We start from the raw sequence: 56,717 nt of genomic DNA, 5'->3' as shown, positions 1-56,717 counted from the left end.
CATCTTTGATCGTGGCGATATCTTGCAGTAAAACCTTCGCACCATTTGCGCCAAGCTTTACAGGAATATTTCTAAACTCATCACCACGGTAGTATTGGTTTTCAATCCTTACTGCAATCATCCCTGAGTTTGTTTTTACTTCGCCCGCAGAAAAGTTAGCTGAATAACGGCTGATCGCGCTGCTGATATCGCTCAACGTAAGGTCGTATTTACGAAGAACAAGTGGGTCAACTTCAATCGCTATTTCTTCTTCTGGCGCACTCAGATACACCAGCATGACGTTTTCTAACTGAAGTAATTCATCTTCGATTTGCTTAGCAAGCGGTTTAAGCTCCTCGAGCGGTCGGTCCCCAACTAACCCCATTTCGATTACATCTTGGCGCCATTCAACTTGGTAGACATTGATTGGTTCCATACCCGCTGGTAAGTTAGATAAGGTATCAATACGTTGGTTTACATCATCTAAGACACGCTTGATATCGGCATTAACGTCTACCTCGATGGAAACATACGCGCTACCTCTAGAGGCCGTTGAGACTGCTTTTTTAATCCCGGTGACGTCTTTAATCGATTCCTCGACCTTAACGAGAATACTCTCTTCTATCTCTTGAGGAGAAGCGCCAGGATAAGTCGCACGAACATCAATGTAGTTCACCTCAATATTCGGAAACATCTGCCTTTGAATAAAGAGAAAGCTCACCACACCCATGATAATGATGAACACCATCAAAAGGTTGGCAGCGACGGGGTTATTCGCAAAATAGGCAATTAAGCCCTTTTGTTTAGTATCTTCCATGACATACTCCTACTTACTGTACGACGGTTTCGGAGTCGTCACTCTTTTTTGCGATTTGTACCGCCATGCCTTTTTGAGGGTACTCGGGCAAGGTCAGTACCAACTTATCACTTTGCTCTAAACCTTCGCCCACCAACAAAAACTCACCTTCTGCTCTCAAAACCCTGACAGTTCTGGGTTGAAGTTGATTATCGCCATTCACTACCCACACGGTACGATTTTTTACTAATTCCTGTGGCAAGCGGTAGATATGCTTAAGTTCCTTACCAGTGAAGCTCACTTCAACGTAGGAGCCGAATTTAATTGGAGGCTGCTGGTTATCGACACCGTATGGGTCCGCGATTTGAATGACCATGTTAATCATTCGGGTAGCGCTATCAATCATGCCTAGATCACGAACTACTCGACCTTCTCTAGTGGTAGAAAACACACCTTGCTGCGTCACTGTCGCAGTGAGTTCACCAATGGATTCGGGTAAAAATGCACTATCAAAACCGGCAATCGGTACGTGCACCTCTGCCACTTCGATGTTGTTTAATGTGGCAACTCGAGAACCAGATGTAACAAATTGACCAACACCAATATCACGCTCAACAACCAGCGCATCGTAAGGTGCAACGACTTTGCAATTTTCTAACTCTCTTTTTGCTCGTTTGAGTGCCGCTTGAGCCGACTTTACTTGCGCTTGTGCGCTCAAAACGTGAGGCTTGCGTAAATACAGATCCGTCACTTGCTTATCGCTCAGTCTCTTTGCCTGACGTTTTGCCACTTCGGCTTTCGCTTGTTCCTCAATCAAGTTTGCGCGTGCACTAGCTAAATCGGCTTCAGCTTGTAAAACCGACGCTTCATAGTTGTCGCTTTCAATTGTGAAAAGAACCTCTCCTCGTTTCACGATGCCACCCGTTACAAAATTCGGGTGCCAACTTATCACTTCACCACTGACTTGCGCGGAAAGGTGTGTTTTTTCAAAAGGGACTAATTCACCGTGACTGGTAATCACCACTTTGTGATCAGTAGGAAAAAGAGAAGAAGCCTGAACAGTAGGTTCTGTAATTGCATCTTTGGTTGACTCTTTTTCCGGCGCAGTTGCGGCAATTGCAGCATATCCTGCATAAGAGCCTCCAACGACGACGAAGGGTAAAAGCCAACGTAATATGGGTTTTGCTAACATCGAAAATCCTTTTTTATTGTTGTTTTCAACACCACACTTTTATTCAGTCCATTGCTCCCGGTAAGCATGGTGATGAGAGAATTGAATTTGAATAAACATCAAAGCGGCGCTTGCCTAGTCTTTTAAGCAGCGAACTAGATAGTTATTGCCAATTCAAAGTTAATAAAATTAACAAAAAATTAACCAACTGCGCAAGTTGCTCTGACTTAACTTTTGTTCTAAACAGCAAATGACATGCCAAGCATTTATTTATTAAAAATCATATGGTTATATAAAAATCATTATTTTATCCAGTGTGCTATTGGTCATAATCACCAGATATTAGTGATTATGACCAATACGGCCATAATGATAATTAAAATAAATGATTATCTGCGCTCTAAAAGTTGAACTTAGTGCAGGCTCTATGGCAATTCATTGATTAATCGCTCGTTATCAAACGGTTCTGGGTGCATGTGGCGTCAGCTTAAGTCTATAATTTGGAGTAGGTAACACTCTGTAAGACAAGGAAATGTGCTTTGTTACAAACACTCGCCAAGTTGCTCTTCCCCTCGCTGCTCACTATTTTATCGGCATGCTCATCCGTATCGTTGAATGACGCCAGTGAAAAGTCCACCAGCTTTCAGCTCGGTTATCAAAAGGATTCTGTTCTTGCGCAGTACTTTGAAGCTTACGGGAGAGACCCTAAGTCCATAACTGGCTTTGCACCGTTAAATCAGGGACACGATGCCCTTCTTGCTCGAACCTCTTTGATCGAGTCCGCCCAGAAAAGCCTTGATCTTCAATACTATATTTACCGTGGTGACGAAACGAGTCAGCTAATAACGTGGCGCTTGTATGAAGCGGCAAAGCGTGGTGTTCGAGTAAGGCTGTTGCTTGACGATATGCAAAAGCGAAACGACGATGTGATGGCTGCCCTCAATGCACATCCTAATATAGAAATCCGCTTATTTAACCCGCATCAGTATCGCGACTCCCGTTGGTTCGCTCTTGCTAGCGATTTTGAACGTCTTAATCGTCGTATGCACAATAAGTCTCTGATTGCAGACAGTGTTTCCGCCATTGTCGGAGGTAGAAATATCGGCAATGAATACTTCTCTTTTGAATCGCAAGTTGAGTTTGGTGATTTTGATCTTCTGCTCTATGGTGAGGCGGTACAACAAACTGCCGATCAGTTCGACCTCTACTGGAATAGCGCCTATGCGATACCAATGGAATGGATTACACCGAATTCACAGCAAATTACCGACCAAGCGATTCAAAAGCAGGTCAATAAACTCCGGTTAGAGGAAAAGTTTTCAACCGGCCGCTATGACTTCACACAACTGGATATGTACCAAGATCTAAAACAAGGCAAACTCAAGCTCTACTGGGGAGAAGCGAAAGTATGGTTTGATCTGCCCGATAAAGTCGCAACCCGAGAGAGCCAACTTATTGATAATTTGTCGGAACTGGTTAAAAGTGTTGAGGATTCATTTGTGCTCATTTCTCCTTATTTCGTTCCTACTAAAGTAGGTACTCAAGCATTAAGTAACGCGGCCAAGCGAGGCGTTGATATCACGATTGTGACCAATAGCCTCGCGTCTAACGATGTGTTTGCCGTGCATGGTTGGTACGCAAAATATCGAAAAGATCTACTCGAAGCTGGAATCAAGCTTTGGGAAGTAAAAGCGAGCGCAAAACTCAAAAGTAAGTGGAGCCTCACGGGGAGTAGCAGAGCAAGTTTACACGCTAAAGCAATGACGATTGATAACAAAACACTTTTCGTTGGTTCAATGAACTGGGACCCACGTTCGGCAGCTTTGAATACCGAAATGGCCGTTGTTATCGAACAGCCAGAATATGTGCAAATGTTTCTAGAACAACTGCCGAATCAACTGTCGAGTAACGCCTACGCCTTAACTCTGCGCGACGGGGACATTGTCTGGATCGACGTAAAAACAGGCGAAGAATACGACTCCGAACCAGAAGCAGGAGTATGGCGAAAAATGGGCGCTTGGTTCTCCGGAATATTACCGATTGAAGATCAGCTATAACAGTTGCCAATACTGCAAATCTCCCCAGTCAAGCAAAACAAAATGGACGCTAGTTTTGGGCAGGGGACACAACCAACATAAGGAAGTTCAATGCCAGCGCAATGGAATGAATACTATCAGAAGATTTTAAGCCAACCTCACCGCCCAAACGTGGAAAATGCCCTGAACCTACTTAAGATAGAAGGCAAAGTCGCTCTTGATATTGGCTGCGGAATAGGTCGAGACAGTCACTTTCTCCTCGAACAGGGATTTAAGGTTCACGCATGTGATAGCAATGAAGATGCAGTAAAAACTTGTTTAACACGCTTTGAAGGTAATAAGCGATTTTCAGTTTCGCAGTGCTGTTTTACTGAGTTTAATTATCCTCAGTGCAGCTTGGTTATCGCAAATGCCAGTTTGTTCTTTTGCCCTGACAAAGGCTTCAAACAAGTCTGGACAAAAATAGACAGCGCATTACAACCGGGCGGTATCTTCTCCGGTGATTTCTTGGGAGTGAAAGACTCCTGGGTTACCTTCGAAATGCACCCAAACATTACCGCATTAACAAAAAAGGAAGTGGAAAGCTTATTCGAAGGTTACGACCTCATTTCATTGCATGAAAGAGATGAAGACGGGACCACTGTAGTCGGAAGCCAAAAACATTGGCACATGTTTAGTGTGACCGCTCGAAAGCGCTAAAAATGGTCTCTCAGTAAAGAAAGCAGCACTTCAAATCAGTGCTGCTATCAGAGATTAATTGACGGGATACACCACTTCAAAACGCTCTAAAACCAGCGTACGTTTCTCATGCCAATCGATGTTCAACTCATCGCATTCAGCTCTAAAAAATGCAGTATGAGCATCACGCCACCAGTTTAAGGTTCTATCACCTTCGCCTTCTGCGAAGGCAAACTCTGCGGTTACATCCTCATATTTGCATGTACTTACGTCAGTAATTCGTATCACGCAAACTGGGTCCCCATCCCAATTCGTCACTACTTGTAAATGACCGACTTGGGGCATGATTTCACCATGTTCTCGATACCAAAGCTCCAAACTGCACGATGCAGTTTTCTGTCCAATACGAACCAAATCTGCGCATACATTCGCGTTGTATTCGTCGGCACAATAATAGTCAGCACTGACTGATGGTACAGCTTCCCTTTGTTCTGGTGATAATAATTCTAGGAATTGTTCTAAGTAATCCTTAGCTCGCGCGTCCATGCTCACTCCATTAATCATAAATTCGCAAGGAGGATAAAAGATATCACAACAAATAACCACCAGGAACAAACTGAAAAACAACAAGAATATGACTTCTACGTAGACGACTGTTATTTCTTTTGTAATAACTTTGCTAAACGTTTGTGCTATTTGCTATTGTTGCATGGTCTATCTGTACTCTTCTCGTGAAAGGACGTTATATGCGCTTATTTATTGGTATTTTTTTCTCGCTGATACTTGCCTTGCCAACAATGGCATCGGAGGAAAAGTATTCAGAATCGGATCTGTTAGATAGACCATTAATGGAACGCTATATTTTAGATGAACTAAAAGCGCTACGTCAGGACTATCAAAGCCTAGAAAAGCGAATGATCACAGAGATCACCGATCGCGAGCTAACGGTCGCAGATAAATCGTTGAATTATGCCAACGTGACCGTTACATACTTCTTCTACATCATTGCTGGTGTCGCATCGCTGATTGCCTTTGTCGGATGGCAATCTCTGCGCGAGTTTAAACACAACACCAAAGAGATGGCTGATAAACGATTGGAGAAGATCGCCCAAGAATACGAGAAAAAGTTTGTCGCCCTTGAGCGAGATTTAAAACGCAAAACTCGCATTATCAGTGAAAACAACAAAGAGATTGAGAAAATCAACGAGATCCATAACTTATGGCTACGTGCACAAAGCTCTCAAACTCCAGAACAACGTATTGAAATCTATGATGAAATCTTATTAATTCGTCCAGGTGATTTAGAAGCGTTGACTTACAAAGCCGACGCAGCGATGGAAATCAACGAATACCATTGGGCACTTAGCATTTGTAACCGCGTACTTGAAGTCGATTACACCAACGGCCCTGCACTGTATCAACGCGCGTGTGCATACTCTCGCCTTGGTATCGAAGAGCAAGCTATTGAAGACTTGGAACGCGCAATTGAATACAGCCCATCCATTCGTGATTTACTTGCAGAAGAACGAGACCTCGAATTGCTGCACGGTAATGAGCGTTTTGAAAAGCTCTTACATCTAGCAAGCGAATAATGGAATAAACAGCATGAGCAGCCACTTTAATCTAGAAGACGCTAGCCAAGTATTGGTTGGTGCTTTTGCCCTAGCAGTCCCGATCTCATTTTCGGAGGAGGCGTGGCGATTGGGTGAGAGCCTACCAATGGCAAACTTGCTCATGCTGTTAAGTCTTTCTGTCATTTTCCTCAGTTTTTTCGCGTATCAAAGCGTGTTTCAAAGCCACATCAAGAATCGCGTATCCATCTTTATTTTTCGTGTGGTTATCGCGTACCTCATTGCGGCCGTTGTGGTAGCGTTAGTTCTTTTCTGTCTTGATAAGCTGCCACTCATGAATGAGCCTTTGGTTGCGATAAAGCGCGTTATCGTCATCACAATGCCTGCTTCGATGGGCGCGATCGTAGTCGACAGTTTCGACAAAGAATAGAGATAATCGCTACTCTTCTTATAACGTTAAGTTCGACCCCGAGTGGTCTTTCCCTAATACATCTTCTGGGTTTCGCAGTGCGCAGGTTTCTAACGACAAGCACCCGCAGCCAATGCATCCGCCTAAATCGTTTTGCAACGCTTTAAGTTTTTGAATCTTTTGTTCTAACTGTTCATGCCAATGGCTTGCCATTTCTTCCCATTGCGCTTTGTTAGGGGCTTGGTGTTTCGGCAGTTCATCTAACGCATGTTTAATTTCTTCTAACGACAACCCAACTTGCTGCGCTGCTTTGATCACCGCAACACGGCGCAACACACTGCGATGGTAGCGACGCTGATTACCTTGATTTCTCCAACTCGAAATCAGTCCTTTTTGCTCGTAAAAATGTAGGGCAGATACTTTCACTCCAGAACGTTTTGCCACTTCTCCTACGCTGATTTCCATCCTTGACTCCCTGTGTATCAATTTTGTTAAAAAAATGCTTTACCTCAAGTTTACTTGAGGTTTTAAAGTTGCACCATCTTAATTAACGCTAAACCCCGGCGATCTCAAGATAATGTGTTCAGCGCGAACGACTTGGTTGTTAAACACAAGACAGTTGGACATCAACCTTTTGAAATCCATCGGGAGTTAGAGGCAAACATAATGAAAAATAAAACTCAGCCGTACTTAGCTGGCCGCTTCTTCGACAGTATCTCCTCTGGCTTATTCATGATGGCGCTGCCATGGGTCATGCTTTCCGAACCTAACATGGGTACATTCGTCGCTTTAGTTTCTCTGAGCTGCACCGCGATTTCTTTTCTAGCAACGCCTTTCTTTTCCACTTTAATTGACCGACATTCACGCAAAGTACTACTCGTGCTCAATCAATGGATTCAATCGGGTATGGCTTTGGTGGTGTTCATTGCTTATTGGTTAGGGTTTGAGTCACACTGGTTACTGGCTTTTGCACAATTGGTGTATTGGGTTTCGAGTAATTTTGCATGGACGACCAACAACGCCTTCACCCAAGAAAATTATCAGCACCATGAGTATGCGAAAATTTCGGGTCAGCAAGAAATTGTAATGCAATCCACAACCCTCGGAGCTGGCGCGTTGGGTATTGTTTTGCTTGAAATGTGGGGTATGAAAGAGTTTGCTTTGTTTGCGGCCAGCGCCTCTGCGTTAGCAGCGATGTTCTATATTCTGACGCCTTATACCCAACAATTAAGGGCATCAAAATCCGTTGCTTTCATCGCGCAACTCAAAGAGAGCAAACAAATATTCCGTCTCGAACCTCGATTTTATGGCTTTATTCTGCTCTCTTGCCTCTCTTATCCTGCATTGACGTATTTGAGCAAACTGGTGCCGATTTGGTTTTCTGAACAAGGCATCTCTGGCGATTGGTTTGCAGGGTTCAACATCAGTTTTGGCCTCGGCTCGTTGCTAACCGGCTTTATTGTCACCAAAGTGCTAAGCCGTGCCTCCCATAGCCACATTATGTTCGCTTCGATGGTTATGGTCTCTTTTGCGCTTATCGGTATGAGTTTTGCGATGAGCCCGCTGACCATCTTATTGTTTACGGCGCTGTTTGGCGTATTTAACGCGCTAAATCGCATTGCGAGAGTCAACTGGATGCATCATACCGTAGCGGTTCATCAACGAGGTCGCGTCGATGGCGGCATCAGCATGTTTGCCACCACCATTCAATCTCTCAGTTACGTGTTAATCGCGATGTTAAGTCATTACGAGCTAACACAATACGGTTTTGCAATAGCAGCTGTTGTCATGGTGTTAGCAGTGGTTTTGATGGGATTACTCAGCCGAGACGTCGAGCCGTTTAACGACCTGCCCCTTCATGCAGCAGCAAAGTGAAGCATAGAAGTTGAGAAGTTGAGAAGTTGAGAAGTTGAGAAATTGAAAAAGCGAGATAAGAAGGCAACCAACATCGTCTTCCTATTTTTTACGCCAGCACTTTTGCCTCTATCGCTTATCAGCAAGGTTGGGTATTCTGAGGTGACCAACATGAGCAGGGGGAAATCGCAGTGAACTTAAGGCAATTAGAAGTCTTTTACGCCATTATGCAAGCAGGAACGGTGTCAGGCGCGGCTCGCTTACTGCACGTTTCCCAACCTAATGTCACTCGAGTTCTCGCCCATACAGAACAACAACTGAGCTTCGCTTTATTTGAGCGTGTAAAAGGTCGCCTCGTTCCCACTCAAGAAGCCAAAGCCTTATTGCCAGAGGCTGAAAAAGTCTATCAACAACTCGGACAATTTCGCTCTCTGACCAACAAAGTCAAACAGGGAACTCAACATTTACGAGTCGGTGCCCCGCCTGTTTTGGCCGCGCACTTGTTAGCGCCGACTGTCGCGTTGTTGTCGAAAGAGCACGGCATCTCCTTTGAGCTATTAACGGCCAATCGCGATGAGCTGTGCTCAGGATTACTGAAACATGAACTGGATGTCGCCATTGCGTTCGGTGAAGAAACACCACCAGCGATCATGGGGCACGTGTTATTGAAAGAAAACTTAGCACTGATCGCTCCTAAAAGCGCAGCGATACCCGCAGAAAAAACCGTCATTTTAGAAGAACTCATCAGTCACGATTTACCCATTATCGGTTTAGATAGCCGAGACCCTCTGGGCTTGCTGTTACATCAAACCTTGTCAGCGCGTGACGAGCATTATCAACATGCCATTACCGTCCGCAGCTACTCCGCGGCGGCTGAACTGGTGAAAAACGAAGCAGGATTCGCGATTGTAGACCCTTGGACTGCAAAACAATATCGCCAAGATAATGCCGTTTCCGTGCATGCTTTGGAGCCAAATATGTCCTTCTCTGTCTCTATTTTATTCGCAGAGCACACACCTCAATCCATTGCGACAAAGCAATTTATCACCGCTCTAAAACAACAGATGGTTTAAAGGTATAACCTGAAGTTATACCTGCCTAACAAATAAGCATTCGGTTTCCTAAATCAGTCTGGCTAAATTAATGAGCAATAACGATGACGAAGGGAACCATCATGCAAATTGCTCAACCTTACCTACTTTTTCTTGGCGATGTAACCGATCCACTTGCAGCAAAAACCGCGCGTGGCATTTACCAATGGCGACCTGAGATTTGCCTTGGCCAAATCCGCCTGACGCCAGAAACCGTATCGCTTGGTTTAACCGACATGACAATACAACAAGCGCAGCAGCAAGGAGCAAAAACGCTGGTGCTCGGCACGGCAAATCCAGGAGGCGTCATTCCCGAAGCTTGGCAAGCAACCTTACTTGAAGCGGCAGAGATGGGATTTGAAATTGCATCGGGCATGCATCAACGTTTGGCGGAATTTTCTCCTCTTGCCGATCTAGAACAACGCGGATTAACCAAACTGTATGATGTTCGCCATTATGATGCCCCGCTCAAGGTCGGCAATGGCAAAGCTCGTGCAGGCAAGCGAGTACTTACTGTAGGAACAGATTGCTCCGTTGGCAAAATGTACTCTGCCCTTGCCATTGAGTATGCATTGAAGCGTAAAAACTGTCGTGCAGAGTTCAAAGCAACGGGTCAAACCGGAATTCTCATCGCAGGCAGTGGCATTTCGATTGATGCCGTAGTTGCCGATTTTATCTCCGGCGCAGTAGAAGCGATCAGCCCTGAGTTCACCGATCACGATTGGGACATCATCGAAGGGCAAGGTTCATTGTTTAACCCTTCGTTTGCTGGCGTAAGTTTGGGCTTACTTCACGGCGCACAAGCTGACGCTCTGATACTGTGCCATGAGATTGGTCGCCCGCACATCCGCAACTTACCACATGCGAGCTTGCCAACCATTGAACAAACGATAGAAGCGAATCTGGCCGCTGCTCGCCTAACAAATCCAAACGCTCAATTAGTGGGTATTTGCTTGAACACTTCGGCGGTCAGCGAAGAAGATGCAGCCCAGTTATGCCAGGATTGGAGCGACAAATACCAAGTGCCCGTCACCGACCCTGTACGTTTTGGCGTTGATGCGGTTGCAGATAGGCTCCTTACGATTTAAGAAACATTTACGGTTTAGAAAATAACTGCGGTTTAGGGAAAACTAGTGAGATGAAAATTCATGTAGAACCTGTCACGATTGCCATGGCGACACCATTTCGCATCTCTCGCGGCAGTCGGACAGAGTGCCACGTAGTCCGCGTGACAATTGAACATCGAGGCATGACCGCCCAAGGTGAATGCACGCCATACCCTCGTTATGGTGAATCGGTTGAATCGGTGATTAAGGCGATTTCTCACGCCGCGCATGAACTGCAAAGTTTGTATGCCAAAGGCGAAGCTGATGTCATGGTTCTCAAAAGCCAGCTTCAATCGTTATTACCCGCAGGGGCGGCAAGAAATGCATTGGATTGCGCCCTTTGGCATCTTCACGCGCTTTTGAGCCAAAAGCAGCAGGTTCACGACCTCTTTACGTTACCCGAGGCGATTGTGACGGCGATGACGGTTTCTATCGACACGCCGCAAGCGATGGCAAAACAGGCACAAGCTTACCTTAGCCAAGGCGCAAAACTGCTAAAGGTAAAACTGGATGGTGAAAACGTGATTGAGCGCGTTGCAGCAGTACGCGATGCCGCGCCGCACGCACAAATTGTCTTAGATGCGAATGAAGCGTGGCAAAACCTCGACCTCGCGACGGTATTTGCTCAACTCGAACCGTTTAATATCACCATGATCGAGCAACCGTTGTCACAAGACTGCGACGACGTACTCGCCAGCATTCCACACCCCATTCCACTTTGCGCCGATGAGAGTTGTCACACCAGAGAGCAATTGCATCAACTGCTTGGCAAATACGAGATGGTGAACATTAAGCTAGATAAAACTGGCGGGCTCACTGAAGCACTATTATTAGCCGACGACGCCCAAAAACTCGGTTTTAGCCTCATGTCCGGTTGTATGTTGGGGACGTCGCTGGCGATGCGAGCCGCGTTACCCATTGCTGCTCAGGCGAGCGTTGTCGATCTTGATGGCCCGGTGTTACTAGGACAAGATGTAACGCCAAGCTTGGTTTATCGCGACGGCGAAATCGTTCTTTCCAAATAGCCTAAACAATCCAGAGGTTTTACTCCAAAAGTCAGAACCTCTGAGTTTATGATCTCGATAAAAAAAACAATCAGCCCCATCATGAAATAAGTCACATAAATTATATGGTTATTGAGGCATGCTAAGATTCCAGTAGTCCAAGAAGGTGATCTTATGCATCGAGTCATCCGGAAAATGACGTGGAAAACGAATAGGCGGTAATCCCGCCCTACTCCAATGCAGTGCGTGGGTTTCTATAACAACCCACTTCCTAGCAATTCGTAGGTTTTTCACGCCATCTTGCAAGGAGGCTCTATGCCTATCAATAAAATACGCAATATCGCTTTTGTCGGTCAAACCGGGACCGGTAAAACCACACTGATAGAAAAACTGCTCTTCACCTGCGATGCCACCCACCATTTAGGCAGCGTAGAAAAAGGCGATACTGTTACCGACTTCGACCCTCAATCCATCCAATATCAACACAGTATTGAAGCAACGCCAGTCGCACTGCGCTGGAATAAACACCGGCTCAATATCATCGACACTCCGGGACAAAACGAGTTACTTGGCCGTACTATCAGCGTTTTTCCTGCCGTTGAAACATCCGCCCTTGTCATCGACCCTCAAACACCACTAAACCAAACTTCCGATCGCCTATTCACCTTTGCAAAAGAGCAGCAAAAATGTCAGATGATCATCATCAATAAGCTCGATAACCACGGTAATCAGTTAGAGAGATTGATGGAGAACATCGTTGAGCATTTTGGTGACCACTGCTTGCCGATCAACTTACCTTCGACTGACGGAGAATCTGTAGTTGACTGCTATTTCGAACCAGAATTGGGACGAGAAACCTTACTTGCAACGGTAGATGAAGCTCATGAGACCTTAATTGACCAAGTTATCGAAGTCGATGAAGAACTAATGGAACTGTATCTGGAACAAGGCTCCGAACTCACCGCAGAGCAACTGCATGATCCGTTTGAAGAAGCACTGAGAACTGGACATGTGATTCCTGTCTGTTTTGTCTCAGCACAAACCGGTGCGGGCGTCGAGCTGCTGCTACGCACCTTGGCGGAGATCATGCCCATGCCAAACGAGGGTAACCCTCCTCAACTGGAAAAGAACGGCAAAAAAATCAAAGTAAATTGCGAAACCTTAGAGCACACCGTCGCACACGTGTACAAAGTCAGCGTCGACCCATATATGGGAAAACTTGCCTACTTACGTGTATATCAGGGTGAAATCAATGCGGGCAGCCAGCTTTATATTGGCGAAAGCAACAAGGCATTCAAGGTTGGGCACTTATATCAACTGCAGGGCAAAGATAGAACCGAGATCCCTCGCGCGCTTACAGGCGACTTCTGCGTTTTAGCCAAAGTGGATGATCTCGAATTCGATTCAATCGTTCATGACTCTCACGAAGAAGATGGTGTTCAACTCAAAACGTTGGATCTTCCTGACCCCATGTATTCTTTGTGCTTGAAGCCTCTTAAGCGTGGAGATGAGCAAAAATTAGGAGATGTGCTGAATAAAATTGCCAGTGAAGATCCTTCTCTGCGCATCGAACATCGCGCTCGCACCAACGAAACCATCATCAGCGGCCAAGGGGAGTTTCACCTCAAAGTCGCATTAGAAAAGATGGCGAACGTGTACAAACTGGACGTCGAAACCTGCCAACCAAGCGTCGAATACTTTGAAACCATCACCAAACCTGCCGAAGGGCATTATCGACACAAAAAACAAAGTGGCGGTGCAGGCCAATTTGGTGAAGTGCAATTGAAGGTTCGTCCACTCGAACGTGGTGCCGGATTTAAGTTCATCAACAAAGTGGTGGGTGGCGCCATTCCAACCGCGCTCATTCCTGCTGTTGAAAAAGGTATTTTGCAAGCGTTAGAGGAAGGCGCGATTTCTGGCAACCCAATTAAGGATGTGGAAGTCACCGTTTATGACGGTAAATATCACTCCGTCGATTCGAAAGAAATAGCGTTTGTCATCGCAGGTAAGAAAGCCTTTTTAGATGCGATTAACAACGCAGATCCTATTGTGCTAGAACCCATTGTCCAGATGGAACTGCACATCCCAACCGCGAACGTTGGCGATGTTTCTGGAGATTTATCTGGAAACCGAGGCTTAATCGAAGGCACCGAGCCAATCGACAGTAGCTTCACCTTACTCAGAGCCAAGTCACCAGTAAACGAGCTGCAAGATTACGCTCGTCGATTACGAGCTATCACGGGTGGTGAAGGCAGTTTTAGTATGACTTTAAGCCATTACGAGCCCGCGCCACCAGCAGTGCAAAAACAGGTCTGCCAAGGCAGTGCACAACAAGGTTAATTCCCTACGATTCAAATCAATCACATAAACAAAAAAGCGCCCTCATTTTGAGGGCGCTTTTAGGTAAAAGAAAAATTATTTATCGAGAGACAAACCTATCTGACTGATTTTGCTTTCAAACTCTTCGATGCTGTTCGCTTTGTAAGTCGGAGCACCGTTAAAGTAGCGCGGTTTCTCTGGCAGCATCGCATTTTTCAGCTCTTGTTCTTGATCGATATTGTCATGGTAAACCGTTACACGATTTGGAATATCCTGCTTCATTACAGCCATTTTGGTTCTCCTTTATTAAGACGAATAGTAAGCGTAGAACGAATTTATCGGAGTACAGGCGAGACTGTGTAAAATTTAGACACTCACAGCAAAATCATATTTAAACAGTTGCATTTAATATTTTTGAGGCACTTTGTCGTGGCTATTGGAAAACGTGAGTGCAGCGATTAAGGTGAGCTCTCTCTACATGAAGACAGGAAGTCCGGTGTCGCAACAAGAACTCAACCAAATGGGCAGTGCCAAAGTTTTTCTCATCGAAAAAGATGGCGTCCAAGTAATAGAAAAACGTAACCCTACTCAAATAGAAGTGGCGTTTTATCAACGCTATGCCGAGCAGTTTAACGCGCTTGGAATACACGTACCGCGCTTGATTCAACTCGACGACCAGAAAAACGTTCTGTACATTGAATACGTTCCCCACGCAGTCGAGCAAGCATTCTTACTTGAAGATGATCGAGTCATTGAACAACTCGTCAAACTGCACCGACTTCCACCAACATCAGATGGTGTTTATCACCGCCACCAGTGGACACCACAAGCGACTCAACAAGCACTCGCAACACTTAAACTGGGCTCAGAGACAGAACAGTTCTTCCACCAGCTACAACAACGATCGGCGCACCTTTTCGATGGGCAGAACTTGATCTCCGGAGACACCAATGCAGGAAACTGGGGACAGCGCCAAAATGGCGAGCTGGTGCTGTTCGACTGGGAGCGCTTTTCTACAGGGCATGTCGCGATAGATTTAGCGCCGCTCATCGAGGGCATGGGCACATTTGATGATTACTTGAACGTAGCAGACAAATATATAAAGTGCGCAGAGAAAGGTGAAACAACAGAATTGGCGCGCGATATCGGACTAGCAAAAGCGTGGATCGTTGTCGAGGTAGTCAACATACTGGTCTCCAGAGAGAATCCGCAGACCAGCAAGTATTTGGACTGGTTTCGGCAAACCTTGCCGCAATGGGCCAAAAGCCTTAGTCCTCAGGTGATGAGTTAGGCTCTGAGATTTGATGTAAACGCCTTTCAGGTTCTGCGCATGAGGTTTCGCAGTTGCATACTTTATCAACACCGACGTTGTTTAAACCGCCGCAACTTCCTTGAATACGCTTGTTATGAAAAATGACACCAAGTGACATCAACAAAATGATTGCGAGAAAACCAAGAAAGGTAAATAACCAAACCATATTAACCTGCCTTATTAGCCATCGACTCTAGCTTAAGTATAGCAGGGCTAGATGTTGCTTTGAGTAGCGCTTTAGGTCTTGCCAACAAGGAGGTTTTTGATTTTTGGCCACCACAACCACAGGAGCCGCAGCCGCCTTTTTGTTTGTGAACACTTTTCTTATGATTGTTTGATGGGCGTCCTTGAGAGGGCTCAATCAAAGGCTCTCTTGGAACCGCAAGCACATCTTCCAAGGAACTACGAGTAGACAGCCTAAATACTGGCGTGCCACTGCTAAGTAGCTTTGCCAATACACGTTCACCGATATTTCGCACAAGAACAGCATCCACGTTGTACCCTTGTAGAGACTGAATCAACTGAGACTTCGCATTACAACCCGCTTGTGGCATAGAAGCAATGTTCGCTAAGTTTTTTAGCATACCGTCAGTATCAGAATAAATAGCAATGTATGGTGCTTTTACAAAGTGGTTTGCCACCCGCTCACCATCATTAGGAATAGCATAAATCATAAGTTTGACTCCTCATTCGGAAAAACTAATGCATGACCTTCAACTAAACTTTTTGCGACTTTCAATCTTGCACTTTTTACTGTGTTACCAAAAGTTTGTCTAGAAACGCCCATCTGCTCCGCAGCTTGCTGCTGGCTAAGCCCCTCTAAGTCGGCTAAACGTAGCGCTTCTAACTCTTCTGGTAATATGGCGACTTGCTCCAACTGATTAAATGGAATGCCATTGGGCTTAAAGCAATGGTGAGCCGCACGTCCGCATATTCGTCTTTCTATCTTTGGTCTTGCCATCATTGTCCCTCAAAAACACAGAGTCAAATTACGCCTTAAACTGGCATATGCCAATAACATTTTTAGCATATGCCAATAAACTAAGTTTGCAAAAATCAACACGACAAATACGTAATACATCAGCATTAATTAGACATCTAATAATTTAGGAATTTTGATGACAAACGAACAAAAAGATCAATTCTAATTAACCGGATAATAAAAACGTTAGTTTGCGCAGATTTTTCATACAAATACACGCTAATGTGTTCATTTTATTGAAGAAGAAAAACTATAATCCAAGCAAATCATTAGTTTGAACACTAATGATTGTTTTATTTAAAAGGATGTATACCTAAGGAACGAAAAAGAGAAGTTTGACGACATCGGCCTGAGCTTAAAGGGTAATACTTTCGATACAGAACCTGTCGAACGACCATTACTTGGCCTAGGCGCCCTACTCTTCTTGCCAAATTAAGTTTCTTGAAAGCGCTTAGGTATATCAGAAAAAGGAAGTACATATGTCTGACTCAAATTGGCTCAGCGAATTCCCGGAAATGGATGCCTCTGATCTCAGGGCGATTCGCAAAACACTCGACGGCGCCTACAGAGATTTCTCTCGCGAGTATGGTGAACTCATTGAGTCTCTGTTTGATCCGCTCCTTGCGTTTCTTGTCTGGTTTGAAAAACTTCTGATTTCTACACCTTGGTTCATTATTTTAGGTGTCTGCACCACTCTCGTTTATGCCGCCAGCCGCTCTTGGAAACTGGCCGCTGCATGTTTTGGTTCGCTGATTCTGATTGGCTATTTTGGAATGTGGGAAGACACTATGCGTACGCTCAGTATCATCACTGTATGTACTATGCTTGCCATCGCACTTGGTATCCCTATCGGCATCGCTATGGCGCGCTCTAATCGCATTCAGTCGGTGGTAACACCATTACTCGACGTCATGCAAACCATGCCGGCATTTGTGTATCTCATTCCAGTTGTGATGTTATTGGGCATCGGGAAAATTCCTGGCCTTATCGCAGTAGTGATCTACGCGATTCCACCGGTTATTCGTTTAACCAATTTGGGCATTCGTCTAGTTGATAAAGAAGTATTGGAAGCCGCAACCGCATTTGGTGCCAGCACTCGGCAACGGCTTTTTGGGGTTCAGCTTCCGCTTGCAATGCCAACCATCATGGCGGGAATTAACCAAACGATCATGATGGCACTGTCAATGGTGGTCATCGCATCAATGATTGGGGTAAAAGGTTTAGGTCAGCCTGTTCTAAAGTCTATTACCAATCAATATTTCACTCTTGGTCTTCTCAATGGTTTAGCAATTGTCGCCCTAGCAATCCTTTTTGATCGTGCTTCACAAGCGTATGCGAAACGCACTCAAGCTCATTTAGGAGACTCAAAACATGACTAGTCCACTTATCGAAATCAGCGGTCTGTATAAAATCTTCGGTACCAGACCCAATAGCGTGATTGAGCGCGTTAAGTTGGGACATAGTAAAGAGCAGGTTTTAGCGGAAACGGGCCACACGGTCGGACTAAAAGACATCAACCTGCAAATTCAAAAGGGTGAAATTTTTGTCATTATGGGATTATCCGGTTCTGGAAAATCCACCATGATTCGCCACTTCAATCGATTAATCGATCCAACCATGGGGCAGATCTTGGTAGAAGGGGTGGATGTCATGCAACTTTCTAACAAAGAGCTTGAACAGTTTCGCCGTCACAAGATGTCTATGGTGTTCCAACGCTTTGGCTTGCTGCCTCATCGCACTGTTATCGACAACATCGCATATGGTTTGGAAGTTCAGGGAATGAATAAAGAGGCGCGCTTAGAAAAAGCAAATGAATGGTTAGAAACCGTTGGACTGACGGGTTATGAGCACCAGTATCCTGCTCAACTATCGGGTGGACAGCAACAGCGTGTGGGCCTTGCACGGGCACTGGCTACCGACGCCGAAATACTGTTGATGGACGAGGCTTTCTCGGCATTGGACCCTCTGATTCGGAGCGAAATGCAAGATCAGCTGGTAGAGCTGCAACAGAAGCTGCACAAAACCATTATTTTCATTACTCATGATTTAGATGAAGCGCTTCGACTTGGCGATCGCATCGCGATTCTTAAAGACGGTGAACTTGTCCAACAAGGCTCACCAGACGAAATTTTACTGCATCCTGCCGATGAGTACGTTGAAGCCTTTGTAAAAGACGTCAATAGAGCGCGAGCACTGACAGTCGAAACGCTGATGCAGCCACCTTCATACTGTGTTCGCGCTGAAACCATTGAAGATGCGCTGAGTGAAATGAAACGTGTTAAACGTGATTATGCCTACCATGAGACCAATGCAGGCTATCAAGGCGTGATAACACAGCAAGGATTGCTAAACGCAGCGAAGTTAACTCATATATCAGATTGGCGTGATGATATCTATGAAGAGGTGCCTATCATCTCTCCACATTTAGCCATTGAGCAAGTGCTGACTGAAGTCATGTCGTGTGAACATTCACTGCCCGTCATCGATGAGCACGGCCATTTGAAAGGCGAATTAAATCGTCAGGTTATTGCGGAGCTGTTTTCTGATCAACGAAGCACAAAACGAGGCACTTCACGCTCAAGCTTCAATAACGTTTCTTAGATGATGTTGATAATACAGCTCACAACAATGTGGGCTGTTATCAATTAACTCACTCCCACTCCCCTTTTTAGATATTTATCTGTGGGCTCAAGCTTGATACCCAAAGCAACATTTACATTGTTCTGATTTTCCTGACAATTTCATGCTCATATCCGGTTTTATTGACATAGTTAGATCATTCTATTGCTTTTTGATGACGCAAATCCTCGATAAATGTCTACTATTACTCTCATACAAAATCTTGATTTAAAGAGGGATAAAATGAAAAAGACAATGTTGGCACTAACAGGCGCGGTAATCATTCTTGCAGGCTGTCAAGATGAGAAACCTGCCGAAACAAGCGCAGTTGAAGTACCTCAGGCAACGGAAACTGAAGTCACCACCAGTGCAGACGTTACGACTGAGACAATTGACACGTTACCAGTAGAAGAAGAACAAGTAATTACTGAAGAGACTTTTGTAGACTCTGAACACAACGCACAAAGTGCTCTGGACTGGAACGGCACCTACAAAGGAACACTACCTTGCGCGGATTGTGCTGGTATCGATATGACCATCACACTAAATCAAGATGGCACTTACGTACTTGAAGAAAGCTACCAAGGCAAAGAAGACGGTCAATCAAAATCTGAAGGTCAATTCACTTGGGACGCAAATGGCAGCATCGTAACGTTGACAAATGAAGATGCACCAAACCAATACTTTGTTGGTGAAAACGTACTTATGAAGCTAGACATGAATGGCGAAAAAGTAACGGGTGACCTAGCACCACTATACAACTTAACGAAACAGTAAGAAGTTAGTATCAATACCTGATAAATACCCCAAATCCGAGCCACCCCAGCTCGGATTTTTCGTTATTTTAACGAAAGCTATTCCAGCAACCTTTCTATTCTGAAGCAACATTCTGCTTCTTACCCTGATTGTTCATTACATTTCCATACGCTTTGCCGATAGATGCTTACAACGTTATTTTGTACAGTGTTCAAAACAAAACAGAACAACTCGGAAAAATGATGAAAAAAACATTAATTGCACTACTTACTCTGACAGCTGCTGGCTCAGCTTTCGCTGGCGATACTTACATTCGTAACGGTAACATCTACAACAACGAAGGCGGTTGGAACGTAGAAGCTGGTGTGGCTCAAGGCAGCGATCTTTTCAAAGATCAAAAGCATAATACAGCACCAATTCTCAACGGTGGTTACCATGGTGACGACTTTAATGCCGACCTAAGTGGCATTAACTACCGCTTCTTCGGTAACACCAATGAGTTAATCAACATGAGTACCTACCTTGTAGGTAGCGGTGTAATGCGCGACGGTGATACAGCGAAAAGCCTGAAAGGCACAGATAAACGCCGCTTCGCCGTCGATCTAGGTTTAAACGCAGACTTTACACTGGATCAAAACAACGTCATTTCTACGTACCTTCAGCACGATATCAGTGGCGCTTACAAAGGTTACTTAGCGGGCGCGACTTACTTCCACATCATGAAATTCGGTAGTGTTGATTTTGTTCCTTTTGCTAACCTAACTTATCAAAGTGAAGACTACGTAGATTACTACTTTGGTGTAAAACAACGCGAAGCAAACGCAAACCGCAAAGCATACAAAGGTGATTCAACGGTAAGCTATGGTGTGGGCTACAAACTTGTTATGCCAATCAACGACAACTGGCAAGTAAGCCAAATGACACAATACACGCGCCTAGGCAGCGGTATCAGCGACTCATCTATCGTTGATAGTGCAAACCAATGGGTTGTTGGCGCAAGTGTGTCGTACAACTTCTAATCCGATACGCCCTTATAAAGCCATCATTTCGATGGCTTTATGCGTTGGACATTTGCATAATCTTGAACACAGACTCTAGTGTGAATGAGCAATCCATAACCTATGTAAATCGCTATAGCCTGTATTCTTCACCTGCACACCTCGCACTTGCTGTGTTTTTGTCACTTCTTCGTAGCCAACAAACAAAGGCAAATATAGGTACTGATCGCGCAGCGCTTTCTCTAGGTTTAATAAAGACTGTAGCGAGTGATCATCTGCCATCGCCCTGCGAACCTTTTCTCTGTGCCTTAACATCTGGCTTTGATCAAAACTAAAACGCAGTCCAGTTGCTATCGACAGCCATTCGAAGATGCCATATTCAAATGGTGCTTCCATGACTTCCTCAATGAAGAGCAAATCTGCTTGGTGAGACACTACCTCAGGAAAACTAATGTCATCAATAACGACGATCTCCAACTCCAATCCCGTTGCACGAATCACACTGTGCAACCATTCGGAATGACGAATTAAACTCGGTATCGTCCAGACAGGTTCAGCTAATACCACTTTACCTTTCAGTTTAGGTATCACAACACCATCTGTTATTGATAAATCTTGCTCGTGAGTCTCTAACTGAATGCTGTCAACGGCACTTGGCGCATCATAAATTCGCTTTTGCACATGGATGTAATCAGCGAGTTGATACCAAGTTTCTTTTGTGAGTTGGGATTCCGCACGTTCGCGGTAGGTCAGATATGAAAATGCGCTAATTTTTTCCACTTCAACGTGATCGGAGCTTTGGTTAAAGCTCAACATATTTAAGGTTTTAACATCACCATGAGACAGCGTTATTTGATCTAACAATGCGCGTGCTGAAAAATACTCTTTGTGCGCTTCAAGAGTCATACTCTCCTGGTTCCAGCCGCTGATTTTAAATGGCCCAGTCCCTATGTGGTAGGAATAACTAGAACCGAAAGAGACGACATCTCGACACAGAATAGACGCATGAGGAGTTGCTAGCATGTATGGAAACAACTTGTTCGGATGCTTCAATATGATTTTTAAGCAGTTAGATGTTTCTGCAACCACGCTATCAATGCATTGCCAGAGCTCGTGAACTGGTCCTTTTATCTCCCTGAGTCTTTCTATACTCCAAACCACATCCTGTATGTTAAGGGGCTCGCCATCATGGCGATATATGCCTGGCCGCAACCATAACGTCATTACCTTGCCTTCCATTTTCCATTCATGTGCTAACGATGGCTCGATACCACCATTGGAATTTTGGGTCAGCAATACGTCATAAACGCTTTTCGCGACGTGTAATTCAGTGTGACGGTAAGTATTCGCAGGGTCGATTTTGGATACCCAAGGGTAAGAAGAAATCAAAATAGCGTTATTTGATTCATTCAATCGATTCACTTTTTCAGAAGCGATGGTTAGTGCTCTAACCGCGGTTTGACCGAACCAATCAATAAGTTTCGTTATTGAGTTCATTCTTCCTCTGCCAAGCTCCTCAACCAAAAACTCGGTCATCGCTTGTTGGAGGGAAATATTAATACTGAGACGGCTAGCGTTACTTCGGCCAATCGCAGGTTGCCAATCGACCCAATCGTAAGTGGCAAGCTTTTTCATCACAATAGAAACATTGCGCCTCGACGTGCAAATCACCGCTTCTAGCTCAGAAAGCGTAACAAGGTGATACTGGTGAGGTTCAAAGTGCTTTAACAGTAGATCCAGATACCTAAGATTGACATCGTTCACAAAGATTCCTAAGAGTTATTCCAAAGCAAAAAAATAGCACAGGACGCTTAGCAACTAAACTTCCTGTGCTATATCTAAACAAATTCAAAGCTTGGACTCAGCTCGACCAACAGAAGTCAAAAACGTTTACTAAGCCAAGAGGTAACTTGAATAAGTATACTTAGAAACGGTAGCTCATACCTACAGAGAATACATTGATGTCTGCATCAACCGTTACTTTTTCATTGCCAAATTTCGCAATGTCTAGCTCAGGCATCATGTATTCCCATTCAACTTGTAGAGCAAAGTTTTCAGTAATAGCGAACTCTGCACCTAAACCGTACATGCCTGTTACAGTGCTGTCAGAAATGGTGGTATGGCCTGCGCTACCGTCAATCACAGAGTTGCTAATTTTGAATTCAGCATTGAAGTAAGAAAGACCAGCTTTAGCAAAAAGGTTGAAACGATCGCCAATCGGTAGAGTCGCTTTTGGCTGAATCGATAGATACTTCATATCACCAACAGTAACAACTTTGCCGTCTAAAGCATCGTAGCCACCAATGGCTGCTTCTAGAGAAATGTATTCGTTGAATTTGTAACCACCGAATACTTTGCCTGAAAGGCTTGAGTCATCTTCAAGTTTAAGTTTAGTGCTAGCGTTAGTACCACCACCATTGATAGAGCCATTAACATCACCAAACGATGCTTGACCTACAGATGCACCAACGTAAGGAGCTGCGTTTGCAACAGAACATGTTGCTAGAAGGGCTGTCATTAGCCATGTTTTTTTAAACATTGTATTTCACTGCCTGTTAATTATTGAGGTTGTGTTTTGCCCATCCTTAAGCATGCCATGCTGTCCATTTCACTTGGTTTCAAAACCAAGTGGATGTTAATGAATAAAAACTCAATAAAACATGAAATATTTAGACACAACTTTGCCACTTTCTTTCTTAATTTTGACAATTTAGTCATTTCACAAGCATTGCTGCTTCAACCAGTTAGTGAGCTTGATGATTTCCGCTTGCTTGGCTCGACTCTTTTTATGAATAAAATAAAAGCTGTCTCCGGTTTCCAATCCATGAGAAGGGATGTACACCAAATCGTGCGCTTTATCTCTTTCATTGAGCATAAAATCATTCGCAAATGCGATGCCTTGGTCATAACGCGCCGCCTCTATTGCCAACAACATATGACTAAAATGTTGAACATCGACATCTTTCGGCAAGGTGTAACCGCCCGCTCTGCACCACTCTGCCCAATCTTTTCCTCTCTCTCGATAAATTGAGTCTGTCGACAAAATAGGGTATCGCCAAAGCGCTTCTGGAATCGGTTGATCTTGCAACTCTTTCCAAATTTTATGGCTGCAGACCGGATACAACGTCTCCGCGTATAACTTTACCGACATGTAGTTTCGCTTTGGCTTCTCTACCGTGATAAAACAATCGCCAACGCTGTCTGTCTGTTCAGGATCACCAACGACCATATTGAGTGTCAGATCGATTTCTGGATGTAGGCGCTTAAAATCAGACAAACGCGGAATAAGCCACTTTACGGCGAGCGAGCTATAAATCGCCAACCGTATGCTGCCTTTGTCCCCTTCTCGCACCTTTTGGCTGGCCATCGCAATTGAGCTAATTGCTGGGCTAATATCCTCTAAATAGCGGGTGCCCGTATCGGACAAAGAGAGCTTTCTGCCTTGGCGGATAAATAATGATTCACCCAAGTAATCTTCTAATAATCGTATCTGGTGGCTAACGGCACTTTGCGTCACATTGAGTTCTTCAGCAGCAAGCGAAAAGCTAGAGTTTCTGGCAACAGATTCAAAACAGTGAACCGCTCTGAGTGGTGGCAATTTCATTATCTAAAAATCTCATACTTAAACTAATAAATATCACTTCACTTCATCCTATGACATCACCTACTCTTTGGCAAAGAAAGAGGAGAGGAAAAAGTGAAAGTTACATCGGTCGGAGCAGCGATGCTGCTATTAATTGTTGGAAATCTCATTGCGGTGCTTTCGGACTCTTTAATTAAAAGTGTCGGAAATGAAGTGCCTATTTTTCAATTTGTCTTTTTCCGACAAATATCAGCGGTGCTTTTCCTGCTGCCAGTCTACCTGCTAACAAAAAATGCGCCTTTTCTTGAAGGGTTTAAGTGGCATGCTGTTCGCGCTCACGTATGGTTACTTGGTGCAATATTCATGGTTTTGGCGATCTCATCTTTACCGCTCGCAACTGCGAACGCGATCTTTTACGCCGCGCCATTGATCATGTTGCCGCTTGCAGCAATCTTTTTTGGAGAACAGTTGTCTAAGCAATCGGTCGCCGCAGCGATAATGGGCTTTGCCGGTGTATTGGTCATCATTCGTCCAGACCAAATCGATTGGGCAGCCATTTCAGCTTTAGTTGTTGCAATTACTTTAGCAATCAATAACTTGCTCATTCGAAAACTGCCAAAAAATCAGTCTGTGATGCAAACGTTATTGATGACAAACTTGGCAGGTATTCCAGTAGCCTTCTTGCTTGTTCTGATCGAAGCAGAACCTTGGGACTGGAGTGCTTTCCCTGTTGCTGCTGGCTCAAGTTTGTTCATCATGATTTATGCAGCAACATGTGTCATCGCTTACCGCTCGATCGATAGCAACAAAATTGCCAGCGCTGAATACAGTGGCTTAATTGGTGCCGTGTTTGTGGGATTGATTTGGTTTGGAGAAGTGCCAGACATATTTATGGCAATAGGAACCATTATGATTGTTGTGCCTCTGGTTTGGCTTTCTAAACGAGAGCGTCGCAAGAAAAAGTTGCAAGAGCAACAAGAAGCGCACGTTACTTAAAGTTGTGCTCTAACCCAAAGACTAAAAAACCGAGCCGTAAGTGCTCGGTTTTTTTATGTGGCTCTAATCGGTTTTTACGTAAGCGACTACGTGAGATAAAAACTGCCTTGCAAAGCGATCATTAAACCGGATGCGATATTCATGCTCGGCTTCCGACACTAGACGCCAGCCTTCAGCAAAGTATTCTTTGATATCATCAACCGCCTCTTCTTTATTTTTGATGTGTTTCGCGTTCCACTGATAAGTGCAAGAGACAACGATCAGCCCACCCACCTTGGTGGTTTTTTTTAGAGCATTGATCACGCTAAGTGGCGACTCACATTGATCAATCACATTTAAACATACGACTAAATCAAAGCGAGATTGGAGAGTATCGAGCTCAAAAGGCTGGTTAATTAGCGTCAAATCAACATGAGCACATTTCTGTACGATATCTCTATTCTCAACCTCTAAAGTGTTTAAGGTGTTCACATCGTGAAGGTAAGTAAGCTCGACGCGTTGTTCTTCTATTAACAGTTGCTTCAAGCCATCCATTAACCTATTTGAAGGCTCCACAAGCGTCGCTTCTTTAAGGTTAGGTAAGCGTTGCACTAACTCATAATAATTTCTTCCCAGCGCCGCCCCAACCTCAAGTAGGGAATACGGCTGAACGCTGCTTTCGATTACCGCCTGCGCAATAAAATCAGCAACTTGGGAGCAGTGAGGTGATGACAAAAAAGAAAGTGGGACTTGTTTTGAGCGACTGGTTATCATCTCAATCTGTTGATCCTCAATGAACTTGTCGAACCATTGAGCTTCGAAATAACCAGCCAGACCGTGCTCGGTCAGGTAAAAATCTTCCATGTTTTTTCCGTTCGTACTTTTAGAAAAGTGATTGTATCGAACGCGGAAATTAACGGGTATTTCTGGCCGCACATTCCAATAGGAAAACAGATGAAAACGCCGCGTATGTGAAAAAGCCCTTTCATCTCAAAGATAAAAGGGCTTGTTAATCGCTTCGGTTAAGTCGCTAACTATTGTGGTAGAACAACGTTACCATCTTGAATTGGGAACGTTTTTGTCGCTGGTTTGCTCGCCAAACGAACCGTCGTTGGTGCACCTGAAACTTCGTAAGTGACGTCGTAACCCACTACTTTATCTGATGTCGTATATTCTGTATGACACTGTTTTTTCGTCGTTGTTACTACATCACCTTTTTGCACATTCTCCTGGATCTTACGACCTGTCAGTGCACCAGCAATCGTACCAGCTGCAGTTGCAATCACTTTACCTGAGCCACCACCGATTTGGTTGCCCAGCGCAGCTCCAGCTGCTGCGCCACCAACCGTACCAATAATTTTATTGTCATCCGCAGGGGTAACTTGCTCGGTTACTACCACGTCTTTACATACTTGGTGCGGCTTTTTCACCGTTTCAGTCACCGCTTCAACCAAAGTAATGTTTGCTTGAGTTGGAGCTGGTGGCGTTTTGTCTTTACAGCCTGCTAGTACAGCAACAACTGCCGTTGCAATTGCGATAGATTTCATATTCATGATTTACATCCCAGTATGGTTTGCTTTGATGAGCGTTATGGTAAATCGCAAAAGGGAAATCACATCAGACGAAAACAAACCCTTTGTTATTAACAAGTAAAGAAACACTGTTTTATAAGAGGTACGTCAAGAAACACTCAGCAGAATGTCAACAGAGCTAAAACTGTATCACTACTGATTATGATTGGGCTGGACTAGTCTATGAGATTTATTTTTAAGCCAAGCTCAAAAATAGTTCGTCATCCGTTAAATACTTATGGCGGTGGCTTAGATTACGCACGTGCATAAACATAAAATCAGGGAAACCAGGCGCTATAATGTTATTTGGTTCCCAGCATACACCGCCAACAAACACATATCGCCCCTGCTTGTCATCTTCGTGAAGGGGGTTATTAAGAGGAGAAGAAAACTCTGCTCGGCAACCTTCAACCACACAAACAATTTGTCCTTTAAAAAGGCCAATCACGCGCTTTACAAGATTTGCCTTGATACCACACTTCCATGCTTGGCGAGTGGCCATCTCATAGCCATATTTTCGGATCGCTTTCTTTTGCAAATGTACTACTAGGTTCATTTTGACTCCTGATTCAAGCAACTACGTGAAGCCCAAAGTCATAAAAGCAGATAGACGTCTATACCCGAGTGAGCTCATGGTACGTGGGAATAAACTACGTGATTAGACTGAGTTTAGTGTCGGATGAGATACACCGTCCACGATGCTGTAACGTATCGATTTACACCAATCAAAGGCAGATAACACATCAACTTTTGAGTGCTTTCCTGCGCTGTATCTGGTTACTTCTGTATATTACTATAACGAAATCACCCTCCACGTTTACCTATATAAATTTGTCGTAACGATAGAGGGTGCTTATCATGGAGAGAGGATAACGCCTACGCGTCGATGAGATAATTTTGACCTTCAGTTTCTAAACGATCAATCATTTTACGACACTCATTTAAATCAAGAGGTTGTTCAAAGCGGCGCTTGAGATTCATCAAAAAGAAGATATCTTCACACATGGCTTTCTCAGGTTCGTCACTGATTTTGGCGACCGGTGAACCATTGCACGTGACCATTTTTATCACGATAGAAAGTGGCTGGTAGGCTTCACCATCTTTATTGACATAATCACCCATATCATTGGCAAGAAAAGTACCGATACCAAAACTCACCTGAATACGTCCTTGGAAATACTCGCAAATATCTAACGCTTGTTCGAAGTTAAGTCCGTCGGTAAACACCAGTGTTTTTGTTAATGGGTCTATATTCAGTGACTGGTAGTGTGCAATCATTTTTTCACCCCAGCTATAAGGGCAACCACTATCGTGACGTACACCGAAGTACGCGTTACTTAGTTCTTCATCAAAGTCTTTAAGGAAAGCATCGATACCAATCGTATCGGTTAACGCAATACCTAGTGCACCATTAAACATTTTTTGCCAACGTTGCAACGCCACTTTTTGCGAATCTCGCACATTCACCAGAGCTTGGTGTCCCATAAACCATTCATGAGCAACGGTGCCGATAGGCGTCAAGTTTAGCTCTTTTGCTAAGTGATAGTTACTTGTTCCTGTCAAACATTCCGGCACTTCCTGGCACAAATATTCCAGCATAGTGCGCTGAGCTTGGAAGGAAAAACGTCGACGCGTCGACATGTCAGAAAATTTAAAGTTAGTGATTTTACGACGTTTTAGTTCCGACTTTAGGTGCCGAACTTTCTCTTCTAAAACAGTGGTAAATTGCGCAACAGGGATATCTGACCAACGCTGACGGCTACGAACTTCAGACACGATACTCATGATGATCGTTTCGTACAAGATGGTATCTCGCCACAAACCGTTAATGGTAATTCTTAACTGGCTTGAGCCATCAGCCATGGCTTTATTATGGAAAGAGACATCACTTTGTGGGTTGAAACGGAAATGGCGCAGTGCATCAACAAAGTCAGGATTCAGGTAAGGCGCGACACGCTTAATATATTCAATTTCTTCTTGCGTAAATTGAATATCTTGCAGTTTAAGGACTTCGGCTTTTACCTCAGGCAAAAGCTCAGAGAGGTCTTCCTCACTGCGCACGATAAACTTATATGACACCATCGCATCAGGGTAAAGCGCTGTTACAGCACTCATCATATTGACTTTGTAGACATCGAAATCCAAAGCGCTTTGAATGATGCGGGAAGAAAATAGTTTGGTGGTCATTAGGTGCCCTTCTACATGCCCTTCCTGGGTATATAACTTTTTGTTACTAACTAATTTGCGTAAACAATAAACACCCATCTATAGTTTGTCAACTTTTGTTACTAACCACTCATTTTTATAAGGTTTTTTTGTCTAGAATTCGAGCAAGCATTGTGAATAAGTCAGAGTCATCCGTAAATTTATGCTCAAACCGTATTACGAACACTACCAAAAACGTTTCTAACAACTCGTTACTTACCCATTGATTGACCACTTGTTATGCGCTAGATTACTTACAAATCAATATTAGGACCCAACCATGATCGTATCTGTCGACATTATTCCATTCAGGCTATCTGGCTGTGCCGATAAGGGATTGGAAGTGTTGTTGATTAAACGTTCAAATCCAAATCGGCCATACCATGGAGTCTGGGCACTACCGGGCGGATTTGTCTTTGATAAAGACTTAACCAGTGAAGGCGGACGCCCGGCCGATGAAAACTTTGAAGCGGCGCGTCGCCGAATTTGCCGTGAGAAAATCCATACCTACCCTCGCCATTTTAGCGAAGCGTTTATCGACGGTGATCCAAAGCGCGACCCAGAAGACTGGAGCTTAAACATTACGCACTACGCCTTAGTCGATCGTAACAATGTAGAGCAAATAAATAATGCAGGTGTACCGGAATGCCAACTTAAATGGTTTTCGCTACAGGCTATTCTCAATGGAGAAGAGACTCTCGCATTTGATCATCAAAAAACCATTGAAAAAGCGTGGCAAAAGCTTCGTGCATCCATTGAATACACATCGGTTCTTTTGTTTGCATTAGACAAAGAGTTTTTGGTTGCGGACATCATTTCTGCTTATCAAGAGTTTGGTATTGATATCAGCCGAATGACGATTAAGCGCCGCTTGATAGATTCAGGCGTACTAAAACCCACTAATAAAGTCGCTTCAACCAACAAAGGCAAAGGTGGAAAACCCGCAATGGTATATACGCTGACTAGCGACGAAGTAACCTTTTTTCAAAACTGTTTGCGTGGATAAACGCAGACAATCAGACAGACAAGGAGTCTGCCATGACTGTTCGAGTAAACTATCAAACTACAGCAGTGATCGACGTTGATCCAGAGAAAGGCTTTAGTGAGTTATGTCCAAATGAACTGCCCGTTGCAGGTGCGTTGGAAATCGTACCGGAGCTTCTGAGTAATCATGCCAAAGGCCGATTAAAACTGGTCAGTCGTGACTTACACCCACCAAAAGCAAAGTGGGATGCAGAATCGCCATCCAATATGCTTGAGCCCGTTGGTTTACCGAATGTGGATATAAAGTGGAACCGTCACTGTGTGCTTGGCACAACAGGTTCTGAGCTGCTAGATGGTTTACCACCCGTGTTGGACTATGATTTTCAAGTTAATAAAGGTATGGATCCTGACGCGCACCCTTACGGTATTTTTTTCCATGATATTGCCGACACCAAAACGACAGGCGCGCATGAATTTCTAAAGTTCAACGGGATTGATACCTTAGTTATCGGTGGCCTTGCCTTAGACTTTTGTGTGAAAAAATCCGTCATGCAAGCGCTGGAACTTGGCTACAATGTGGTAGTTAATCTTGCTTCAACTCGTGCGGTGCTGCCTGATAATGTAGAGAATGTGCTGACAGAGCTCAGAGATAATGGCGCATTATTTGTCGAAAAAGCGGACGACATCATCGTAGAAAAGTTCGCTTAGAAACGATAGTAACCGAGAAGGATTTCACCATGCATCAACATGAAAAATTGAATTACGTTGAATTTGGTTCCACTAATGTCAGTGCGACCAAACAATTTTTTGAGCGTGCTTTTGACTGGAGCTTTACCGATTATGGTCCAGAATATTCTGCATTTTCAGGACAAGGGTTGGATGGCGGATTCTTCAAATCTGAGTTTATAAACCAAACCGCAAATGGTGGCGCACTTTTAGTATTTTATAGCTCAGACATTCAGGCCACTCAGACAAAAGTAGAGCAGCATGGTGGAAAAATTATCCGCCCTATTTTCGAATTCCCCGGCGGCTGTCGATTCCACTTCACTGAACCGAGTGGAAATGAATTCGCAGTATGGTCAGAGAGCCATTAAGTGATCACAAATCAACAACACACCATCAACGTGAGCCCAAGCTAGCCAGATCCGGAACTGGCATTACATTTCTGGTTGACCTCATCCTTGGTTTAATTCACTGTTAGCGCAACAATTAATCGATGAGGCGCTAGACCTCGACCAAGGATGTCAAATGACTGCCGTCAGTTTTTTTCGCTTACTCTGCCTCGCTGCTATTTGGGGTGGCTCGTTTCTGTTTATGCGAGTCGCCGCCAACACATTCGGGCCGGCTTACTTAATCGAATTTCGAGTTACATTTGCCGCCGTCGCTTTGTTATTGATCGCCGTATATTTGAAGAAGAAACTCACGTTAACTGCGCATACTAAACACTTCTTTATTATTGGCTTATTCAATAGCGCAGTTCCATTTTTACTCTTTGCGTACGCAGCCCAGACACTGAATGCATCAACTTTAGCAATATTGAACTCAACCGCCCCAATATGGGGAGCACTAGTTGGCTTTGTTTGGTACCGCAGCCCACTCACAGCGAAATCTGTTCTCGGTATGCTAATAGGCATAGGAGGCGTTGCAGTCTTGGTCGGCTTAGATACTTCAACCATAGGTGAAGAAGCCATGCTCCCTATTGCCGCCAGTTTGATGGCTTCTTTCAGCTATGGCATTGCTACCAACTACACTAAAAATGCGCCACAAGTACCTGCTTTTGACAATGCTCACGGCAGCATGTGGGCGGCGGTTATTTGGGTACTGCCGCTGCTACCATTCTTACCAATGCGTGCAGAACCAAGTCATTTCGAATGGAGCTCTGTTGTCACGCTCGGCGTTGTATGCACAGGGTTCGCTTATTTGCTCTATTTCCGCTTAGTTTCTGATATCGGCCCAGCTTCAGCACTGACTGTCACTTTTCTTGTTCCTGTTTTTGGTATCTTATGGGGCTACTTGGTGCTAGATGAGCCCGTCGGCTCTAACACCATCATAGGAACAATTCTAGTGCTTAGCGGCACTATGCTAGTCACCGGTTTCTCCCCAACAGCAATGCTCGCGAAGAGAAAACGAAGCGTGGCTTAATCAGCCTAATATAACTTCCACACCTAGCTTTTTGATTTGTTCAAGGTCGCTTTTCGGAGCGGCTTTGTCAGTCAGCAGCACTGATATTTCGTCAGTCTTACCAATTGATGAGGGATAAATTTGCCCAAATTTACTAGAATCCGTTAGAACAATATTGCGCCTTTTTTTCGCAATGATGGTTTCTGCGATCTCAGCGCGCATCATGTCGCGGCTAGTAAAGCCAGTGTCTTGATGGAAGCCGTCAATACCCAAGAAGGCCGTGCTGAAATGAATGTTCTCAATACACAACTTAGTCAGCGGTCCGACCAAGCTCTCGCCTTGGTGCTGATACACGCCACCAAGCAAGATAATGTTGGCAGAAGTGTTACGGATGAGATGGGCGATATACGCCGATGGCGTAATAATGGTCACATCGCCGCGCTCAGCCAATGTCCGAGCCAACAACGCATTGGCACTGCCTCCTTCAATCAGCACTGTCTCATTCGATGCGACCAAATCCGCAGCTTGGTTTGCGAGCGATTGTTTAATATCGAAACGTACTTCTAGGCGGGCATCAATGTCATCACTTTGCAACGCGGTAGCTGCGCCGTGAACGCGCTTTAGGTAGCCCTGTTGCTCCAGAAAGTTCAAATCCTGTCTGATGGTCACACCCGACACGCCAATGATGTCAGAAAGCTCTGTGACTTGAACGCGTTTACGGTCGTTCACTAATTGCAGGATTTCATTTTGTCTTGGGTTCACAGGTTCGCTCCTTATTGATGAGCTTACAGTATACTCACCTGATGTTTCATATGAAAAGAACTTGAAAGTAAAAAGGAAAAAACGCGTGGTCTGATTAGCCAAGCTGTACCTTGCGAATATCGCTCCCATCAACAGATAATAGGGCAACGAAAATGGGATGGAAGAAGAGGGGTTAACTCCCTACATCCCAACAACGGTAAAGACTAGGATAAAAGTAATGGAAGAAATTTACTTCGCAGGCGGTTGCCTTTGGGGCGTGCAAGAATTTATGCGCCACCTTCCGGGCGTAATCAACACAGAAGCCGGGCGAGCAAATGGCACAACGGATAACACTCAATCCGAATACGATGGCTACGCAGAGTGCGTGAAAACCCAGTTCGACCCTGAGCAAGTTTCGGTTGAAACTTTAATGGGGTATTTGTTTGAGATAATCGACCCTTACAGCGTTAACAAGCAAGGTGAAGACGTAGGTGAGAAGTACCGTACTGGTGTTTATAGCCAAAACGAACAGCATCTCACCATCGCGAAAGCGTTTATCGCAGCACGACCGGACGCCGACAAGATCGCCGTAGAAGTACTGCCACTCACAAATTATGTGCCAAGTGATGATGAGCACCAAGACAGACTCACAAACTTTCCGAATGATTACTGCCACATCCCATTAGATTTACTACATAAATACAGGGATAACTCGTAACCATTCAGTCAGCATCGCTTTAAAAGGCAAGATGCATATCAGTTTAAATCGATGCCTTCCACTAATGACAATGTCATTTCTGCCGCCGATATTTCTTTACAACCCGACGAGTTTTGTCCGCACCACAACGGAGTGAATTCATCTCGGTTTTGCTTTTCCATAAGCGCTCTTAGTTGAGCCATTTCAATGGAGGCGTATGGGAATTTCGGCGCAAACTCACTGATGTAGCCTAGCTCCGACATCGCGCGATTCACAATGCCTCTCGCTGGTCGGCCCGAGAAAACATTGGTCACAGCGGTATGTTGCGCGCGTTCACTGGCAATGGCATATCGATGTAAAGACGATGTTTTCGCCTCATCACACAACAAATAGGCGCTGCCAACTTGAACGGCACTAGCTCCTAATCTCAACGCGGCTTCCACCCCACTTCTATCAGCGATTCCGCCTGCAGCAATAACAGGCAAATTCACCCGTTTGGCGATTTGTGGTAATAACGCCATCAAACTTAATTGAGTAGTTAAATCATCCGATAAAAACATACCTCGGTGTCCACCAGCCTCCAAGCCTTGGGCGATAATACCGTCAACGCCTTTTGCTTCTAGCCAAAGTGCTTCGTCCACCGTGGTCGCTGACGAAAGGATCTTCCCTCCCCACCCTCTAATTCGAGCTAACAGATCATCGTCTGGCAAACCAAAGTGGAAACTGATCACTGGCGGTGCAAATGGTTCAATCGCGTCAGCAATATCATGATTGAAAGGCATCCTTGTCGGAGCGTTTGGCTGAACCTGAACGGTTGCATCAACCTCGGAAAAATACGGTTGCAGCGTTTTTTGCCACTTTTCGTGCTTGTTGGCGTCATACTCCGGCATTTCATGGCAAAAGAAATTGAGGTTAAACGGTCGGTTAGTTGCCTGCTTGATAAGTTGAAGTTCTTTTACGATGGCGTCTTTGTTCAGCATTCCACAAGGTAACGAGCCAAGCCCGCCAACATTACTGACGGCTATGGTCATTTGGCTGTCTTGCACACCGGCCATTGGCGCTTGAATAATCGGTAACTCTGTTCCCAAAAGTGTATTAAATACCTTGTTTATCATGCTCTTTCCTTGAAAACTTAACCTTTACCTGTGATGGATCTGCGCCATCGTTATCCAGACTAGACTTTCACATGATTAACCGCTTATAAAGTTAAAGTGATGCATTTGTGCGCTATGCACTTTTGATAGAAATGACAAAGGGAGCCTATGGCTCCCTTAATATGCTGAATAACAAGAATCAAAGTGACTATCGTACGACATCTGATTCAAGCTCTAGCTCTGCTACAGACAGCATGGCAAACTCTTCCTCGGCGGTTGCTGCCACCAGTTTGTTGCGGCTGTATAACCCATAATAAACACCACCGATAAGAAACAATCCCATTGTCATGAAAAAGGCTGAGGGATCAAAAGCATAAACACCTGTCATTGCGATCAAAGAAAGCACCAGAGAAATACTCGAAGTAATTATCCCACCAGGCGTTTTATATGGACGAGTTAATTCCGGCTGTTTAATTCGCAATAAAATATGGCTCAAGGACATTAATGCGTACGATACAGTCGCACCGACAACAGCCATCGCCAAGATTAAGTCCCCCTCACCCGTAAGTGAAACCAAGAACCCAAAAACGCCCGGAACCAAAAGCGCACGAGAAGGCACTTTTTTGTCACTGGTTAATGACAAAGTTTGCGGTAAATAACCCGCGCGGGAAAGCGCAAACACCAAGCGACTGTAACCATAAATGATTGAAAAGAAAGAAGCGATAAGGCCAGCCAATCCAAGTAAGTTCACGGCCATTGCTACCGTTGAATTGCCCGTAAGCTTTAGGGCGTCAACTAATGGCACCGCGCTATCGCCTATGACCTTTGAGCCAACCGCACCAGCCAAAAGGACGACTACGATAGTTGCGGTTAGCAATAAAAACAGCATCGCACCAATGATGCCTTTGGGAACATCTTTTGCCGGATTTTTTGCCTCCTCTGCCGCTAAAGGCACACCTTCAACCGCAAGAAACAACCACATTGCAAATGGCAACGCAGCCCATACGCCATACCACCCAAACGGCAAGATTTCTGTTGCCTGAGCCGTCGCCGGAGCAATATCGAATAAGTTATTAACGTCAAAGTGACCAATAAGCACAGCAGCAGTAATTAGAATAGCTAGCACAGCCAAACCACTGATGACCATCATTACTTTGAGAGCTTCGCCAACCCCTGCCATATGAATAGCGATAAAGACGGCGTAGAAAAGTGCGTAAACAACAGGGCCATCGATACCAACCAATTCATTCACTGCTGAGCCAATAAAAATCACTATCGCAGCAGGCGCGAGCGCATATTCAATCAAAACTGATAAGCCAGTGAAAAAGCCACCTGTCGGCCCCATCGCCTGTCTTGCGAAGCTGTAACCACCACCCGCAGCAGGAATAGCCGCAGACATTTCAGCTAAAGACAATACTAGCGTGAAATACATTACTGCCATCGCGATAGCAGCAATAAGAAAGCCTCCCCATCCTGCTTGAGCGATGCCAAAGTTCCAACCGGCAAAGTCACCAGATATAACATACGAGACACCTAAGCCAGCAAGTAAAATCCAACCTGCGGTGCCTCTTTTTAGCTGCCTTTTGGCCAAGTACTCCTGATGTTTAGACATAGTAAATCCTTCTACTTTGATGAAATTAAAAAGTTGTCGCTGTGTTTATCTTCAACGCTTGCGCCACTTGGCTCATTGATATCGGAGCGATCTTTCAGATTCACTCCTGACAGTTGTAATTTTCGAGCCTCCTTGAGCAAGTAAAATGCGCGTTCACAGGCATCGTCATAGTTGAGCCCCTGAGGGCGCACATTGGAAATGCAGTTTCTTTGGGAATCTTTAGAGCCTCGTTTAGCCCCCCAAGTGAGATACATACCCATGCTATCCGGAGAAGTTAGGCCGGGTCTCTCTCCAATTAAAACCAGCACGGCCTTGGCGTTAAAACATTCACCAACATCATCCCCTACCGCTACTCTTCCTTGCTTTACGATTGTGATAGGTGCGAATTTCCATTGATGTCCATCATCAGCGCTTAAAAGAGAAATCAATCGAGTAACAACAGGCACGGCATGGTTTTGAATTGCGACGGAAGAAAGTCCATCAGCAATAACAATCGCAAGATCAATGTCAGCGTTATGCTCATTTGCTATCGAGTTGAGCGTTTGCCAAGAAGATTCATCGAGTTGCCTTCCTAAATCGGGCCTTTGCAGGTACATAATCCGATCACTCACTTGGCTGCTCACTACCACTGGAGGCTCTAAGGTATTTTCAAGAATCGAGTAAGAGTCCGACAAACCAGCAACGAGAGACTCAATATTCAAACTGCAATGCACTGCATCCATAGCTTGGGCGTGATCCAGCTGAAATGAGAGTAACTCGTTGGTTGGTACACTGTTCCCGCTACGACCCAGAGCGATCCGAGCAGAGGTGAAGTCGCGTAACTTGCCCCACGGGTTGTGTGTGACAACTTCAGACTCATCTTGTGGGGACTGAGCAATGGTGATTACTTTACCCATGAGAATACCCCTTATTCAGTTGGTTAATTGCTCCCGAAAACGAGCGAGAGATTTGCTCACTTAACCGAACGTCTTGCACGCTCTCGAAAATCTGCATCTCCATTAACCATTGTTCAAACTCTGGTGCTGGCTTCAAACCGAGTACTTTTCTTGCGTAAAGGGCATCGTGAAATGAGGTAGTTTGATAGTTGAGCATGATGTCATCAGCCCCTGGAATACCCATGATGAACGAGCACTCGGCCACACCTAATAGTGTCAGCAAGTTATCCATGTCATTCTGATCGGCATAGGCATGATTGGTGTAACAGATATCGCAACCCATAGGTAAACCAAGCAACTTCCCACAGAAATGATCTTCAAGCCCAGCACGAATGATCTGTTTGCCATCAAACAGATACTCAGGGCCAATAAACCCAACGACAGTATTAACCAACAAAGGATCGAACTGTTTCGCGACAGCATAAGCGCGGGCTTCACAAGTCTGCTGATCGACCCCATGAAATGCATTAGCAGACAGCGCTGTACCTTGTCCGGTTTCAAAATACATCACATTGTTTCCTACACTACCTCGATTCAAAGACAACGCGGCTTCATGGGCCTCTTTCAAAATCGACAAGTCGATTCCGAAGGTATCATTCGTCCCTTGCGTGCCGCCTATCGACTGAAAAACGAGATCGACTGGTGCGCCCATTTCAATGGCTTCGATCGTGTTCGTGACATGAGTTAACACACAAGACTGAGTCGGTATTTGATAGTGTTGAATCACCTCATCCATTAAGTTCATTAACTTAATAGCTTGAGGTACATTATCTGTTGCCGGATTGATACCGATAACCGCATCGCCATTTCCGTACATCAGACCATCAAAAATGGTCGCTGCGATACCGTTGAGAGAATCAGTGGGATGATTCGGCTGTAAGCGAGTAGACAGGCGACTCGGCAAACCAATCGTATTCCGAAAAGCCGTGACAACTTGGCATTTTTTAGCAACGAGAATCAAATCCTGGTTGCGCATAATCTTACTGACTGCGGCCACCATTTCTGGTGTTAAACCTTGACGAATTTTAGCCAACGTTTCACCATCGGCTTCTTCACTCAGCAGCCAATTTCGAAAATCTCCGACCGTCAAGTGCTCAATCGGCTTAAAGGCTTCAAGGTCATGCGTATCGATAATTAGGCGAGTGATATCGTCGCTTTCGTATGGAATAACCGCCTCGTTAAGAAACGTTTTAAGTGGTAACTCAGACAGCGCCATTTGTGCGACTACACGTTCTGCCGCTGACTGAGCACAAACCCCGGCTAACGCATCGCCTGAGCGCTCCGGTGTCGCTTTCGCCATCAAGTCAGCTAATGACTTAAAGGTATAGACTTTACTTCCTTGTTGCCGACGATAAGTTGCCGTCATTGCTCTTCCTCTTCACTATTTGGTTCGCTTTTTGCTGAACTATCAATAAGCTTTAAGAAAGTATTGCCAAATGTGTTCCGTAGCGTTATCAAAAACTGGCAACATTTATAAACCAATAATAAACAATGAGTTATGTAAATACTGCTCCAACATGACTCACAAAAAAGGAATGAGCATCACAAGGATGAGTAACCAAATGCCCCAAACTGCACCAATGCTGTGCATCCATCACACTAAGGATGCAAACCAACAAGCTGCGAGTCTGATAAACTGGCAACAGGAATATGACCAACTCAGCGATGGTCGATTTTTAGGTCAAATTCGAGAACGACGATTTCCCAATTTCCATGTGTTTCGTGAAGACAGTAACCGCTCGCTAAGACAGCAATGCAGGGTTGAAGAGGGAGGTATTTGGTTGGGTTTGAGTGCGGAAAATAAGCCGCTACACCTAAATCACAGTCAGTTTAATTCAAGCCAACTTTTGCTTAGGCAAGGTGGCGCTGATTTTGAGTTAATGACACCGGAGCAGTTTTCTATCTATGGAATAGTGCTCGACAAAAACTTCGTTCACATCATAGAAAATCAACTTGAGCTTGGGAGTATCCAAAACAACACATTACACTTAACGGGTTTGACGGAAAAACACATTCAACAACTTAAATACTACTTAGGCACGTTACTTGGTTCCGCCGAGCCAAGATGGTCTGAAACCACACATCAAGCAATCTTAAAAGATATTGTGCTGGAGTTGTTCTCACTCAGTTCACTGCACACGAGCCATCCGATATCAATCTCTCATCGTCAACACGTGATGCACCGTATAAAACAACAGCTACAGGATCTAGACTACCGTACACCGATAACCGTCAGTGAACTGTGTGACGCAGTACACGTCAGTCGTCGCACACTACAGTACACCTTTGAACATTGCTGTAATACTTCCCCAAAGCAGTTCATACATCGAATGCGCCTGAATCAAGTACGTAGAGTGCTACAAAGCCCTGAAGATAATCGAACAATTGCAGAAATCGCTTTTGACTTTGGTTTTTTCCATCTCGGGCAGTTCAGTCAAAGCTACAAGCGGCTATTTGGTGAGACGCCAACTGAAACGAGAAAATGGGAGCCCAGCAAATAAAATGACAGGCAGTATATTCTTTCAGATCCTGCGTTGGGGCCATGTTATGCAGTCGCAATGATTTGCTGAAACTTAGCATGAAGCTCTTCAAGTGCCGCTTCAACATCCGGTTCTGCACGGCTCAAGTGCGAGATTAACGTCATAAAATAGCAGTCAAAAATCAGCGGTATTTTTCCCTCAAGGACGGAGCTTCCGTTTACAGATTGAAACAAAGCTTGGTTAAACGACTGATAATAATCCAAATCCCAAATCACTTCTTTCAACAAAGCTCGGCTCAGCTCAACGTTCGCAAAATAGTAGCGATAGTATTTCTCCGTCAGTGCCAAACCAATGTCGATATCGGTTTTACCTTCCACACTGACTAGCGTTTCTTGGCTGATCTGTTGCAGTTGCGCCAGCATCCCTTCGCGCAAAATCGACAGTTTAGTCGGGAAATGGCTAAACACTGTACCATCGGCTACTCCTGCTTCTCTCGCTATCTGCCTTGTGGTCGTCATGTCATAGCCATTTTGAGCAAAAGATGCCCATGCGGCTTTTAGAATTTTATCTCTGGTTTGTTGTCGCTTCGTCATTGATGTGTCTGCTTAATGAGCCTGAAAGGATCATACCTTGCGTGGTTGAGATTGACAAATTGAGCGCGCTCATTTATAAAATTGAGCATGCTCATTTTATATAAAAACAAAAGGAATCGCTCATGTACGTATTAAACAAACTAGGCCAAGGATTGATTTTCTTCCCGACCATCTTCTGCTTTTCGTATATTTTAAGACCGATATTAATGGTCATCCTTATTCCAGGAGGACTCGCACTTTTGGCGTTAATCGGTGGCGCAGAAGTCAGAGCGGAACTCAAAGCCATGCTGCTTGAGGAGTTTTTTGGCGTTAGCCCATCGCACACCACCTCGAAAAAGGCGTGAGTGCGCTACAAACGTTGGCAAGGCTAAGTAAAAAAGAAAACGCGCAGATATCGAGATCTCAATACCTGCGCGTAGATGTGGTGAAAATAAGACTGGCTTTAGTCAGTATTCATGTTCTGGCCAATTCGCCATAAAACGCCACTAGGGTCAAACAAACAACATTCGCGCATGCCCCAAGGTTGCTCGACTAGCTCTGTCAAACGCGAACCAAATTCCTCATGACCCACTTTGGATAAGTGCTGATGCCAACTTTCTGCGTCTTCTACGAGCAAGTGCATCATGAAGTTATTGCCGTGTTCTGGCTCATAAAAATTCTGTAAAAGAAACGCGCAGCTACCTTGAGAGAAGTATGCTACATCACCGAAGTCCGACGCCATTTCAAAGCCAATCGCCTCATAAAAACGTTTTGATAGCGCGTAATCTTTCGCCGGAACAAATGATTTGATTTCAACAATATTGAGGTTTTCCATTTCCAATTTCCTAAGCCTTTTTCCATAAAACTGACTGACGTAATCTCGCTCTATGCCTTCTATTCGCCTTGCGTAATCTGCTGTGATGACAGTGGCACACACTCTGCCATTTGCGTTTGTAACCACGTGATAAATTTATGTTCGAGTTCTGTACGCTTTTTATCTTGACTCAATAAAACGTAATTGCAACTTGATGGAGAAAACCCAAATGGTGCGACCAAATTACCACGCTTAATATCGTCCATGACAAAAGGATACGATCCCATTGCGACGCCTAAGCCGTCCACCGCTGCTTGTATGCAAAAATAAAAATGCGCGAATGATTGCTGAGTGTTGCCGTTGAAAGTTTCACAACGTGTTGATTGCTGCCAATCCGCCCAAGCATTCGGTCTGGTTTGGCTATTCAACAATCGAGCTGCTTTCAAATTGTCTTTAATGGATTGCCAATACTCAGGAGAAAATACCGGCCCCACCCACTCTTCCACAAGAATGGTTTTGTCGTAATCGTGATGCTGCGCAAAATCGTCTCGACGAATCGCCATCGAAAGCCCAGTTGATCCTAATGTTACCGGGCCACCAGCCGTCGACAAACGAACATCAGCACGGTGTTCATCATTAAACGCGGCCAACCTTGGCATCAACCAGCGCATGGTTAATGTCGGTTCACAAGACACTTCAAGATGCTGATGCTTCTCTTGAATAAGCGTATTCACGCCTGTTTCTAGCGTTTGGAATGCCGTTTCTGTGTATGTCTTGAGTAATTCGCCTTCTGCCGTCAACACGACTTTCCTGCCCTCTTTGAAGAACAAAGGTTGAGACAGATATTGCTCAAGTTGCTTGATCTGCTTACTCACGGCTCCGTGAGTAATGTTCAGTTTGTCAGCCGCTTCAGTGTAGCTTGAAGAACTCGCCGCAACGTGGAAGACATAAAAAGATTTCAGGTGACGCATCTGTGAGTTTTTCTCACCAATATGGGAATATTTTTCGATTATAGTCAGTAATAAAGACACCTACAATTCCGCTACATCCCAGACTTCATCATTCAAACAGGAAATCGATATGGAATTTGTAACTCTTGCGTTATTAGGTGTGCTTATTGTCATTAGCCCTGGCGCAGACTTTGTTTTGGTATTAAGAAATAGCTTAAATCAAGGACGAAAAGCAGGCGTATACAGTGCGATTGGTATCAGCATGGCGATAAGCATCCACACCGCTTACTCCATGCTGGGGATCAGTTACTTAATTTCACAAAATGAATGGTTGTTTAATCTCGTGCGCTATCTTGGAGCCGCTTATCTTGTCTACCTTGGGATTAAAGGAATATTCTCCTCGCAACCTGCATCAAACTCAGAAACCGTTCAACAGAGCGAGTATTCAATGTGGCGATTTTTCATGCAGGGGTTTCTGTGTAATTTACTCAATCCCAAGACGATGCTGTTTTTTCTGAGTATTTTTAGCCAAGTGATTTCTCCCGACTCTAGTCAGCAACACATCGCCTTGTTCTACGGGATTTATATGATTGCGCTGCATGGTATTTGGTTTTCTATCGTTGCTGTTTTATTCACGTCACCCCAGCTACAAGCTTTCTTGTTGAAGATTAAGCATCGACTCAATCAAGCATGTGGGGCGGGATTAATCATTTTCGGCGCGATGCTGGGCTTAAAAGTGTAGTACGCTTGCGGTCCGATTACCCCAATTCAAATTGATCATTGAACAAGTGGCTGTAATCAAATAAAAATCTGCATTATCAATACCTTAAATTAGAAAAAACAGCCAACGTGCGCTGGCTGTTTCGATGCAGTTAATGAATGACCCGAGCGTCCCCTTTAAGTAACTGAGACAGATCGATAGTGAATATCGTCACTGTCGGACGTTTAGGCAGAGCATTTTCGATCGAAAACTCTGGCCCAGCTGGAACGAGGGGGAAGTGAATAGCAGTCGGCCACTTTGACGAAGCTTCATTACCGCCCGGCTCAGATATTGAGAAAGAAAACGCAGGTAAACGGGTCATAACACTTACCTCAAATGACTGATTAGCGGGCTCAAGCGAGCCCGCTTAGGTTTTGCAATGTTATTGTTATTTTAACGCTTACTTAATCACTAACGATTGATGACGTTAGATATCAAGTTCTTTGTCTTCAACGTGGTTGGTGATCATCGCTTCAGTGGTGATCATCAAGCCAGCAACAGACGCTGCGAATTGAAGCGCTGAACGTGTTACTTTCGCAGGGTCCAAGATGCCCATTTCGATCATGTTGCCGTATTCACCTGTTGCAGCGTTGTAACCGTAATCGGAATCACCAGCTTTGACAGCGTTCGCCACAACAGAAGCTTCGTCACCTGCGTTAGTTGCGATTTGACGAAGAGGCTCTTCCATTGCACGTAGCGCAACTCGGATACCCACGTTTTGGTCATCATTGTCGCCTTTTAGATCCGCCAATTCTTTCGCGATCTTAGTTAGGGCAACACCACCACCAGCAACAATACCTTCTTCAACCGCTGCGCGAGTAGCGTGTAGCGCATCGTCCACGCGGTCTTTCTTCTCTTTCATCTCAACTTCGGTTGCAGCGCCGATCTTGATCACCGCTACGCCGCCAGATAGCTTCGCAACACGTTGTTGAAGCTTATCTTTGTCGTATTGAGAAGTGGTTGTTTCGATTTGTTTTTCAATCGAAGCCACACGATCAGCAATCGCGCTTGCTTCTGCTGCGCCACCCACAATGGTTGTTGTGTCTTTGGTAATGGTCACTTTCTTCGCACTACCTAGTTGCTCTAACGTTGCTTTTTCGAGCTCTAGGCCGATTTCTTCAGAGATGACCGTACCAGCAGTTAGTACCGCAATGTCTTCCATCATCGCTTTACGGTTGTCACCAAAGCCAGGCGCTTTCACCGCGGTCGCACGCACGATGCCGCGCATGTTGTTCACAACCAATGTCGCTAACGCTTCACCTTCGATGTCTTCAGCAATGATCAATAGCGAGCGAGAAGATTTCGCTACTTCTTCTAGTACAGGCAATAGCTCGCGGATGCTGCTGACTTTTTTGTCCACCAATAAGATGTATGGGTTGTCTAGCTCGACGCTGCCATTTTCTTGGTTAGTGATGAAGTATGGCGACAAGTAACCGCGGTCAAATTGCATACCTTCAACCACAGACAATTCGTTGTCTAGACCTTGGCCTTCTTCCACCGTAATCACGCCATTGCGACCCACTTTTTCCATCGCTTCTGCAATGATTTCACCGATCGCGCGATCGCTGTTTGCAGAAATGCTACCCACTTGGATGATGGATTCTTTGTCGCTGCATGGCTTAGACATTTTACGTAGTTTCTCAACCGCCGCTTCAGTGGCTTTGTCGATACCACGTTTTAGGTCCATTGGGTTCATGCCAGAGGCTACCGCTTTAAGACCTTCATTGATGAAAGATTGCGCCAGTACAGTAGCCGTCGTTGTACCGTCACCCGCTTCATCATTCGCTTTGGACGCCACTTGTTTCACCATTTGTGCGCCCATGTTTTCGAACTTGTCTTTCAGTTCGATTTCTTTCGCTACAGACACGCCATCTTTGGTGATGGTTGGCGCACCGTAAGATTTATCAAGCACAACGTTGCGGCCTTTCGGGCCTAGTGTCACTTTTACTGCGTCCGCCAGTAAGTTCACACCTTTCAGCATTTTTTGACGTGCGTCATTAGCAAATAATACGTCTTTTGCAGCCATGGTTATCTCCTCAAAAAACTACTACAAAAATAATTACTCAACGATTGCTAACACATCAGATTCGGACAGAATTAAGTATTCTGCGCCGTCAATTTTCTCGGTTTTCACGCCGTAACCGTCATTGAAAATGATTTGGTCGCCCACTTTGACTTCCATCGCAGCGCGTTCGCCATTTTCAAGACGTTTACCTAAACCAACAGCAATGACTTTCCCGCGGTTTGATTTTTTCACCGACTGAGAAGTTAAAACGATTCCCCCTTCAGATTTATTTTCCACCTCTTGTCTTTCAACAATTAGCTTGTCATTTAAAGGACGAATTTTCATTTTTAAGTGCCTCCTACTTGGAACCAAAAATAAAAGACAAAATAAACATCAAGATGGATTTGCGAGTCGACAGCTCGCTTTCGATGAAAATAATAAGGTCGAAAAATGAGAGTTCAAGAGGTGAATTTGATAAAAATTTTTTATTAAATTAAATAAAATTTTCTATCGAATTATCGCATTCACAACCACTTAGCATCTCTTTATGATGGAAAATGTGCTCAATCAAATCTAGAGTGGTTACGTACTCTTAAAAAGGATAATCAAACAATGAAAAAGGCCGTATCTCTATTTCTTGCAACGTTATGCGTTGGCTTCCTCTCACCCAACGTGTCAGCTTCTGAACGCGCTGAACAAGGTTGGCAATTGATTGACGAGGGCGCGATGATTGTCGATGTGCGCACGCCGCAAGAGTTTTCTGAAGGGCATTTGGATAATGCCGTCAACTTCCCTTTATCTGAACTTGATAAACATTTTCAAGACGTCGATAAAGATCAAGCTATCGTGTTGTACTGTCGCAGTGGTAACCGCTCTGGCAAAGCGTATCAATACTTACAATCGCAAGGCTTTACGAATCTGCACAATGCAGGTGGCTTTGAAGAACTACAAGACGCCAAATAGTCGTCTCCGTTCTAATATACAAAGTAAAAGCACAGAGCGCGTCGCAAGCGTATTGTAACGCGCTCTGTTTCTAAATACTTATCTACAACAACTCTACTATCTGGGCCCTGCATCAAATTGAGTCAGGTTATCCGATATCTCGATCCATGGCGCTTTCGATGCGACAAAAATATGGAAATCAGGCTTGTGAGAAGGTGTGTCATCCAAGATACCAAGGCGAATATTGACGATCCCATTGTTCTTTTTCGAATACAGACTTGATCCGCAGTGGCGACAAAAGCATAGCATGGTATTTTCGCTTTTCTGATAAGTTTGAATATCTTCTTTCCCTTGGATAATAAGCAATTTATCCAACGCAATACCACCGGCAGATGAATAGTCAGAACCTGTGAACTTGCGGCATTCAGAGCAATGGCAATTTCCCATGTACTTGAATTCATCTGCCACTTCCAACTTTACCTTGCCGCACAGACATGAGCCTTTTAGTACTTCCATTTGAATTCCTTTTTGTTATGAATCTAATTGAATTAGATGGCTATCTCGACACCATGCCACTGCAATACGAAAAATTAAAGACAGGCAATACAGGTTTTCAAAAATGAAACGAAAATGTAAAACATTCCATTCAGAGGGAAGTGCGCTCGACACGTGAAAAATCGAGCTATTTTAGATACAAAAACACCAAGCAATAACGCTTGGTGTTTACCTCACAGAATGTCGCCTCAGAAAAGGCGCTTTCCGCTGTGCTTAAAAAATGCAGTGTTTAGTAAAGCTGGTCGCTTCGTTTGCAGTCCAGTCACCTTTCGGCTTATCTTTCAGGTTTTCACACCATTGCTCGCTGCCGACACCATCTTGCAGAACACAATGCTTTGCAAAGTCTACCGCGTTGTCTGCTGTCCATTCTGTTTTTGGCTTATCGCGCATGTCGTTACACCAGCCTTCAGTGCCCACTTCATCACTACAAGCGGTCAAAGCAGAAGCCGCCAACATCAGCATGACTAGTTTTTTCATAAATTTAAGGTTCCAGTTGCAAACAATAGTAAAATTAAACTCAATCTCTTCAACACATGCCCATTCAAGTGTCTGAATAAAGGCGTCACTAGCTGAAGTGACTTTTGTATCAACTATAACGAAATTATCAGTCTACGTGTTAAGACACCGAAAAATTATTGAGCGACTCTGTGTAAAGCGCGCCATTCTAAAAGCTATAGGCAGCGCGCTTTTGTTAGCTCACCAACCTTAAAAGAGCCAGTACCAAAGCACGCTAAACGCAGCTCTAATGCCATTTGTTCAAAGTGATCGACGACAGACTGCGTGCTGATCGTCGCAGCTTTTAATACCGCACCAGCTTGCCCAATGAGATTAGCACCCAAATGAATGGCTTTCGCCGCTTCAAGTCCGTTATGAACACCTCCCGAGGCGATCAAGGGTAATGTAGGATGCAGTGCGCGGATTTGAGCCAAACATGTTGCTGTAGGGACACCCCAATCGCGGAAAAGCTCGGCTGCACGCTGCATTTTCGGATTATCTTGGCAATACCCTTCAACCGCACTCCAGCTTGTGCCACCCGCGCCCGCAACGTCAATTGCATCCACACCAGCATCAATTAATCGCTGCGCAACGTGTCCGCTAATACCAAAACCGACTTCTTTGATAATGATAGGAACCTTCACGCGAGATTTAAGCATCTCAATTGCCTGGAAAACACCAACCCAATTGTGGTCGCCATTTTTCTGAAACGCTTCCTGCATTGGATTAACGTGCACAAACAAGGCATCGGCTTGAATCGCCTCAACCGCACGTTGCGCATTATCGAGTTTACCTTTATCGAGCAATTGAGCGGCTCCAAGATTGGAATACAACGGTACTTCTTTCGCCAACTCACGAATGGTTTTACCCAAGCCCGAATGCTGACTTTCTTCTAAGCTAATCCGTTGCGAGCCCACACCCATGGCAATACCTAATTCACTTGCTGCTTCAGCTAAACGACAATTGATCGTTTCTGCGTCTTTTGCTCCGCCAGTCATCGAGCTAATCAAAAACGGTAGCGCTAATTGATGACCAAGAAACTCTGTCGATAAATCGATCGCGTGAAAGTCACATTCTGGCAGCGCACAGTGTTCAAACTCGACAGACTCAAAACCCGCCGTTTTATGCTTCATGCTCATATCATGATGTAAAACAGCATCTAGGTGTAAATCTTTTCGGTTAGTTTGCGGAGCCATAATGTCACCCTAAAGTAAAACAGTCGCGCAGTATTGCGATCCTTATCAGTAACGTCAATGCGAATTTTTTGAATTTGCCGGATTACTTTTCCGAAACGAGTAATGAATCTCGACTGCCCCTGACATTATAAGAAAAGAAACTCGCTTTCCGTTTTAAACAAGCCGGCAAGTTTCTCTTCAAATTGAGATAATCAGCGTACGATACCCATGATGAAAATGGATCACATTGCTCTGTAGTTTACTTTACGCTGTCCGACAGAATTAGCGACACAACAGTGCTTGTCGTCGTTGGTTCAAACTGTTCGGGATCATCACAGAATTGAATTTTTCCTTTTTCTTCTACATGGAACAGCGGTACAACTGAACTACCTTTGTGATGCGCTAAATAATCTTGATACGTGAAGTTATCGCTCAATTTCGTGTGTTTAACCTCTGCACCACGACTTAACATACTGGCTAGCTGGGTATAGCTTACATTGCCGCCCATCAGCAATTTACCATGGTACTCCTGAGCCACGGAGTGCTTCTCGCTGCCATTGCCGTTGGTTTTCACTTTTTGTAAGCAGTGAACTTTATCTTCCCCAAACTCGTCGACGAATTGCATGCAAGCCATAATGTTGAAATGCTGATCGGGCGTTAATGCAACCACTTGTCCAACTCCTATCAAGTTCAAGTTGTCGTCCGCGTGACTAGAAATAGGGTTGCCGTAATAGTAATCCAATCCCAACATACGAACCTGACTGATGTACTCCCAGTTTGAGTCAGTCATTAATACGCGGCGGTCATAACGCGCCAGCGCCTGCCCTATTTCTCTTGCTACTCGGTTAGCACCAATCAACAAGAAGCCGCGTGGTGCTGGCTCTGCAACGCCCAACGTCAGCGCTACAGGACGTGCCGTCGCACTTTGTAACACGACCGTTCCTATAATCACCATGAAGGTCATAGGGACCAGTAAAATCGCTTCATCAATGCCGTATTCAGTCAATTTGATCGCGAAAAGAGACGAAATCGAAGCAGCAACAATACCGCGCGGTGCAACCCAAGACAAAAACAGCTTATCTTTGAGACGCAAGTTGCTGCGGAAGGTTGAAAGAAAAATCGATAACGGACGCGACACTAACTGCATAAATACAAACAACAATAACGCACCGCTACCTAGCGCAGCAAAATCATCCAGACTGATTCGAGCCGCAAGGAAGATGAACAATCCGGTGATCAGTAAAATGGTTAAATGCTCTTTAAAATGCAGAATTTGCTGAATATTGATGTCTTTAGCGTTTGCGAGCCACATACCCATTACGGTGACGGTTAGTAACCCAGCTTCAGACTCAATGTGGTTAGAGACCGAAAATACACCTAGAACCACCATCAAAACCGCAAATGGCTGCAAATATTCCGGTAGCCAAGAACGACGCATGATCGTCGCAACTGCATAGCCTGAGGCCGCACCTAGCATGACACCGACAGCAATGATCGTCCCAAACACTTCGACGCTATTTATCGCACTGTGAGATACGATAAACTCGTAAACCATCACAACAAAAAGCGCACCGAGCGGGTCAATCAAAATCCCTTCCCATCGCAAAATGTTAGCAAGCGTACTGTTAGGTCTTACGGTTCGTAGAAGTGGCACGATGACCGTCGGCCCTGTTACTACGGTTAAGCTGCCAAACAACATGGCAAGCTCCCAAGTAAAGCCGAGGAAATAGTGTGTTGCGATACTGGTCGCTGCCCACGAAATGATCGCCCCGATGGAAACAATGCTCCATACCGAACCACTCACGCCACGAATTTCTTTAAAATTTAAGGTCAAACTGCCTTCAAATAAAATCACTGCCACCGCTAAAGAGACCAACGGAAAGAGCAAATTACCTAATATCTCATCAGGGTTTAACCACTGCATAAATGGCCCGACGATCAGCCCTGCCAACAACAAAAATAAAATCGCTGGCAAACGCAATCGCCAAGCTAACCATTGGCAACCTAAACCAATAACCCCAACCGCTGACAGCACCAGCGCTTCATTACCCACTTGCATCAATAATTACCTGTTTTTGTCTTTTTTCGCGTGAATGCGCTATACCCGAATACATTCAGCCTTACGGTCAAATAGAAACAACCGAACGTGCAAATCAAACGACTGACCTTCGATGACATCGCTACGAAACGCACATGTTTGAAGTCATTTGGCGATCGCATCAGAACTATGAATATAGTTGACCCCCAATGACTTAACGACTCATTTTTGTTCATCAGGTTTTAAAGTGGCACACAAGTGTGCGACTTTGTCGAATTCATCATTACGCATTGAGTTTCATTATGTAGAATGATTTCTAAAGAAAGCGCGGAACCTAGCACTATATGAGGCTAAGGCATAGAGCATGAACTAAGCTTTAGCGTAAGTGCTCAAAGTTAAGAATCGTGGGTCACGCGACGTACGCAAGGAGAAATGGATTGTACGTAATACTAGCACTGTTCATGGCGTGTCTCGCCATCCTCATCGGAGTGAAAGCCGCCAACCGAGCTGCACTTTTAGAAAAAGAACTAGCCAAACTTCGTGAGGAAGTCACATCACTACGAGCCAGTGTCCATGGGGGCTCAAACCCACAAGTGCACCAACAATCCAGCATCGAAAAAGACACACCATCTGTAGCGACGCCACCTCACATAGAATCACAACAGAAAAATGTCTCATCCTCTGGGGAACATGATCCAGCTGCCAACCTAGACTTGGACCAGAGCGCTGCGAATCAAGGGTACGCCCAGACAAGAGAAGTGCAACTGGATGTTTTTAGTCAAGAAAATGAGTCATTCCTTCAGAGTAAAGTTCAGAGCCTGCTTAGCAACATTCAAGAAAATTGGTTGGTTTGGGTAGGCGCATTGGCCATGCTGATCGGTGGAGGTTATCTCGTACAGGTGATTGGTAGCCACATCCAGTTTTCGCCATTTATGCGAGTATCCTTTGCCTTTGTGATCTCATTACTTATGGTGCTTGTTGGCGAGTGGTTTCACCGTAAAGAACAACAGAATCCGCAACGGGCAGCACGAGCCCAAGGCTTTACGTATGTTCCTGCTGCCGTTACCGGTACGGGATTAACGGGCATTTACTGCACCGTCATTTTTGCCTTTGTGGTTTATCAAATGCTAACGCCGAGTATCTCGTTGATCATTTTGGCTTCAGCCGCATTTTTCAGTTTAGCATTATCATTGCGACAAGGGCCGTTAATGGCCGTGCTTGGCTTAATTGGTGGCTACACAGCACCACTGTGGATTGGAGGTAGTGAACCCAACTACTTTTTGTTAGCCGGATACATCTGCGCGATTTCGTTCGCGGCGACCTTATTGATGCAAAAAGTGCGTAGGGCATGGATTACGCCAAGTATCGCGATTCCACATGTCATTTGGATGTTGCTGTTAATTGAGAGTGTACCAACAGAACTGTTGTTCTCGTGGCTCGCGATTTATCTCTCCATCACTTTGTATCTCATTTTCGCGGTTCCGAGAATGGGTTGGATGCTCAATCCTCGCTTTCGTCACTATCAAAGCAAGTGGACAAACTCGCCGACCGCTACCGCTCTCGCAACTGCTTTATTGACCTTTTCTGCCGTCACCAGAATGCCGGAGCTGAACACTCTACAAATGGCGTACTGTTATACGCTGCTTGTTGCGAGCATCTGGCTACCAGCACTTCGTACAGGCTGGTCATTACGTGTATTTTTGCCATCCATACTCGTCTCGGCAACCGCGCTAATAGTTCTTACCATCGCTTTTGATGCGCTGTATATGGTAGAGCGAGAAGCTAGCATCCTATTCGCATTGGCGGTGAGTATTGCGCTGATCTGCTATCGAACATATTGCCAATCACTTAGTGACCGTTCGCAACTCAGTGGGCTGCTTCTGCTGGTACTGGCTCCCGCGATGAGCTTAATTACGTTGCTTTATGTTGACGAATTTATGCAAGGCTACCTGTGGTATTGGACTACCTTCTGCGCATTGATGGCCACTTACTATGTTGTGCTTGGTCAGCGTGCACGTTCGTTGGCATTAGAATGCTCTGCCGTTATGCATGCTTTAATCGTAGGTATCGCTTTTGTTTGGTTGAGCGATACTTGGTTAACAACAGCAATCTCAATACAAGTTGCGATAATGGCCTTACAGGCTCAAGTCGGGTTATTTCGACCTGCGAGTTGGGCGATTAAAGTGGCAATGGGAATACTGGTTATCCGACTCACGCTGCTACCTTTCATACCCGAATGGCAACCGGTAGAAGCTGGGCATTGGGCTTGGGTTCTTGTGAGTTATATGCCTTCTCTCTTCATCTTGTCTTATGCTCGTTCAACACTAAAACAAGTGGACCGAGAACTGACCAACTGGTTTGAAGGGGCGTTTTTACATGTATTCTTAATGGCATTGTTCACCCAAACTAACTACTGGTTAACGGGGCAATATGGTTACTTGGGGCACATCGACTTCACAAGTGCGGCAGTCTTTGCCAATCAAGCATTAGTTATGGGTTTGGTATACAGCTACCGCAGCCAATTTGCGCAACGCTTAAGCCGTATCTACGAAATCTATAGTTACTTGCTTTGGTGCGCGTTCGCTATATTGATTATTTTGCTTAATACGGCAGAATCGCCGTTGGTGACTGATAACGTCTCGGCACAAGCACTTCCCATCTTTAACATGCTGAGTATCGGCTGGCTGTTACCAGCTTGCATCCTGCTTATCGCAACGTTTAAGCGCTGGAATACGTTGCAAGTTCATCGATTTGCGATTGCTAGTCTAGGCTTTTTACTTGCAGCCATTTGGTTGGGGATGTCTATCCGTCAATTCTGGCAAACCACATCGATGATGCTGTATCAGCCAACCAGCATGGCAGAGTTGTTCAGTTATTCAGTGGCTGGCTTGCTCGTAGGTGGATTGCTGACTTGGCGCGGCGTGACCCAACAGGGGCTGATGATGCAGCGTGTCGGTCTAGTGGTCCTTGCCTGTGTCGCACTGAAAGTATTCTTATGGGATGTGAGCTCTCTGGATGGGTTCTGGCGAGCGATAAGCTTCTTAGGCTTAGGTGCGTCTTTGATAGCACTTGGATGGCTATTCCAGAAATTGAATCGTTCGGTGGCAAAAGCTCTCGAGCCCTAGACGAGTCGAAGAGAGATTCCCGACAGTGCGCTGTTTTCGTTATTGGGGGACGATAACAGTGTAAAGCCGGGAATCATTGGAGTGTTCGTTACTTCAGTAAAGCGACCACAGTATGACGACGCACGTTTGCTTGCGCATTCAATGCCTGAAAAGTCGAAGTAAACTCGCCAGACTTTTGCATGAATCCATCCAGTTTTGCATTCACCTCATTGACTGAAAGCTGTGCGGTTTTGGTTTGGATAGAACGCATTTGAGTATTCAGTTCACCATGAAAAGCTTTCGCTTCCTGCAAGCTCGTTTGAACTTGTTTCAGATGCTGATTTACTTTGGCAATCGTCTGCTTGATGCCGTCGCGTGAGCCTAGATCAAACCCGAGCTCCGCAATACCATCTGGCTCAGACTTTAAGTTCAAAACGTTAGGCTGTCCCGCAGGGAATCGGTGCCCTTCCCCCGTTACCATCACCTTTTGCTGCATTTGTTGATAAGCGTTGTCTCTGGCTTCAAATAAAATGCTGCCATCATCGGCTAATGAGGCTCGCATTCCTAACGCAATCAAGCTGCGATCCAGCATTTTGACCGTTCGCTCACCGTCTGATTGTCCATCAAACTGAATCATCACCGCTTGACCTTGAGGAAAATCCAAACGGATTTGCTCGGCCTTGTCGCTTAAGCGATGAACATTCAAACCTGGAATAGAAAAGCGACGAATATCCGCTTTATCCAGTTTTAAGTGCAGTTCGTTATTTAGGACTTTCTGGCCATCGAAACGTGCTTGCTCAACGACTTTTTGGATGGTGGCTTTAGAGCGAACCAATGTATCCTGCAAACCAGGAACATTTTGTACGCCTTGATTAATAGCTTGCGTCAAACCACGTTTAATTTGCGTGAGCTCTTTGCCAATCACCTGCAGCGATTTGGACGCGATCTGAACCGCCGTGGCTTGCTGCTGACCCTGTGTAAGCTGAATACCAGATACAGAGTAGGCTGACGCAGTGTCAGCCTGAATTCGCCCCGGGCGCGGTTTAATTGCCGTACTTGAGTCTGCAGAACGGGTCGGCATGATAGAGGCTTGTTCTTGTCCACCTAAGCGTATGCTATGGGGTCTAACCTCTACTGTACTCATTACCATAAAAAGAACTTCCTAACCTTATAAACGGTCAAACAGCGACAAACCATCGATCTTCACATAGCTTGCTTGCGTTGCTTGCAAAGCGGCCATGTAATTACTCAATCGTACCGACGCTTCACCATAGTCCAGAGCAGAGAGGTCTCCAGATACTTTGTCAACGAACAGCTTGTTTTCACTGTGCGCGCCACCAACAAGATCTAAGTTGTTGTGTCGACCACCAATCTCAGTCATGGTCCCTAGTACGTTTGAAAAAGTATCGTCGATAGCGCTGATACTCGCCTCAACTTCAGCTCTGAAGTTGGCGGTAGGGCTCTCAAACTCTTTGATCAGCGCATCAATTTGGTTAAGCACGTTATGGCCTCCCCCAAGGTCCAATATTTCTTTTGCAGTCATATTGGAATCCATCGTGACACCTTTAGCAATTGTTACTACGCGCTTGTCACTATTACCTTCAATTACGTAGCTGCCGCTCGCTTTACTTACAGCCGCAGTATCCGTTTTAGTACCAGAGAAAAGGTAGTGCCCTTCTTCATCCTGCGCGTTAAAAGACGACTCAATAGAGTCACGGTAACTCTTAAGCTCTGTAATCATACCGCCACGACTTTCGTCAGTAAGAGAGCCGTTCGCACCCCAAAGCGCGATGTCTCGCATGCTTTTTAAGCTTTCTTTGATCGAATCTAAATGGGTTTCTTGACTCGATAGCGTCGTTTTTACGTTTTCAATATTGTTTTTGTACTGAGCAATCGCACTGGTTTCTCGGTCTAAGTTAAGCAACTTGATCGAAGCCATTGGATCATCAGACAGCTTGGTCAAGCGCTTGCCAGTAGACATCTGTTGCAGAGCTTCGCCTAGTCCCGCGCTATTGCTCTGCAAGCTGTGCAACATCATTTGACTAAATTGATTGTCACTAATTCGCATCTAAACTTTCCTCTTAGAATAACTGCAGAATAGAATCGAGCAGTTGATTTGCTGTGCTGATCACTTTCATGTTGGCATTGTGCGCATTAGCAAACATCATTAGGTTAGCCGCTTCTTCATCGCTGTTTACGGAACTAACATTATCGCGAGCTGCGTGCGCTTGCTTGTTCATGGCTAACTTCGCTTGATAATCAGCATTAGCTTGGCGTGCTTTAATTGCGGTTTGACCCACCATTGAACTAAAGGCATCGTTCAAGCTTACTGAGCCGTAACCTGATACCGCCACTGGCTTGTTGCTTAACTCGATCAATGATTGCAACGCATCTGCGTTACCAGGTGTTCCATCACTTGAGAACGCAAGCTCATCTGGAGTTAGCTTGGTAATATCCAAACTGGCTGCAGGGTTTGCTGGGTCATAGCTGAACAAAGATTTACCTGGGTTGCCATTTAAGTCTTTGCCAGTCGCAAGCACGGCGTTGTATTCATCCGCGAGAGCTTTCGCCATGTCATTCAGAGCCAATTGGTTTGGTTTCAACACTTCGGTTTGATAGTCATTAATCGCACCTAATTTGCCACCAAGCGAGTCACCAATCGCAAAACTTTGATTCGAGAACGTGACGTGTAAGTCCGCCAAGTAAGGATCACTCGGGTCAGGAATGGCTTCCAGTTTGCCATGGTCCGTACCCATCACAAGCGGTTGACCAGAGGTTAGTGTGACCTGAACACTGCCGTCATGCTGCTGTGTTGTTTTGATTTCAATGGTTTGAGATAACTCACCGATTAACCTATCTCGTTCATCCATTAACTGTGATGGGTTACCACCTGTACCTTGCATCTCTACCAGTTGCTTGTTCACCTTCGCGATATTTTCCATAAGGCTATTCGCGTGGTTAAGCGCTGCATTACGTTGGTCGCTCATGTCTTTATGTTGATTGTATAAAGACTCGGTAAGCGTATTAAAACGGCGGGCCAAAGCTTCAGATTCGTTAATGATCTGCTGGCGGTAAGGTATGGATTCCGGCTTAACGGTCGCATCGTTAAGCGCAGCGTTTAGCGAGTCCAAGCCAGCCGATATACTGAAACCATCGGCACCAAGCGTATTCTCCAGCTGACTCATGTTACTGGTGTATCCAGATGCGTATGCCGCCATACTGTTAGTCGACCACGTTTGCTTAATCAGAAATTGATCAGTAACGCGGCGAATGCTAGTGACTTCTACCCCTAAACCTGGACTTAAGCGATTGGCTTTACCATCATCGACAGACGCCATCAACGCTTGTTGACGACTGTAACCCACGGTATTCACGTTTGCCACGTTTTGCGCGGTTACGTCTAGGGCCACACGGTTCGCGCCTAAACCTGAAAGGGCAATATTAACTAGGTTCATTTACAGCTCCATTTTTCTGATCAACGGCTGAGAAAACGCGGTAGTCATACCGGCCTCACCGAATACCTGTTTAACAGAGGCGACGGCTTGAGAAGCCACGGAAATCGCATGAACATCCCCGTTATTCAAGGGCTCTGAGAACCTTGCTTAAGTAGTTTACATCCATCGCACAC

At 44.9% G+C, this 56,717-nt stretch carries 58 protein-coding genes and 1 pseudogene (1 of these 59 running past the window's edge); 25 read left to right on the top strand and 34 right to left on the bottom strand.

From position 1 onward, the window contains the following. Both R8N49_RS20505 and R8N49_RS20500 read right to left on the bottom strand, forming a co-directional pair. Positions 1-796, bottom strand: partial view of an efflux RND transporter permease subunit gene (locus R8N49_RS20505; protein ID WP_186585496.1) — the 5' portion only. Its footprint begins 2,363 nt before the window's first position; only the first 796 of its 3,159 coding nucleotides appear in the window; the start codon lies at positions 794-796; the stop codon falls past the left edge of the window. Between the two features lie 13 nt (positions 797-809). Then, positions 810-1,967, bottom strand: a complete 1,158-nt coding sequence (locus tag R8N49_RS20500) for an efflux RND transporter periplasmic adaptor subunit (protein ID WP_318190061.1) — start codon at positions 1,965-1,967, stop codon at positions 810-812. 518 nt (positions 1,968-2,485) lie between these two features. Between R8N49_RS20500 and R8N49_RS20495 the strand changes: the two genes are divergently transcribed. Next, positions 2,486-4,003, top strand: coding sequence for a phospholipase D family protein (locus R8N49_RS20495; RefSeq protein ID WP_171344242.1), 1,518 nt, complete (start codon positions 2,486-2,488; stop codon positions 4,001-4,003). Positions 4,004-4,093: 90 nt separating this feature from the next. Further along, positions 4,094-4,681, top strand: a complete 588-nt coding sequence (locus R8N49_RS20490; protein WP_186585497.1) for a class I SAM-dependent methyltransferase — start codon at positions 4,094-4,096, stop codon at positions 4,679-4,681. Positions 4,682-4,735: 54 nt separating this feature from the next. On the opposite strand, the gene R8N49_RS20485 is transcribed toward R8N49_RS20490, so the two are convergent. Beyond that, positions 4,736-5,206 (bottom strand): ASCH domain-containing protein, encoded by a 471-nt coding sequence (locus R8N49_RS20485; protein WP_186585498.1) that lies wholly within the window; start codon positions 5,204-5,206, stop codon positions 4,736-4,738. 200 nt (positions 5,207-5,406) lie between these two features. Here R8N49_RS20485 and R8N49_RS20480 point away from each other — a divergent pair, with 200 nt between their 5' ends. After that, complete coding sequence (locus R8N49_RS20480) at positions 5,407-6,252, top strand: tetratricopeptide repeat protein (protein ID WP_005373890.1); 846 nt, start codon at positions 5,407-5,409, stop codon at positions 6,250-6,252. A 13-nt stretch (positions 6,253-6,265) separates the two neighbouring features. Next, positions 6,266-6,661, top strand: coding sequence for a DUF2391 family protein (locus tag R8N49_RS20475; protein WP_005373896.1), 396 nt, complete (start codon positions 6,266-6,268; stop codon positions 6,659-6,661). Between the two features lie 18 nt (positions 6,662-6,679). Here R8N49_RS20475 and soxR read toward each other — a convergent pair whose 3' ends face one another. After that, positions 6,680-7,105, bottom strand: coding sequence for a redox-sensitive transcriptional activator SoxR (gene soxR / locus R8N49_RS20470; RefSeq protein WP_318190060.1), 426 nt, complete (start codon positions 7,103-7,105; stop codon positions 6,680-6,682). A gap of 201 nt (positions 7,106-7,306) precedes the next feature. On the opposite strand from soxR, the gene R8N49_RS20465 reads away from it, so the two are divergent. The 5 genes from R8N49_RS20465 to fusA all read left to right on the top strand — a co-directional run bounded on the left by R8N49_RS20465 (position 7,307) and on the right by fusA (position 14,035). Further along, the gene (locus tag R8N49_RS20465) at positions 7,307-8,515 is read left to right on the top strand and encodes an MFS transporter (RefSeq protein WP_025767996.1); all 1,209 of its coding nucleotides are present in this window, start codon (positions 7,307-7,309) and stop codon (positions 8,513-8,515) included. A gap of 170 nt (positions 8,516-8,685) precedes the next feature. Further along, positions 8,686-9,567 carry a LysR family transcriptional regulator gene (locus R8N49_RS20460; RefSeq protein ID WP_025767997.1) on the top strand — a complete coding sequence of 294 codons (882 nt, stop codon included), beginning with the start codon at positions 8,686-8,688 and terminating at the stop codon, positions 9,565-9,567. Positions 9,568-9,668: 101 nt separating this feature from the next. Continuing rightward, positions 9,669-10,673, top strand: coding sequence for an N-acetyltransferase DgcN (gene dgcN, locus R8N49_RS20455; RefSeq protein WP_025767998.1), 1,005 nt, complete (start codon positions 9,669-9,671; stop codon positions 10,671-10,673). Between the two features lie 50 nt (positions 10,674-10,723). Beyond that, a complete protein-coding gene (dgcA, locus tag R8N49_RS20450) occupies positions 10,724-11,716 on the top strand; it encodes an N-acetyl-D-Glu racemase DgcA (RefSeq protein ID WP_053307177.1) in 993 nt (330 codons plus the stop codon). A gap of 294 nt (positions 11,717-12,010) precedes the next feature. Then, positions 12,011-14,035 (top strand): elongation factor G, encoded by a 2,025-nt coding sequence (gene fusA / locus R8N49_RS20445; protein ID WP_042523303.1) that lies wholly within the window; start codon positions 12,011-12,013, stop codon positions 14,033-14,035. A gap of 75 nt (positions 14,036-14,110) precedes the next feature. Here the strand turns inward: fusA and R8N49_RS20440 are convergent, their stop codons facing one another. Next, a complete protein-coding gene (locus R8N49_RS20440; protein ID WP_005373920.1) occupies positions 14,111-14,305 on the bottom strand; it encodes a hypothetical protein in 195 nt (64 codons plus the stop codon). 187 nt (positions 14,306-14,492) lie between these two features. On the opposite strand from R8N49_RS20440, the gene R8N49_RS20435 reads away from it, so the two are divergent. Continuing rightward, positions 14,493-15,305, top strand: a complete 813-nt coding sequence (locus tag R8N49_RS20435; RefSeq protein ID WP_258489540.1) for an aminoglycoside phosphotransferase family protein — start codon at positions 14,493-14,495, stop codon at positions 15,303-15,305. Here R8N49_RS20435 and nqrM read toward each other — a convergent pair. Genes nqrM through R8N49_RS20420 form a run of 3 tightly spaced genes read right to left on the bottom strand, consistent with a single transcriptional unit; the run spans position 15,283 to position 16,287 of the window. Next, entirely contained in the window at positions 15,283-15,492 is a 210-nt protein-coding gene (nqrM, locus tag R8N49_RS20430; protein ID WP_258489541.1) for a (Na+)-NQR maturation NqrM, read from the bottom strand. The genes R8N49_RS20435 and nqrM overlap by 23 nt on opposite strands. Position 15,493: 1 nt before the next feature. Beyond that, entirely contained in the window at positions 15,494-16,000 is a 507-nt protein-coding gene (locus R8N49_RS20425; protein WP_005373923.1) for a NifB/NifX family molybdenum-iron cluster-binding protein, read from the bottom strand. Then, positions 15,997-16,287 (bottom strand): DUF134 domain-containing protein, encoded by a 291-nt coding sequence (locus tag R8N49_RS20420; protein WP_005373924.1) that lies wholly within the window; start codon positions 16,285-16,287, stop codon positions 15,997-15,999. Before R8N49_RS20420 ends, R8N49_RS20425 begins: the two co-directional genes overlap by 4 nt. Positions 16,288-16,787: 500 nt before the next feature. On the opposite strand from R8N49_RS20420, the gene R8N49_RS20415 reads away from it, so the two are divergent. From R8N49_RS20415 to ompV, 4 genes are all read left to right on the top strand, one after another. After that, positions 16,788-17,687 carry an ABC transporter permease gene (locus R8N49_RS20415; RefSeq protein ID WP_005373926.1) on the top strand — a complete coding sequence of 300 codons (900 nt, stop codon included), beginning with the start codon at positions 16,788-16,790 and terminating at the stop codon, positions 17,685-17,687. Continuing rightward, on the top strand, positions 17,680-18,909 hold the full coding sequence (locus R8N49_RS20410) for a quaternary amine ABC transporter ATP-binding protein (protein WP_005387213.1): 1,230 nt from the start codon (positions 17,680-17,682) through the stop codon (positions 18,907-18,909). The genes R8N49_RS20415 and R8N49_RS20410 overlap by 8 nt, the downstream gene beginning before the upstream one ends. Positions 18,910-19,170: 261 nt before the next feature. After that, the gene (locus R8N49_RS20405) at positions 19,171-19,704 is read left to right on the top strand and encodes a copper resistance protein NlpE (protein WP_158155736.1); all 534 of its coding nucleotides are present in this window, start codon (positions 19,171-19,173) and stop codon (positions 19,702-19,704) included. A gap of 221 nt (positions 19,705-19,925) precedes the next feature. Next, entirely contained in the window at positions 19,926-20,702 is a 777-nt protein-coding gene (gene ompV, locus R8N49_RS20400; protein WP_158155734.1) for an outer membrane protein OmpV, read from the top strand. Between the two features lie 75 nt (positions 20,703-20,777). On the opposite strand, the gene R8N49_RS20395 is transcribed toward ompV, so the two are convergent. The 3 genes from R8N49_RS20395 to R8N49_RS20385 form a co-directional block, all read right to left on the bottom strand. After that, positions 20,778-22,445 (bottom strand): ABC transporter substrate-binding protein, encoded by a 1,668-nt coding sequence (locus R8N49_RS20395; protein ID WP_158155732.1) that lies wholly within the window; start codon positions 22,443-22,445, stop codon positions 20,778-20,780. Positions 22,446-22,605: 160 nt separating this feature from the next. Further along, positions 22,606-23,220: an outer membrane beta-barrel protein gene (locus R8N49_RS20390; protein ID WP_005373936.1), complete on the bottom strand. Its 615-nt coding sequence runs from the start codon at positions 23,218-23,220 to the stop codon at positions 22,606-22,608. A 180-nt stretch (positions 23,221-23,400) separates the two neighbouring features. Further along, the gene (locus tag R8N49_RS20385) at positions 23,401-24,285 is read right to left on the bottom strand and encodes a LysR family transcriptional regulator (RefSeq protein ID WP_005387224.1); all 885 of its coding nucleotides are present in this window, start codon (positions 24,283-24,285) and stop codon (positions 23,401-23,403) included. A gap of 93 nt (positions 24,286-24,378) precedes the next feature. Between R8N49_RS20385 and R8N49_RS20380 the strand changes: the two genes are divergently transcribed. Next, positions 24,379-25,260, top strand: coding sequence for a DMT family transporter (locus R8N49_RS20380; protein WP_005373940.1), 882 nt, complete (start codon positions 24,379-24,381; stop codon positions 25,258-25,260). A gap of 63 nt (positions 25,261-25,323) precedes the next feature. Here the strand turns inward: R8N49_RS20380 and R8N49_RS20375 are convergent, their stop codons facing one another. The 4 genes from R8N49_RS20375 to pncB form a co-directional block, all read right to left on the bottom strand. Next, positions 25,324-26,103: a methyltransferase domain-containing protein gene (locus R8N49_RS20375; RefSeq protein WP_054730619.1), complete on the bottom strand. Its 780-nt coding sequence runs from the start codon at positions 26,101-26,103 to the stop codon at positions 25,324-25,326. Positions 26,104-26,273: 170 nt separating this feature from the next. Next, positions 26,274-26,792 (bottom strand): glycine zipper 2TM domain-containing protein, encoded by a 519-nt coding sequence (locus R8N49_RS20370; RefSeq protein ID WP_064369415.1) that lies wholly within the window; start codon positions 26,790-26,792, stop codon positions 26,274-26,276. A 214-nt stretch (positions 26,793-27,006) separates the two neighbouring features. Then, positions 27,007-27,366: a hypothetical protein gene (locus R8N49_RS20365; RefSeq protein WP_005373947.1), complete on the bottom strand. Its 360-nt coding sequence runs from the start codon at positions 27,364-27,366 to the stop codon at positions 27,007-27,009. Positions 27,367-27,686: 320 nt separating this feature from the next. Next, positions 27,687-28,997 (bottom strand): nicotinate phosphoribosyltransferase, encoded by a 1,311-nt coding sequence (pncB, locus tag R8N49_RS20360; protein WP_005373949.1) that lies wholly within the window; start codon positions 28,995-28,997, stop codon positions 27,687-27,689. A 298-nt stretch (positions 28,998-29,295) separates the two neighbouring features. Here pncB and R8N49_RS20355 point away from each other — a divergent pair, with 298 nt between their 5' ends. The 4 genes from R8N49_RS20355 (at position 29,296) to R8N49_RS20340 (ending at position 32,141) form a co-directional block, all read left to right on the top strand. After that, positions 29,296-30,021, top strand: a complete 726-nt coding sequence (locus tag R8N49_RS20355) for an NUDIX domain-containing protein (RefSeq protein WP_005373953.1) — start codon at positions 29,296-29,298, stop codon at positions 30,019-30,021. Between the two features lie 32 nt (positions 30,022-30,053). After that, positions 30,054-30,707, top strand: coding sequence for an isochorismatase family protein (locus tag R8N49_RS20350; protein WP_054579245.1), 654 nt, complete (start codon positions 30,054-30,056; stop codon positions 30,705-30,707). Positions 30,708-30,736: 29 nt separating this feature from the next. Next, complete coding sequence (locus R8N49_RS20345; protein ID WP_042523322.1) at positions 30,737-31,093, top strand: VOC family protein; 357 nt, start codon at positions 30,737-30,739, stop codon at positions 31,091-31,093. 154 nt (positions 31,094-31,247) lie between these two features. Next, positions 31,248-32,141 (top strand): DMT family transporter, encoded by an 894-nt coding sequence (locus R8N49_RS20340; RefSeq protein WP_005373960.1) that lies wholly within the window; start codon positions 31,248-31,250, stop codon positions 32,139-32,141. Here R8N49_RS20340 and R8N49_RS20335 read toward each other — a convergent pair whose 3' ends face one another. After that, positions 32,142-32,882: a DNA-binding transcriptional regulator YciT gene (locus R8N49_RS20335; RefSeq protein ID WP_054701518.1), complete on the bottom strand. Its 741-nt coding sequence runs from the start codon at positions 32,880-32,882 to the stop codon at positions 32,142-32,144. It abuts the gene before it with no gap. 217 nt (positions 32,883-33,099) lie between these two features. Between R8N49_RS20335 and R8N49_RS20330 the strand changes: the two genes are divergently transcribed. Continuing rightward, positions 33,100-33,579 carry a peptide-methionine (S)-S-oxide reductase gene (locus R8N49_RS20330; protein ID WP_054701515.1) on the top strand — a complete coding sequence of 160 codons (480 nt, stop codon included), beginning with the start codon at positions 33,100-33,102 and terminating at the stop codon, positions 33,577-33,579. 38 nt (positions 33,580-33,617) lie between these two features. Here the strand turns inward: R8N49_RS20330 and R8N49_RS20325 are convergent, their stop codons facing one another. From R8N49_RS20325 to R8N49_RS20310, 4 genes are all read right to left on the bottom strand, one after another. Continuing rightward, positions 33,618-34,673, bottom strand: coding sequence for an NAD(P)H-dependent flavin oxidoreductase (locus tag R8N49_RS20325; protein ID WP_170896882.1), 1,056 nt, complete (start codon positions 34,671-34,673; stop codon positions 33,618-33,620). 187 nt (positions 34,674-34,860) lie between these two features. Continuing rightward, a complete protein-coding gene (eat, locus tag R8N49_RS20320; protein ID WP_149192166.1) occupies positions 34,861-36,264 on the bottom strand; it encodes an ethanolamine permease in 1,404 nt (467 codons plus the stop codon). Positions 36,265-36,275: 11 nt separating this feature from the next. Further along, entirely contained in the window at positions 36,276-37,160 is an 885-nt protein-coding gene (eutC, locus tag R8N49_RS20315; RefSeq protein ID WP_054701512.1) for an ethanolamine ammonia-lyase subunit EutC, read from the bottom strand. Further along, complete coding sequence (locus tag R8N49_RS20310; protein WP_047102789.1) at positions 37,153-38,565, bottom strand: ethanolamine ammonia-lyase subunit EutB; 1,413 nt, start codon at positions 38,563-38,565, stop codon at positions 37,153-37,155. Before R8N49_RS20310 ends, eutC begins: the two co-directional genes overlap by 8 nt. 184 nt (positions 38,566-38,749) lie before the next feature. Here R8N49_RS20310 and R8N49_RS20305 point away from each other — a divergent pair, with 184 nt between their 5' ends. Continuing rightward, positions 38,750-39,700 (top strand): helix-turn-helix domain-containing protein, encoded by a 951-nt coding sequence (locus tag R8N49_RS20305; protein ID WP_005373973.1) that lies wholly within the window; start codon positions 38,750-38,752, stop codon positions 39,698-39,700. Positions 39,701-39,744: 44 nt separating this feature from the next. On the opposite strand, the gene R8N49_RS20300 is transcribed toward R8N49_RS20305, so the two are convergent. Beyond that, positions 39,745-40,272, bottom strand: coding sequence for a TetR/AcrR family transcriptional regulator (locus R8N49_RS20300; protein WP_005373975.1), 528 nt, complete (start codon positions 40,270-40,272; stop codon positions 39,745-39,747). A 122-nt stretch (positions 40,273-40,394) separates the two neighbouring features. On the opposite strand from R8N49_RS20300, the gene R8N49_RS20295 reads away from it, so the two are divergent. Next, positions 40,395-40,616 (top strand): hypothetical protein, encoded by a 222-nt coding sequence (locus R8N49_RS20295; protein WP_017635120.1) that lies wholly within the window; start codon positions 40,395-40,397, stop codon positions 40,614-40,616. A gap of 98 nt (positions 40,617-40,714) precedes the next feature. Here R8N49_RS20295 and R8N49_RS20290 read toward each other — a convergent pair whose 3' ends face one another. Together R8N49_RS20290 and R8N49_RS20285 are read right to left on the bottom strand one after the other, a co-directional pair. Beyond that, on the bottom strand, positions 40,715-41,086 hold the full coding sequence (locus R8N49_RS20290; RefSeq protein ID WP_005373979.1) for a VOC family protein: 372 nt from the start codon (positions 41,084-41,086) through the stop codon (positions 40,715-40,717). Positions 41,087-41,145: 59 nt separating this feature from the next. After that, positions 41,146-42,036, bottom strand: coding sequence for a LysR family transcriptional regulator (locus R8N49_RS20285; protein ID WP_005388706.1), 891 nt, complete (start codon positions 42,034-42,036; stop codon positions 41,146-41,148). 109 nt (positions 42,037-42,145) lie between these two features. Between R8N49_RS20285 and R8N49_RS20280 the strand changes: the two genes are divergently transcribed. Then, positions 42,146-42,757, top strand: coding sequence for a LysE family translocator (locus R8N49_RS20280; RefSeq protein WP_047102790.1), 612 nt, complete (start codon positions 42,146-42,148; stop codon positions 42,755-42,757). Positions 42,758-42,887: 130 nt separating this feature from the next. Here R8N49_RS20280 and R8N49_RS20275 read toward each other — a convergent pair whose 3' ends face one another. The 3 genes from R8N49_RS20275 to R8N49_RS20265 form a co-directional block, all read right to left on the bottom strand. Further along, positions 42,888-43,097, bottom strand: coding sequence for a hypothetical protein (locus tag R8N49_RS20275; protein WP_080257663.1), 210 nt, complete (start codon positions 43,095-43,097; stop codon positions 42,888-42,890). 105 nt (positions 43,098-43,202) lie between these two features. Beyond that, positions 43,203-44,801 (bottom strand): chaperonin GroEL, encoded by a 1,599-nt coding sequence (gene groL, locus R8N49_RS20270; protein ID WP_318190059.1) that lies wholly within the window; start codon positions 44,799-44,801, stop codon positions 43,203-43,205. A gap of 33 nt (positions 44,802-44,834) precedes the next feature. Continuing rightward, entirely contained in the window at positions 44,835-45,125 is a 291-nt protein-coding gene (locus tag R8N49_RS20265) for a co-chaperone GroES (RefSeq protein ID WP_005373989.1), read from the bottom strand. A gap of 267 nt (positions 45,126-45,392) precedes the next feature. Between R8N49_RS20265 and R8N49_RS20260 the strand changes: the two genes are divergently transcribed. Beyond that, positions 45,393-45,743 carry a rhodanese-like domain-containing protein gene (locus R8N49_RS20260; RefSeq protein WP_025768015.1) on the top strand — a complete coding sequence of 117 codons (351 nt, stop codon included), beginning with the start codon at positions 45,393-45,395 and terminating at the stop codon, positions 45,741-45,743. Between the two features lie 96 nt (positions 45,744-45,839). Here the strand turns inward: R8N49_RS20260 and R8N49_RS20255 are convergent, their stop codons facing one another. From R8N49_RS20255 to R8N49_RS20240, 4 genes are all read right to left on the bottom strand, one after another. Then, positions 45,840-46,238 carry a GFA family protein gene (locus R8N49_RS20255; RefSeq protein WP_005373991.1) on the bottom strand — a complete coding sequence of 133 codons (399 nt, stop codon included), beginning with the start codon at positions 46,236-46,238 and terminating at the stop codon, positions 45,840-45,842. A gap of 252 nt (positions 46,239-46,490) precedes the next feature. Next, on the bottom strand, positions 46,491-46,754 hold the full coding sequence (locus tag R8N49_RS20250) for a DUF3012 domain-containing protein (protein ID WP_005373992.1): 264 nt from the start codon (positions 46,752-46,754) through the stop codon (positions 46,491-46,493). Between the two features lie 194 nt (positions 46,755-46,948). Further along, entirely contained in the window at positions 46,949-47,968 is a 1,020-nt protein-coding gene (gene fni, locus R8N49_RS20245) for a type 2 isopentenyl-diphosphate Delta-isomerase (RefSeq protein ID WP_005388695.1), read from the bottom strand. A gap of 238 nt (positions 47,969-48,206) precedes the next feature. After that, entirely contained in the window at positions 48,207-50,006 is a 1,800-nt protein-coding gene (locus R8N49_RS20240; RefSeq protein ID WP_005373994.1) for a cation:proton antiporter, read from the bottom strand. 440 nt (positions 50,007-50,446) lie between these two features. Between R8N49_RS20240 and R8N49_RS20235 the strand changes: the two genes are divergently transcribed. Next, on the top strand, positions 50,447-53,110 hold the full coding sequence (locus tag R8N49_RS20235) for a DUF2339 domain-containing protein (protein WP_054574522.1): 2,664 nt from the start codon (positions 50,447-50,449) through the stop codon (positions 53,108-53,110). 88 nt (positions 53,111-53,198) lie between these two features. Here R8N49_RS20235 and R8N49_RS20230 read toward each other — a convergent pair whose 3' ends face one another. The 4 genes and pseudogenes from R8N49_RS20230 to R8N49_RS20215 all read right to left on the bottom strand — a co-directional run. After that, positions 53,199-54,239 (bottom strand): flagellin, encoded by a 1,041-nt coding sequence (locus R8N49_RS20230; protein WP_186585500.1) that lies wholly within the window; start codon positions 54,237-54,239, stop codon positions 53,199-53,201. 18 nt (positions 54,240-54,257) lie between these two features. Beyond that, positions 54,258-55,157, bottom strand: coding sequence for a flagellar hook-associated protein FlgL (gene flgL, locus R8N49_RS20225; RefSeq protein ID WP_005373998.1), 900 nt, complete (start codon positions 55,155-55,157; stop codon positions 54,258-54,260). Between the two features lie 13 nt (positions 55,158-55,170). After that, the gene (gene flgK / locus R8N49_RS20220) at positions 55,171-56,544 is read right to left on the bottom strand and encodes a flagellar hook-associated protein FlgK (protein WP_239932330.1); all 1,374 of its coding nucleotides are present in this window, start codon (positions 56,542-56,544) and stop codon (positions 55,171-55,173) included. Continuing rightward, a pseudogene (locus tag R8N49_RS20215) lies at positions 56,545-56,634 on the bottom strand (flagellar protein); the annotation flags it as partial. Positions 56,635-56,717 lie beyond the last annotated feature (83 nt).

This window comes from Vibrio sp. 1978 (assembly GCF_033344345.1).
This window is presented reverse-complemented; position numbering and strand designations above follow the sequence as displayed.

Excerpts from the sequence above, each read along its gene's own strand:
- nqrM (WP_258489541.1), bottom strand. The coding sequence starts at position 15,492 with ATGGTTTGGTTATTTACCTTTCTTGGTTTTCTCGCAATCATTTTGTTG.
- fni (WP_005388695.1), bottom strand. The coding sequence starts at position 47,968 with ATGGCTCCGCAAACTAACCGAAAAGATTTACACCTAGATGCTGTTTTA.
- dgcN (WP_025767998.1), top strand. The coding sequence starts at position 9,669 with ATGCAAATTGCTCAACCTTACCTACTTTTTCTTGGCGATGTAACCGAT.
- ompV (WP_158155734.1), top strand. The coding sequence starts at position 19,926 with ATGAAAAAAACATTAATTGCACTACTTACTCTGACAGCTGCTGGCTCA.
- R8N49_RS20310 (WP_047102789.1), bottom strand. The coding sequence starts at position 38,565 with ATGACGGCAACTTATCGTCGGCAACAAGGAAGTAAAGTCTATACCTTT.
- R8N49_RS20280 (WP_047102790.1), top strand. The coding sequence starts at position 42,146 with ATGGAATTTGTAACTCTTGCGTTATTAGGTGTGCTTATTGTCATTAGC.
- groL (WP_318190059.1), bottom strand. The coding sequence starts at position 44,801 with ATGGCTGCAAAAGACGTATTATTTGCTAATGACGCACGTCAAAAAATG.
- eutC (WP_054701512.1), bottom strand. The coding sequence starts at position 37,160 with ATGGGTAAAGTAATCACCATTGCTCAGTCCCCACAAGATGAGTCTGAA.
- R8N49_RS20425 (WP_005373923.1), bottom strand. The coding sequence starts at position 16,000 with ATGATTTATGCTATTCCTAATGATGGTGAGCGGGTGGCAAACCACTTT.
- R8N49_RS20350 (WP_054579245.1), top strand. The coding sequence starts at position 30,054 with ATGACTGTTCGAGTAAACTATCAAACTACAGCAGTGATCGACGTTGAT.
- flgL (WP_005373998.1), bottom strand. The coding sequence starts at position 55,157 with ATGCGAATTAGTGACAATCAATTTAGTCAAATGATGTTGCACAGCTTG.
- R8N49_RS20325 (WP_170896882.1), bottom strand. The coding sequence starts at position 34,673 with ATGATAAACAAGGTATTTAATACACTTTTGGGAACAGAGTTACCGATT.
- R8N49_RS20410 (WP_005387213.1), top strand. The coding sequence starts at position 17,680 with ATGACTAGTCCACTTATCGAAATCAGCGGTCTGTATAAAATCTTCGGT.
- R8N49_RS20285 (WP_005388706.1), bottom strand. The coding sequence starts at position 42,036 with ATGCGTCACCTGAAATCTTTTTATGTCTTCCACGTTGCGGCGAGTTCT.
- R8N49_RS20230 (WP_186585500.1), bottom strand. The coding sequence starts at position 54,239 with ATGGTAATGAGTACAGTAGAGGTTAGACCCCATAGCATACGCTTAGGT.
- R8N49_RS20490 (WP_186585497.1), top strand. The coding sequence starts at position 4,094 with ATGCCAGCGCAATGGAATGAATACTATCAGAAGATTTTAAGCCAACCT.
- R8N49_RS20465 (WP_025767996.1), top strand. The coding sequence starts at position 7,307 with ATGAAAAATAAAACTCAGCCGTACTTAGCTGGCCGCTTCTTCGACAGT.
- soxR (WP_318190060.1), bottom strand. The coding sequence starts at position 7,105 with ATGGAAATCAGCGTAGGAGAAGTGGCAAAACGTTCTGGAGTGAAAGTA.
- R8N49_RS20475 (WP_005373896.1), top strand. The coding sequence starts at position 6,266 with ATGAGCAGCCACTTTAATCTAGAAGACGCTAGCCAAGTATTGGTTGGT.
- fusA (WP_042523303.1), top strand. The coding sequence starts at position 12,011 with ATGCCTATCAATAAAATACGCAATATCGCTTTTGTCGGTCAAACCGGG.
- R8N49_RS20355 (WP_005373953.1), top strand. The coding sequence starts at position 29,296 with ATGATCGTATCTGTCGACATTATTCCATTCAGGCTATCTGGCTGTGCC.
- R8N49_RS20345 (WP_042523322.1), top strand. The coding sequence starts at position 30,737 with ATGCATCAACATGAAAAATTGAATTACGTTGAATTTGGTTCCACTAAT.
- R8N49_RS20440 (WP_005373920.1), bottom strand. The coding sequence starts at position 14,305 with ATGGCTGTAATGAAGCAGGATATTCCAAATCGTGTAACGGTTTACCAT.
- R8N49_RS20375 (WP_054730619.1), bottom strand. The coding sequence starts at position 26,103 with ATGGAAGATTTTTACCTGACCGAGCACGGTCTGGCTGGTTATTTCGAA.
- R8N49_RS20275 (WP_080257663.1), bottom strand. The coding sequence starts at position 43,097 with ATGACCCGTTTACCTGCGTTTTCTTTCTCAATATCTGAGCCGGGCGGT.
- flgK (WP_239932330.1), bottom strand. The coding sequence starts at position 56,544 with ATGAACCTAGTTAATATTGCCCTTTCAGGTTTAGGCGCGAACCGTGTG.
- R8N49_RS20435 (WP_258489540.1), top strand. The coding sequence starts at position 14,493 with ATGAAGACAGGAAGTCCGGTGTCGCAACAAGAACTCAACCAAATGGGC.
- R8N49_RS20300 (WP_005373975.1), bottom strand. The coding sequence starts at position 40,272 with ATGACGAAGCGACAACAAACCAGAGATAAAATTCTAAAAGCCGCATGG.
- R8N49_RS20480 (WP_005373890.1), top strand. The coding sequence starts at position 5,407 with ATGCGCTTATTTATTGGTATTTTTTTCTCGCTGATACTTGCCTTGCCA.
- dgcA (WP_053307177.1), top strand. The coding sequence starts at position 10,724 with ATGAAAATTCATGTAGAACCTGTCACGATTGCCATGGCGACACCATTT.
- R8N49_RS20260 (WP_025768015.1), top strand. The coding sequence starts at position 45,393 with ATGAAAAAGGCCGTATCTCTATTTCTTGCAACGTTATGCGTTGGCTTC.
- R8N49_RS20250 (WP_005373992.1), bottom strand. The coding sequence starts at position 46,754 with ATGAAAAAACTAGTCATGCTGATGTTGGCGGCTTCTGCTTTGACCGCT.
- R8N49_RS20340 (WP_005373960.1), top strand. The coding sequence starts at position 31,248 with ATGACTGCCGTCAGTTTTTTTCGCTTACTCTGCCTCGCTGCTATTTGG.
- R8N49_RS20255 (WP_005373991.1), bottom strand. The coding sequence starts at position 46,238 with ATGGAAGTACTAAAAGGCTCATGTCTGTGCGGCAAGGTAAAGTTGGAA.
- R8N49_RS20485 (WP_186585498.1), bottom strand. The coding sequence starts at position 5,206 with ATGGACGCGCGAGCTAAGGATTACTTAGAACAATTCCTAGAATTATTA.
- R8N49_RS20305 (WP_005373973.1), top strand. The coding sequence starts at position 38,750 with ATGAGTAACCAAATGCCCCAAACTGCACCAATGCTGTGCATCCATCAC.
- R8N49_RS20420 (WP_005373924.1), bottom strand. The coding sequence starts at position 16,287 with ATGGCAAGACCAAAGATAGAAAGACGAATATGCGGACGTGCGGCTCAC.
- R8N49_RS20500 (WP_318190061.1), bottom strand. The coding sequence starts at position 1,967 with ATGTTAGCAAAACCCATATTACGTTGGCTTTTACCCTTCGTCGTCGTT.
- R8N49_RS20365 (WP_005373947.1), bottom strand. The coding sequence starts at position 27,366 with ATGAACCTAGTAGTACATTTGCAAAAGAAAGCGATCCGAAAATATGGC.
- R8N49_RS20370 (WP_064369415.1), bottom strand. The coding sequence starts at position 26,792 with ATGAATATGAAATCTATCGCAATTGCAACGGCAGTTGTTGCTGTACTA.
- eat (WP_149192166.1), bottom strand. The coding sequence starts at position 36,264 with ATGTCTAAACATCAGGAGTACTTGGCCAAAAGGCAGCTAAAAAGAGGC.
- R8N49_RS20415 (WP_005373926.1), top strand. The coding sequence starts at position 16,788 with ATGTCTGACTCAAATTGGCTCAGCGAATTCCCGGAAATGGATGCCTCT.
- R8N49_RS20290 (WP_005373979.1), bottom strand. The coding sequence starts at position 41,086 with ATGGAAAACCTCAATATTGTTGAAATCAAATCATTTGTTCCGGCGAAA.
- R8N49_RS20390 (WP_005373936.1), bottom strand. The coding sequence starts at position 23,220 with ATGTTTAAAAAAACATGGCTAATGACAGCCCTTCTAGCAACATGTTCT.
- R8N49_RS20235 (WP_054574522.1), top strand. The coding sequence starts at position 50,447 with ATGGCGTGTCTCGCCATCCTCATCGGAGTGAAAGCCGCCAACCGAGCT.
- R8N49_RS20295 (WP_017635120.1), top strand. The coding sequence starts at position 40,395 with ATGTACGTATTAAACAAACTAGGCCAAGGATTGATTTTCTTCCCGACC.
- R8N49_RS20385 (WP_005387224.1), bottom strand. The coding sequence starts at position 24,285 with ATGAAATTGCCACCACTCAGAGCGGTTCACTGTTTTGAATCTGTTGCC.
- R8N49_RS20265 (WP_005373989.1), bottom strand. The coding sequence starts at position 45,125 with ATGAAAATTCGTCCTTTAAATGACAAGCTAATTGTTGAAAGACAAGAG.
- R8N49_RS20330 (WP_054701515.1), top strand. The coding sequence starts at position 33,100 with ATGGAAGAAATTTACTTCGCAGGCGGTTGCCTTTGGGGCGTGCAAGAA.
- R8N49_RS20240 (WP_005373994.1), bottom strand. The coding sequence starts at position 50,006 with ATGCAAGTGGGTAATGAAGCGCTGGTGCTGTCAGCGGTTGGGGTTATT.
- pncB (WP_005373949.1), bottom strand. The coding sequence starts at position 28,997 with ATGACCACCAAACTATTTTCTTCCCGCATCATTCAAAGCGCTTTGGAT.
- R8N49_RS20405 (WP_158155736.1), top strand. The coding sequence starts at position 19,171 with ATGAAAAAGACAATGTTGGCACTAACAGGCGCGGTAATCATTCTTGCA.